This window comes from Rhodococcus sp. P4_B6, from assembly GCF_056402215.1.
Window position 1 is genome coordinate 1 of the sequence record NZ_JBFUHV010000013.1, and the last position, 55,956, is coordinate 55,956.

The 55,956-nt window shown below is 68.4% G+C and carries 56 protein-coding genes and 3 tRNA genes (1 of these 59 only partly in view); 26 read left to right on the forward strand and 33 right to left on the reverse strand.

What is annotated here, in order from left to right; translation table 11 throughout:
• The coding region (locus tag AC1DWT_RS08685) for an acyl-CoA carboxylase biotin carboxyl carrier protein subunit (RefSeq protein ID WP_477920313.1) at positions 1-153 on the forward strand (153 nt) is incomplete at its 5' end.
• 39 nt (positions 154-192) lie between these two features.
• Here the strand turns inward: AC1DWT_RS08685 and AC1DWT_RS08690 are convergent.
• Positions 193-1,098, reverse strand: a complete 906-nt coding sequence (locus tag AC1DWT_RS08690) for an IclR family transcriptional regulator (RefSeq protein ID WP_072942838.1) — start codon at positions 1,096-1,098, stop codon at positions 193-195.
• Positions 1,099-1,213: 115 nt separating this feature from the next.
• Here AC1DWT_RS08690 and AC1DWT_RS08695 point away from each other — a divergent pair, with 115 nt between their 5' ends.
• Positions 1,214-2,137, forward strand: coding sequence for an oxygenase MpaB family protein (locus AC1DWT_RS08695; RefSeq protein ID WP_095865488.1), 924 nt, complete (start codon positions 1,214-1,216; stop codon positions 2,135-2,137).
• Between the two features lie 116 nt (positions 2,138-2,253).
• Positions 2,254-2,652 (forward strand): hypothetical protein, encoded by a 399-nt coding sequence (locus AC1DWT_RS08700; RefSeq protein ID WP_477920276.1) that lies wholly within the window; start codon positions 2,254-2,256, stop codon positions 2,650-2,652.
• Positions 2,653-2,682: 30 nt separating this feature from the next.
• Here the strand turns inward: AC1DWT_RS08700 and AC1DWT_RS08705 are convergent, their stop codons facing one another.
• Both AC1DWT_RS08705 and AC1DWT_RS08710 read right to left on the reverse strand, forming a co-directional pair.
• A complete protein-coding gene (locus AC1DWT_RS08705) occupies positions 2,683-3,363 on the reverse strand; it encodes a TetR/AcrR family transcriptional regulator (protein ID WP_072942833.1) in 681 nt (226 codons plus the stop codon).
• A gap of 36 nt (positions 3,364-3,399) precedes the next feature.
• The gene (locus AC1DWT_RS08710) at positions 3,400-4,245 is read right to left on the reverse strand and encodes an SDR family oxidoreductase (RefSeq protein WP_206014167.1); all 846 of its coding nucleotides are present in this window, start codon (positions 4,243-4,245) and stop codon (positions 3,400-3,402) included.
• Positions 4,246-4,286: 41 nt separating this feature from the next.
• Here AC1DWT_RS08710 and rraA point away from each other — a divergent pair, with 41 nt between their 5' ends.
• Complete coding sequence (rraA, locus tag AC1DWT_RS08715) at positions 4,287-4,757, forward strand: ribonuclease E activity regulator RraA (protein ID WP_005563989.1); 471 nt, start codon at positions 4,287-4,289, stop codon at positions 4,755-4,757.
• Positions 4,758-4,912: 155 nt separating this feature from the next.
• Here rraA and AC1DWT_RS08720 read toward each other — a convergent pair whose 3' ends face one another.
• Complete coding sequence (locus tag AC1DWT_RS08720; RefSeq protein ID WP_005263380.1) at positions 4,913-5,140, reverse strand: RNA-binding S4 domain-containing protein; 228 nt, start codon at positions 5,138-5,140, stop codon at positions 4,913-4,915.
• A 110-nt stretch (positions 5,141-5,250) separates the two neighbouring features.
• On the opposite strand from AC1DWT_RS08720, the gene lysX reads away from it, so the two are divergent.
• The 4 genes from lysX to AC1DWT_RS08740 are packed head-to-tail and all read left to right on the forward strand — an operon-like array spanning position 5,251 to position 10,707.
• The gene (lysX, locus tag AC1DWT_RS08725) at positions 5,251-8,592 is read left to right on the forward strand and encodes a bifunctional lysylphosphatidylglycerol synthetase/lysine--tRNA ligase LysX (RefSeq protein WP_206014166.1); all 3,342 of its coding nucleotides are present in this window, start codon (positions 5,251-5,253) and stop codon (positions 8,590-8,592) included.
• A complete protein-coding gene (locus AC1DWT_RS08730) occupies positions 8,589-9,269 on the forward strand; it encodes a DUF998 domain-containing protein (protein ID WP_206014165.1) in 681 nt (226 codons plus the stop codon). Before lysX ends, AC1DWT_RS08730 begins: the two co-directional genes overlap by 4 nt.
• 14 nt (positions 9,270-9,283) lie before the next feature.
• Positions 9,284-10,102 (forward strand): alpha/beta fold hydrolase, encoded by an 819-nt coding sequence (locus tag AC1DWT_RS08735; protein ID WP_206016124.1) that lies wholly within the window; start codon positions 9,284-9,286, stop codon positions 10,100-10,102.
• A 5-nt stretch (positions 10,103-10,107) separates the two neighbouring features.
• The gene (locus tag AC1DWT_RS08740; RefSeq protein WP_095865482.1) at positions 10,108-10,707 is read left to right on the forward strand and encodes a histidine phosphatase family protein; all 600 of its coding nucleotides are present in this window, start codon (positions 10,108-10,110) and stop codon (positions 10,705-10,707) included.
• A gap of 16 nt (positions 10,708-10,723) precedes the next feature.
• On the opposite strand, the gene AC1DWT_RS08745 is transcribed toward AC1DWT_RS08740, so the two are convergent.
• From AC1DWT_RS08745 to AC1DWT_RS08765, 5 genes are all read right to left on the reverse strand, one after another.
• Entirely contained in the window at positions 10,724-11,941 is a 1,218-nt protein-coding gene (locus tag AC1DWT_RS08745) for a DUF7159 family protein (protein WP_206014164.1), read from the reverse strand.
• 70 nt (positions 11,942-12,011) lie between these two features.
• Positions 12,012-13,466, reverse strand: a complete 1,455-nt coding sequence (locus tag AC1DWT_RS08750; RefSeq protein ID WP_206014163.1) for a DUF7159 family protein — start codon at positions 13,464-13,466, stop codon at positions 12,012-12,014.
• Positions 13,467-13,698: 232 nt separating this feature from the next.
• A complete protein-coding gene (locus tag AC1DWT_RS08755; RefSeq protein ID WP_095865480.1) occupies positions 13,699-14,400 on the reverse strand; it encodes a dienelactone hydrolase family protein in 702 nt (233 codons plus the stop codon).
• An 11-nt stretch (positions 14,401-14,411) separates the two neighbouring features.
• Complete coding sequence (locus tag AC1DWT_RS08760) at positions 14,412-14,705, reverse strand: putative quinol monooxygenase (RefSeq protein ID WP_072942817.1); 294 nt, start codon at positions 14,703-14,705, stop codon at positions 14,412-14,414.
• A 61-nt stretch (positions 14,706-14,766) separates the two neighbouring features.
• Positions 14,767-15,264 carry a hypothetical protein gene (locus AC1DWT_RS08765; RefSeq protein WP_072942815.1) on the reverse strand — a complete coding sequence of 166 codons (498 nt, stop codon included), beginning with the start codon at positions 15,262-15,264 and terminating at the stop codon, positions 14,767-14,769.
• Positions 15,265-15,295: 31 nt separating this feature from the next.
• Here AC1DWT_RS08765 and AC1DWT_RS08770 point away from each other — a divergent pair, with 31 nt between their 5' ends.
• Positions 15,296-16,204: an SDR family NAD(P)-dependent oxidoreductase gene (locus AC1DWT_RS08770; RefSeq protein ID WP_072942814.1), complete on the forward strand. Its 909-nt coding sequence runs from the start codon at positions 15,296-15,298 to the stop codon at positions 16,202-16,204.
• A 93-nt stretch (positions 16,205-16,297) separates the two neighbouring features.
• Here AC1DWT_RS08770 and AC1DWT_RS08775 read toward each other — a convergent pair whose 3' ends face one another.
• From AC1DWT_RS08775 to AC1DWT_RS08795, 5 genes are all read right to left on the reverse strand, one after another.
• Positions 16,298-16,747: an acyl-CoA thioesterase gene (locus AC1DWT_RS08775; RefSeq protein ID WP_206014162.1), complete on the reverse strand. Its 450-nt coding sequence runs from the start codon at positions 16,745-16,747 to the stop codon at positions 16,298-16,300.
• A 22-nt stretch (positions 16,748-16,769) separates the two neighbouring features.
• Entirely contained in the window at positions 16,770-17,684 is a 915-nt protein-coding gene (locus AC1DWT_RS08780) for a cutinase family protein (protein WP_072942812.1), read from the reverse strand.
• A 181-nt stretch (positions 17,685-17,865) separates the two neighbouring features.
• Positions 17,866-19,317: a glutamate synthase subunit beta gene (locus tag AC1DWT_RS08785; RefSeq protein ID WP_072942810.1), complete on the reverse strand. Its 1,452-nt coding sequence runs from the start codon at positions 19,315-19,317 to the stop codon at positions 17,866-17,868.
• Positions 19,310-23,908, reverse strand: a complete 4,599-nt coding sequence (gene gltB / locus AC1DWT_RS08790) for a glutamate synthase large subunit (protein WP_206014161.1) — start codon at positions 23,906-23,908, stop codon at positions 19,310-19,312. Before gltB ends, AC1DWT_RS08785 begins: the two co-directional genes overlap by 8 nt.
• Positions 23,909-24,214: 306 nt before the next feature.
• The gene (locus AC1DWT_RS08795) at positions 24,215-24,763 is read right to left on the reverse strand and encodes a TetR/AcrR family transcriptional regulator (RefSeq protein WP_072942804.1); all 549 of its coding nucleotides are present in this window, start codon (positions 24,761-24,763) and stop codon (positions 24,215-24,217) included.
• A 55-nt stretch (positions 24,764-24,818) separates the two neighbouring features.
• Between AC1DWT_RS08795 and AC1DWT_RS08800 the strand changes: the two genes are divergently transcribed.
• The 4 genes from AC1DWT_RS08800 (at position 24,819) to AC1DWT_RS08815 (ending at position 28,520) form a co-directional block, all read left to right on the forward strand.
• A complete protein-coding gene (locus tag AC1DWT_RS08800; protein ID WP_179377879.1) occupies positions 24,819-25,841 on the forward strand; it encodes an FAD-dependent oxidoreductase in 1,023 nt (340 codons plus the stop codon).
• A 300-nt stretch (positions 25,842-26,141) separates the two neighbouring features.
• On the forward strand, positions 26,142-27,008 hold the full coding sequence (locus AC1DWT_RS08805; protein ID WP_206016122.1) for a glycoprotein: 867 nt from the start codon (positions 26,142-26,144) through the stop codon (positions 27,006-27,008).
• A gap of 70 nt (positions 27,009-27,078) precedes the next feature.
• Positions 27,079-27,756, forward strand: coding sequence for a DUF8176 domain-containing protein (locus AC1DWT_RS08810; protein ID WP_095865474.1), 678 nt, complete (start codon positions 27,079-27,081; stop codon positions 27,754-27,756).
• Positions 27,753-28,520: a hypothetical protein gene (locus AC1DWT_RS08815; protein ID WP_206014160.1), complete on the forward strand. Its 768-nt coding sequence runs from the start codon at positions 27,753-27,755 to the stop codon at positions 28,518-28,520. Before AC1DWT_RS08810 ends, AC1DWT_RS08815 begins: the two co-directional genes overlap by 4 nt.
• Positions 28,521-28,891: 371 nt before the next feature.
• Here AC1DWT_RS08815 and AC1DWT_RS08820 read toward each other — a convergent pair whose 3' ends face one another.
• Positions 28,892-29,287 carry an SRPBCC family protein gene (locus AC1DWT_RS08820; RefSeq protein ID WP_174705503.1) on the reverse strand — a complete coding sequence of 132 codons (396 nt, stop codon included), beginning with the start codon at positions 29,285-29,287 and terminating at the stop codon, positions 28,892-28,894.
• Positions 29,288-29,400: 113 nt separating this feature from the next.
• Between AC1DWT_RS08820 and AC1DWT_RS08825 the strand changes: the two genes are divergently transcribed.
• Entirely contained in the window at positions 29,401-29,796 is a 396-nt protein-coding gene (locus AC1DWT_RS08825) for a VOC family protein (RefSeq protein ID WP_095865684.1), read from the forward strand.
• Here the strand turns inward: AC1DWT_RS08825 and AC1DWT_RS08830 are convergent.
• The 4 genes from AC1DWT_RS08830 to AC1DWT_RS08845 are packed head-to-tail and all read right to left on the reverse strand — an operon-like array spanning position 29,786 to position 32,077.
• Entirely contained in the window at positions 29,786-30,469 is a 684-nt protein-coding gene (locus tag AC1DWT_RS08830) for a helix-turn-helix domain-containing protein (RefSeq protein WP_095865472.1), read from the reverse strand. The two genes, AC1DWT_RS08825 and AC1DWT_RS08830, sit on opposite strands and share 11 nt — an antisense overlap.
• A gap of 46 nt (positions 30,470-30,515) precedes the next feature.
• Positions 30,516-30,977, reverse strand: coding sequence for an RDD family protein (locus AC1DWT_RS08835; protein ID WP_072942794.1), 462 nt, complete (start codon positions 30,975-30,977; stop codon positions 30,516-30,518).
• Positions 30,974-31,627 carry a hypothetical protein gene (locus tag AC1DWT_RS08840; RefSeq protein WP_095865471.1) on the reverse strand — a complete coding sequence of 218 codons (654 nt, stop codon included), beginning with the start codon at positions 31,625-31,627 and terminating at the stop codon, positions 30,974-30,976. The genes AC1DWT_RS08835 and AC1DWT_RS08840 overlap by 4 nt, the downstream gene beginning before the upstream one ends.
• Before the next feature lie 54 nt (positions 31,628-31,681).
• Entirely contained in the window at positions 31,682-32,077 is a 396-nt protein-coding gene (locus AC1DWT_RS08845) for a DUF6292 family protein (RefSeq protein WP_072942790.1), read from the reverse strand.
• A gap of 273 nt (positions 32,078-32,350) precedes the next feature.
• Between AC1DWT_RS08845 and AC1DWT_RS08850 the strand changes: the two genes are divergently transcribed.
• Positions 32,351-32,797 (forward strand): hypothetical protein, encoded by a 447-nt coding sequence (locus AC1DWT_RS08850; RefSeq protein WP_206014159.1) that lies wholly within the window; start codon positions 32,351-32,353, stop codon positions 32,795-32,797.
• Positions 32,798-32,878: 81 nt separating this feature from the next.
• Here AC1DWT_RS08850 and AC1DWT_RS08855 read toward each other — a convergent pair.
• Positions 32,879-32,964 (reverse strand) — tRNA-Leu (locus tag AC1DWT_RS08855).
• A gap of 255 nt (positions 32,965-33,219) precedes the next feature.
• On the opposite strand from AC1DWT_RS08855, the gene AC1DWT_RS08860 reads away from it, so the two are divergent.
• From AC1DWT_RS08860 to pknB, 7 genes are all read left to right on the forward strand, one after another.
• The gene (locus AC1DWT_RS08860) at positions 33,220-34,518 is read left to right on the forward strand and encodes a DUF3662 and FHA domain-containing protein (RefSeq protein ID WP_072942786.1); all 1,299 of its coding nucleotides are present in this window, start codon (positions 33,220-33,222) and stop codon (positions 34,516-34,518) included.
• A 256-nt stretch (positions 34,519-34,774) separates the two neighbouring features.
• Entirely contained in the window at positions 34,775-35,239 is a 465-nt protein-coding gene (locus tag AC1DWT_RS08865) for an FHA domain-containing protein FhaB/FipA (protein ID WP_005249074.1), read from the forward strand.
• A complete protein-coding gene (locus tag AC1DWT_RS08870) occupies positions 35,236-36,723 on the forward strand; it encodes a PP2C family protein-serine/threonine phosphatase (RefSeq protein ID WP_072942784.1) in 1,488 nt (495 codons plus the stop codon). Before AC1DWT_RS08865 ends, AC1DWT_RS08870 begins: the two co-directional genes overlap by 4 nt.
• The gene (locus AC1DWT_RS08875; protein ID WP_009476773.1) at positions 36,723-38,177 is read left to right on the forward strand and encodes an FtsW/RodA/SpoVE family cell cycle protein; all 1,455 of its coding nucleotides are present in this window, start codon (positions 36,723-36,725) and stop codon (positions 38,175-38,177) included. Before AC1DWT_RS08870 ends, AC1DWT_RS08875 begins: the two co-directional genes overlap by 1 nt.
• Positions 38,174-39,661 (forward strand): penicillin-binding transpeptidase domain-containing protein, encoded by a 1,488-nt coding sequence (locus tag AC1DWT_RS08880; protein ID WP_095865469.1) that lies wholly within the window; start codon positions 38,174-38,176, stop codon positions 39,659-39,661. Before AC1DWT_RS08875 ends, AC1DWT_RS08880 begins: the two co-directional genes overlap by 4 nt.
• Positions 39,662-39,663: 2 nt before the next feature.
• On the forward strand, positions 39,664-41,055 hold the full coding sequence (locus tag AC1DWT_RS08885) for a serine/threonine-protein kinase (RefSeq protein ID WP_095865468.1): 1,392 nt from the start codon (positions 39,664-39,666) through the stop codon (positions 41,053-41,055).
• Complete coding sequence (gene pknB / locus AC1DWT_RS08890) at positions 41,052-42,971, forward strand: Stk1 family PASTA domain-containing Ser/Thr kinase (RefSeq protein WP_206014157.1); 1,920 nt, start codon at positions 41,052-41,054, stop codon at positions 42,969-42,971. The genes AC1DWT_RS08885 and pknB overlap by 4 nt, the downstream gene beginning before the upstream one ends.
• Positions 42,972-43,031: 60 nt before the next feature.
• Here pknB and AC1DWT_RS08895 read toward each other — a convergent pair whose 3' ends face one another.
• Positions 43,032-43,685, reverse strand: a complete 654-nt coding sequence (locus tag AC1DWT_RS08895; protein WP_072942778.1) for an aminodeoxychorismate/anthranilate synthase component II — start codon at positions 43,683-43,685, stop codon at positions 43,032-43,034.
• Between the two features lie 54 nt (positions 43,686-43,739).
• A complete protein-coding gene (locus tag AC1DWT_RS08900; protein WP_072942777.1) occupies positions 43,740-44,441 on the reverse strand; it encodes a DUF881 domain-containing protein in 702 nt (233 codons plus the stop codon).
• Between the two features lie 119 nt (positions 44,442-44,560).
• On the opposite strand from AC1DWT_RS08900, the gene crgA reads away from it, so the two are divergent.
• Complete coding sequence (crgA, locus tag AC1DWT_RS08905) at positions 44,561-44,824, forward strand: cell division protein CrgA (protein ID WP_005249082.1); 264 nt, start codon at positions 44,561-44,563, stop codon at positions 44,822-44,824.
• A 67-nt stretch (positions 44,825-44,891) separates the two neighbouring features.
• Positions 44,892-45,350 carry a PH domain-containing protein gene (locus AC1DWT_RS08910; RefSeq protein WP_083395680.1) on the forward strand — a complete coding sequence of 153 codons (459 nt, stop codon included), beginning with the start codon at positions 44,892-44,894 and terminating at the stop codon, positions 45,348-45,350.
• Here AC1DWT_RS08910 and AC1DWT_RS08915 read toward each other — a convergent pair.
• Together AC1DWT_RS08915 and AC1DWT_RS08920 are read right to left on the reverse strand one after the other, a co-directional pair.
• Complete coding sequence (locus tag AC1DWT_RS08915; protein ID WP_072942775.1) at positions 45,344-46,261, reverse strand: rhomboid family intramembrane serine protease; 918 nt, start codon at positions 46,259-46,261, stop codon at positions 45,344-45,346. The two genes, AC1DWT_RS08910 and AC1DWT_RS08915, sit on opposite strands and share 7 nt — an antisense overlap.
• Before the next feature lie 13 nt (positions 46,262-46,274).
• On the reverse strand, positions 46,275-46,802 hold the full coding sequence (locus AC1DWT_RS08920) for a peptidylprolyl isomerase (RefSeq protein ID WP_025431550.1): 528 nt from the start codon (positions 46,800-46,802) through the stop codon (positions 46,275-46,277).
• A 100-nt stretch (positions 46,803-46,902) separates the two neighbouring features.
• Here AC1DWT_RS08920 and AC1DWT_RS08925 point away from each other — a divergent pair, with 100 nt between their 5' ends.
• A complete protein-coding gene (locus tag AC1DWT_RS08925; protein WP_072942774.1) occupies positions 46,903-47,442 on the forward strand; it encodes a hypothetical protein in 540 nt (179 codons plus the stop codon).
• 139 nt (positions 47,443-47,581) lie between these two features.
• Complete coding sequence (locus AC1DWT_RS08930) at positions 47,582-48,046, forward strand: hypothetical protein (protein WP_072942773.1); 465 nt, start codon at positions 47,582-47,584, stop codon at positions 48,044-48,046.
• Here AC1DWT_RS08930 and AC1DWT_RS08935 read toward each other — a convergent pair.
• The 9 genes from AC1DWT_RS08935 to AC1DWT_RS08975 all read right to left on the reverse strand — a co-directional run.
• Complete coding sequence (locus AC1DWT_RS08935; protein WP_072942772.1) at positions 48,036-49,007, reverse strand: helix-turn-helix domain-containing protein; 972 nt, start codon at positions 49,005-49,007, stop codon at positions 48,036-48,038. The genes AC1DWT_RS08930 and AC1DWT_RS08935 overlap by 11 nt on opposite strands.
• Before the next feature lie 50 nt (positions 49,008-49,057).
• A complete protein-coding gene (locus AC1DWT_RS08940) occupies positions 49,058-49,648 on the reverse strand; it encodes a chorismate mutase (protein WP_072942771.1) in 591 nt (196 codons plus the stop codon).
• Positions 49,649-49,667: 19 nt separating this feature from the next.
• Positions 49,668-50,501 (reverse strand): siderophore-interacting protein, encoded by an 834-nt coding sequence (locus tag AC1DWT_RS08945; RefSeq protein ID WP_072942770.1) that lies wholly within the window; start codon positions 50,499-50,501, stop codon positions 49,668-49,670.
• A 94-nt stretch (positions 50,502-50,595) separates the two neighbouring features.
• A tRNA-Ala gene (locus AC1DWT_RS08950) sits at positions 50,596-50,668 on the reverse strand.
• Positions 50,669-50,788: 120 nt separating this feature from the next.
• Positions 50,789-50,862, reverse strand: a tRNA-Ile gene (locus AC1DWT_RS08955).
• A 131-nt stretch (positions 50,863-50,993) separates the two neighbouring features.
• Positions 50,994-52,061, reverse strand: coding sequence for a DUF3566 domain-containing protein (locus AC1DWT_RS08960; protein WP_206016120.1), 1,068 nt, complete (start codon positions 52,059-52,061; stop codon positions 50,994-50,996).
• Positions 52,062-52,366: 305 nt separating this feature from the next.
• The gene (gene gyrA / locus AC1DWT_RS08965) at positions 52,367-54,889 is read right to left on the reverse strand and encodes a DNA gyrase subunit A (RefSeq protein ID WP_072942768.1); all 2,523 of its coding nucleotides are present in this window, start codon (positions 54,887-54,889) and stop codon (positions 52,367-52,369) included.
• A 151-nt stretch (positions 54,890-55,040) separates the two neighbouring features.
• The gene (locus tag AC1DWT_RS08970; protein WP_095865465.1) at positions 55,041-55,883 is read right to left on the reverse strand and encodes an MHYT domain-containing protein; all 843 of its coding nucleotides are present in this window, start codon (positions 55,881-55,883) and stop codon (positions 55,041-55,043) included.
• An 11-nt stretch (positions 55,884-55,894) separates the two neighbouring features.
• Positions 55,895-55,956, reverse strand: the 3' portion of a protein-coding gene (locus AC1DWT_RS08975) for a GTP-binding protein (RefSeq protein ID WP_005249094.1). The gene runs 490 nt beyond the window's last position; the window shows 62 of its 552 coding nt (coding positions 491-552); the start codon falls outside the window, past its right edge; the stop codon is at positions 55,895-55,897.

Here is a 55,956-nt window from a genome sequence, read left to right on the forward strand (position 1 = left end):
CAGCAAGTCGAAGAGGGCGACCTCATCGCCGTCCTCGAGGCCATGAAAATGGAAAACCCCGTCAACGCCCACAAGGCCGGCACCGTCACCGGCCTCGCCGTCGAACCCGGCTCCGCCATCACCCAGGGCACCGTCCTCGCCGAGCTCAAGTAGCTCGTGAGTACTTGTTAACCGCCCGCGGTTAACAAGTACTCACGGGTGGCGGCCGTGCATGGCGGTCGTCACCCGGGCCGCGGCGTCGCGGACCAGTTCACCGATTTCCGCCGTGCGCACCCCCGACATCGGCCGGGACGCATCGGCGACGCACAGCACGACCGCCGGTTCGCCGTCGCGGTCGAACGCCGCCGCGTTGATCGACAGCGGCTGGTAGCTGCCCTCCGGGTCGATGTCACCGACCACCGCATCCGCCGACAGCAGTTTGCGCGCCTCCCGCAGCGCGACGGTCGAGCGGTGCCCTCCCACTCCGCGACCGCGCAGTTCCGACACCGCGTCCGCCAGCGAATGCTGTTGCTGCTGCATGCATTCCATCGCGTATCCGCGCTCCCGAACGAGCGCGAGAGCCGGCTCGTACGTCGCGCGCAGCACGTCCACGTCGACACCCAGGCTCTGCCCGCCGAGGGCATACCACTCGTCGCGCTGCTCCTGCGGATACCAGGCCGCGATCCCCGAACCGATCGGCGGCACCAGCAGCACCTTGTCGCCGAGGCGCAACCCGAGGGTTCCCCGGCGCCCGCCGACCGGTTGCACCACCTCCGCCACCACCACGTCGCTTCCCGATTGCACGAACGCGATGGACGCCATGTCGGACGCGTCGGCCAGTTCGTGCATCACCGACCGCGCGAGATCGACGACGTCCGTGGCTGCCTCCGCTGCCCGCCCGACCGGGATCAGCGCGGGACCGAGTCGGTAGGTCTTGCGGGTGGGGTGCCGAATCAGCCAGCCGGCCTCGGTCAGTGCGACGACCATCGGATAGCAGGTGGCCTTCGCGACGCCGAGGTGCCGGGCGATGTCGGCGAGGCTCCGGGGCGTCTCCGGCTCGTCGGCGAGGAGTTCCGTCAGCATCACGATGCGGTCGGTCTGGGGTGAATTTCGTGCCATGTGTTTGCATAATGCCACTCTGGTGTCGCACTGTGACAGGGGATACAGTCGAGCCATCTGAACGATCGCTAAATTGCCTGGCCATCTGTCACAGCCGCTGCAGGAAGTGAAACTCATGAAACGCTTCGACCTACGTCGCCGGACCGACCGCCTCGACCCCGAGACGCAGTACGAAGAGATCGCCCGGATTCTCGCAACGCAGGAATTTCCCTGGGACATCAACCAAGCCCTCAGCTTCGCGCTGTTCCGGACATACGCGGTGCCCACCATCGGCAGGCTGCTGTTCGAGACCGGCGAATTCACCGAACGCGTGCAGAAACGCTACGACGACACCGGCCTGATCCTCGACGCGGTCCTCGAAAACGGCCTCACCAGCGACCCCGGCCGCGCCGGCATCCGACGGATGAACCAGATGCACGGCTCCTACGACATCTCCAACGACGACATGCGGTACGTCCTGTCGACGTTCGTGGTGATCCCGGAGCGCTGGATCGAGGACTTCGGCTGGCGGAAGCTCACCCGCAACGAGATCGTCGGTACCACCAACTACTACCGTGCGCTCGGCAAGTACATGGGCATCAAGGAGATTCCCGAGACCTTCGAGGCGTTCGAGAAGTTCCTGGACGACTACGAGCGGGAACACTTCCTCTTCGACTCGGGCGGCCGCGCCGTCGCCGACTCCACGCTCGACCTCCTCTGCACGTTCCCCCCGAACAATCTCGCACCCGCCGCCCTGATCAAACGGTTCTCCTGGGCCCTGATGGACGATCCGCTTCTCGACGCGTTCGCCTACCGTCGGCCGTCCCGCCTCGCGCGGACGCTGTCCCGGGGTGCGCTGAAGGCCCGCGCCCGGCTCGTCCGGTTCTATCCCGTGCGCACCGTGCCCAAGTTCGCTCGCGACCTGCCCAATATTCGCAGCTACCCGAACGGGTACGAAGTGGAGAAACTGGGCACCTTCCCCCGAACCTGCCCCGTGCAGCACACCAACGGTACGGTCGCGCCGGAAAACACCGCATCCCGAACCGCTTTGGACGCCTGATCGACGTAAAACCGTGTGTTCGAACTATTCTCGGACACACGGCGAATGGGGATGGGTAACTCCCGGTTCTGCCGTAACGTGGCTGCGCGTAGCGACCGTCGACAGGAAGGGATTTTGTGAACTTCTCGCGAGGGACCCTGACCATTGCCGCACTGGCAGGAGCGGCCTCACTCGCTCTGGCCCCCACGGCAACCGCCGCCACCACCTACCAGATCACCGTCATTCCGCCGATCGGCACCGTCCGCGCCAACAATCTGGTGACGCTCGGCGCGCTGGTCACCCCCACCCCGACGGGGACGGACGGATCCACCCCGGTCGAGCTGGAACTCACCGACCCCTCCGGCGACGTGACCGCGCGGTCGATCCCCCTCACCCTGGGCGCCGGGACGGCCGCGATCCGGACCCACGAGGCCGGCCGCTACACCGCCGTCTTCACGTTCGCCCTACCGAACGGCGAGCCGACCGACACGACCGCGCAGTTCGACGTCGTCGCGTCATCGGGTCTGGGGAGCTGACGACCGCACCCTGCCGGGGCGCACCGCCGGTCAGACGTCGGCGGTGCGCCTCTTCTTCGGCTTGACGGGAAGCTCGGTGGAGCCGACCGTCTTCATGGCGATCTCGACATACTTGCGGGCCACGGCGTCCGGGGTCAGCTTGCCCTCGGCGTGATACCAGCGCGGAATCGACTGGCACATACCGAGAAGCGCCCGCGTCGTCTCCGCGGCATCCGCAACGTCGAACAGCTCCCGCTTCTTGCCTTCCTTGACGATCTCGAGGACCAGCTCCTCCACACCCTTGCGGACGGTGCGGTACCGCTGCCGGTTCTCCGGGCTGAGGTACCGGACCTCGCTCTCGAGTGCCGCCAGCCGGGACCTCATGGTCATCCGCAGCACGATCGCCTCGATGACATTGGCGAGCCGTTGCACCGGATCGTCGCCGCCGTCGGCGCTCGCGGCGTGGGCCCGCTCGAGGACGTCGCTGGTGGACAGCTCGAGAAGCGCGAGGAGAACAGCTTCCTTGTTCTCGTGGTGGTAGTAGAGAGCGGGTACCGTGACACCGACTCGGCGGGCGATGTCGCGCACCGAGGTGCCGTGGAAGCCGTGTTCGTAGAACGCGTCGAGGGAGGCGCTGAGGATCGGCGTCAACTTCGTGGGTTCGAGGCGGCGCCAGTCTGCCGCGTTGCCGACCTCGATGGGCGGCGTCGCACCCTTGGATGAGCTGACCATCAAAGACCTATCTACCGCTCGCTATGCCAGGACGGGTCAAGTGTAGCTGTAAAGGTAGTCGGCGAAGGTCCGCGGCGGGCGCCCGGTGAGCGCCTCGACGTCGCCCGTCACCACCGCCAACTCGCCGGCCGCGATCGCTGCGTACGAGGTCACCCACCCTGCGACCTCGAATTCCGGCGCCCCGTAGTGGGCCCGGGACGCGTACGCCTCCTCCAGGGTCTCGTTCTCGAAACGCACCGAACGTCCGGTCACCCTCGTGATCGTCTCCGCGGCCTCGGTGAGGGTGAACGCGTCCGGTCCCGTCAGTCGGTAGGTGACGCCGTCGTGGTCGCCGTTACCGGTGGTGAGGACGGCCGTCACGGCGTCGGCGACGTCGTCGGGAGCCACCGCGCTCACCCGGCCGTCCCCGGCGGGTCCCCGGATGACTCCCTGATCGTCGGCCATCAGCGGGATCATCGACTGATACCAGCTGTCCTGCAGGAACGTGAACTTCAGGCCGCTCTCCCGGATGTGCTGCTCTGTGAAGTAGTGGTCGCGGCCGAACGTGAACGTGCACTCGGGCGCCGCACCCAGAAACGACAGGTAGACGATCCGCTCCACCCCGGCGGCACGGGCCGCGTCCACGGTGGTGCGGTGCTCTTCGCGCCGGGTCGCGCTCTCGTGACCCGAGACGAGGAACAGCAACCGGACGCCGTCCAGCGCGGCCGTCATCGCCGGACCGTCGGCGTAGGTGGCCAGGGCGAACCCGGAGTCGAAATGCTCGGCCAGTGGCCCCAGCCGCTGCGCGTTCCGCCCGATCAGCCGCACACCGGCGCCGCCGCCGAGCCGCTCGAGCACCTTGCCGCCGATGGACCCGGTGGCTCCTGTCACTGCGATGGTCATGGCCCGAATTCTTCCAGCGCCGGCCCTCTATCCTGGCGCGTATGACTGAACCCGTGGCAACCGCTGACCTGGCAGACGAGATCGGACCCGACATCCGGAGCTGCGACACGCAGTTCATCCAGTTCGGCGGCCGTGAAGTGTTCTCCGGCCCCATCACCACCATCAAATGCTTCCAGGACAACCTGCTGGTCAAGCAGACCCTCGGCGAGCCCGGCAACGGCGGCGTCCTCGTGGTCGACGGCGACGCCAGCATCCACACCGCCCTGGTCGGCGACATCATCGCCGGCCGCGGCGTCGACAACGGCTGGGCCGGCGTGATCGTCAACGGCGCGGTCCGCGACTCGGCGATCCTGAAGACCCTGGACATCGGCGTCAAGGCACTCGGCACCAACCCCCGCAAGAGCACCCAGACCGGCTCCGGTGAGAAGAATGTCCCGATCGAGATCGGCGGCGTGACGTTCAACCCCGGCGAGACCGTGTACAGCGATCAGGACGGCGTCGTCGTCCGCTGATCCCGCCGGGAACCTGAGCGGCGGGATCGGTCCCCATCGGGACCGACCCGCCGCGAGGCGTGCCGGACCGGCCCCGACGCGCTCGAATGTGCCTGTCTCGCGTCGGGTTCCGTCGCCGAGGCACTGTTCCTGCAGCGGTTCTCGACCGCGATCCGTCAGGACTGAGAACTCACCCGAGCCGTCATCCCACCGATCTCCACGACGTCCCCGTCCCGCAACTGCCGACCCCGCCGCACCTCGACCTCACCGTTCACCGACACGAGTCCGTCGGCGATCACTTCCTTCGCCTCGGCCCCCGACTCGATGAGGTTGGCGAGCTTCAGGAATTGGCCGAGACGTATGGATTCGTCGCGGATCGGCACGGCGTCGTGAATGTCGGACATGCCTCTATCTTCCCTCTTCACCCAAATCGCGGCCCAACGGCTCACACTGAACACTGGAACATCTGTCTCCCGTGATCGGTACGTATCTCTTGCCGGGAAGGAAACGCTCGATGTCAGCTAGCACCGAGACACACCACGCGTCCGAGGCCGACCTCACCGCACCACGGCCCCGACCCGCACTCGGCTCGAAGAATGGGCGCCTGCACCAGGTTCCCCACATCGCGGGACTGATCCTGGGCGTCTTCTCGGTGCTCGTATTCCTGTGGAGCATCTCGCCGGTACTGCGCTACTACGTGCACGTGCCGCGGGAGTACGTCGACACCTACTACTTCGACGCTCCCGACACCAGCCTGTCGTGGGCGCTGGTGGTCGCGCTGCTCGCGGCGGCGCTGGCGAGCCGCAAGCGCATCGCCTGGTGGCTGCTGACGATCTATCTGACTCTGATCCTGATCACCAACGTGATCGTGAGCATCACCGACCGGAACGTGAACGCGATGGTCGCCGCCGTGGTCCAGGTGGTGCTGATCGGAATCCTGATCGCGGCCCGGCCCGAGTTCTACACCCGGGTCCGGCGCGGCGCAGGCTGGAAAGCGCTGGGCGTGCTCATCGTCGGACTCGCCATCGGCACCCTCATCGGGTGGGGACTCGTCGAACTGTTCCCCGGCACGCTGCCGCAGGGCGAGCGTTTCCTGTGGGCGCTCAACCGCGTGACCGCGCTCGCCGCCGCCGACAACGAACAGTTCAGCGGTCGACCACACGGATTCGTCAACACCCTCCTCGGCCTGTTCGGCGCGATCGCCCTCCTCGCCGCCGTCATCACCCTGTTCCGCGCCCAGCGCTCCCACAACGCGCTCACCGGCAACGACGAATCGGCGTTGCGCGGACTGCTGTTGCAGTACGGCGCCGACGACTCCCTCGGCTACTTCGCCACCCGCCGCGACAAGGCCGTCGTGTTCGCCCCCAGCGGGAAAGCGGCCATCACGTACCGTGTCGAACTGGGCGTGTGCCTGGCCAGTGGCGATCCGATCGGCGATCCGGAGGCGTGGCCGCACGCGATCGAGGCGTGGCAGGCGCTCGCGTCCCAATACGGTTGGGCCACCGCCGTGATGGGCGCCAGCGAGACCGGGGCCACCGCCTACAACAAGGCCGGTCTCACCGTCCTCCAACTCGGCGACGAAGCGATCCTCCGCACCCGCGAGTTCAACCTCAGCGGACGCGACATGCGGCAGGTCCGCCAGGCCGTCACCCGCGTCCGCCGCCAGGGCGTCACCGTCCGGATCCGCAGGCACCGCGACGTTCCCCCCGAGGAGATGGCCGAGGCCATCCGGCTCGCGGACGCGTGGCGCGACACCGAGACCGAGCGCGGCTTCTCGATGGCTCTCGGCCGGCTCGGTGACCGCCTCGACGGCGACTGCCTGCTCGTGGAGGCCATCGCCGAGGACGGCGAAATCGACGGCATCCTGTCGCTGGTTCCGTGGGGGCCCACGGGCGTCTCCCTCGACCTGATGCGCCGCAAGCCGACCTCCCCCAACGGCGTGGTCGAGCTGATGGTGTCCGAACTGGCCACCACCTCCGACCAATTCGGCATCACCAGGGTGTCGCTGAACTTCGCGGTATTCCGCTCGGTCTTCGAGGAGGGTTCCCGCATCGGGGCCGGGCCCATCCTGCGGATCTGGCGCTCGATCCTCGTGTTCTTCTCCCGCTGGTGGCAACTCGAGGCGCTCTACCGGTCCAACGTGAAGTACCAGCCGGAGTGGGTGCCGCGGTTCCTCTGCTTCGAGGACAACCGGCAATTGCTGCGCGTCGGCTTCGCCTCGGCCGTCGCGGAAGGATTCGTGACGCTGCCCCGGTTCGGCCGTTCCGGAACCCACGACGCCATCGCGCACACCGGCCACCACGCCTCGGTTCCCGCCGCACTCGTCGCCGCCGAGGGACTGCACTCCGACGGCAGCGCACCCGGCGAGGGCCTCGCGCCGACGGCGACCGGACCGAAACGTCCCGAGCAGGTCCGCGTCCGGCTCGACAAGTTGGCCGGTCTCGCGGAACAGGGCATCGACCCGTACCCGGTCGCGTATCCGCCCTCCCACACGGTGACCGAGGCCGTGGAGTCGCCGGAGGGGACCACCGTCCGCATCGCCGGCCGCCTGCTCCGGATCCGCGACTACGGCGGCGTCGTGTTCGCCGTGGTCCGGGACTGGTCCGGCGACATCCAGATCCTCGTCGACGAGGCACGGGTGGGTACCGATCGAATCCGGGCGTTCGCCGCCGAATTCGACCTCGGTGACCTCGTCGAGGTCGCCGGCGTCATCGGATACAGCCGTCGTGGTGCGCTGTCGCTGCTCGCGAACGAGTGGCGCATGACCGGCAAGTGCCTGCACCCCCTGCCCGACAAGTGGAAAGGCCTGTCCGACCCGGAAACCCGGGTGCGGCAGCGGTACGTGGACCTCGCCATCAACTCCGACGCCCGCCGCCTGCTCGAGGCCCGCAGCGCCGTCGTGAAGTCGCTGCGCGATTCGCTCGGCGGCCGCGGCTTCCTCGAGGTGGAGACCCCGATCCTGCAGCAGGTGCACGGCGGAGCCAACGCGGCCCCGTTCCTCACCCACATCAACGCCTACAACCTGGATCTGTACCTGCGGATCGCGCCGGAGTTGTACCTCAAGCGGCTGTGCGTCGCAGGCATGGAGAAGGTGTTCGAGATCGGCCGCGTCTTCCGCAACGAGGGCGTCGATTTCAAGCACAACCCGGAATTCACGATCCTCGAGGCGTACGAGGCGCACAGCGACTACGAGAAGATGATGGTCCTGTGCCGGGAGCTCATCCAGACGGCGGCGGTCGCGGCGTACGGGCGCGAGATCATCATGCGGCCGGGCCCCGACGGCGCGCTGGTGGAGGTCGACATCTCCGGCGAATGGCCCGTCAAGACGATGCACCAGGCCGTCGCCGAGAAACTCGGCGTCGACGTCTCCCCCGAGACGCCGCTCGCGGAACTGCAGCGACTGTGCGACGAACACGAGATCCCGTACCAGTCGGCGTGGGACGCCGGCGCCGTGGCGCAGGAAATGTACGAGCACCTGGTGGAGGACTACACCGAGTTTCCCACGTTCTACACCAACTTCCCGACGTCGATGTCACCGCTGACGCGGCCGCATCCCACGATCCCGGGGGTCGCCGCGAAGTGGGACCTCGTCGCGTGGGGCATCGAACTCGGCACCGCGTACAGCGAACTCACCGACCCGGTGGATCAGCGGAACCGGCTCACCGAGCAGTCGATGCTCGCGGCCGGCGGCGACGAGGAGGCGATGGAACTCGACGAGGACTTCCTGCAGGCCCTCGAGCACGCCATGCCCCCGACCGGTGGGCTCGGCATGGGCGTCGACCGGGTGGTCATGCTCATCACCGGCGGCAGCATCCGCGAAACCCTCGCCTTCCCCCTGGCCAAGCCGAGGCAATGACCGCCCGTGGCCGGGTGGCCGTCGCGGCTCTGCTGATCCTCGGCGCCGTGGGCTACGCGTCGTGGCTGCTCGAATTCGTCCTCGACACCGGCATCGATCCGCTGCGGGGGTTCGCGAGCGAACTCGCCGCCGCGGACCAGCCCTACGGATTCTGGTTCCGCACCGGCGACCTGCTGACCGGATGTATCGTCGCCGTGGCCGGGGTCCTCGGACTGTCGCGGTACTCGCAGGGCTGGGTGACGGCCGTCGGGTGGATCGCTCTGATCGTGTTCGCATTCGCGACCGTCGCGGATTCGCGCCTGCCGATGAGTTGCGCGGCCACCAACGACCCCGTCTGCGCCGCGCGTGAGGCCGGCGGACACCTGCCCCTCACCCATGATCTACACGCCATGACCAGCGCGTCCGCGTCGACGGGAGCCGTGGTGTCGTGCCTCTCGTTCCTGTTGGCCGCGTTCCGCTACCGCTGGCCGACGTGGTTGAAAATTACCGGCGTGGCCGTGGCGACGGTGTTCGTCGGGGGCACGGTGTGGACCCTGACGGCCGCCGGGTTGCGCGGCCAACAGGACGCCTGGCTCGGACTCGGCCAGCGCGTCCAGTTGCTCGCGTTTTGCGGCTGGCTGATCTTCGTGGCGCTCAGCGTGATTCACGTCACCCCGGAAAGGGATGGTTCCACGTGAAACGTCCTGGGGAAATGGTGGTGGGAGTGCATGTGGTCGTCGACGGCGACGGCCCACCCGTCGTCCTCTACGGCGGCCTCGGCGGGAACTGGTTCGACTGGGACGAGGTAGTGACACTGCTGTCCGGGACCTGCCTCGTCGTACGGATCGATCGACCCGGATACGGACTCAGTCCCCCCTCCGGCGATCGGCCGTCCGCTCGTGGCGAGGCCGACAGAATCGCCGGCGTCCTCGACGCGCTTCGGGTGACCACCCCGGCCGTGCTCGTCGGCCACTCGCTCGGCGGCATCTACGTCGAGGCGTTCGCGCGGCTGTACCCCGAGCGAACCGGCGGCGTGATCCTGCTGGACGCCACCGTCACCACCCGTCCGCACCGCGTGATCCCGACCCGGTGGCGCGTCACGGCAGGCCGGCGGGTGGCCCGGGCGGCCAGCGCGGTGGGACTGCAGAAACTCCTCGGCCCCACGGTCCGCCGGATCCTGAACCATTCGACACCGCCCGACGGGTTCGCCCCGGACACTCGCCAGTGGGTCGAGCGGATCTACCGCGAACCCGCCTACCTCGAATCCTCGATCGTCGAGAACGCGTCGTACCCGGCGCTGGCCCAGGAACTGGCCGCACTGCGCGAGACCACGACGATCACGGCGCCCGTCGTCGTGGCCGCCGCCCACACCGGCCGCACGACGCCCTGGGGGTCGGCGTGGATCCGCACGCAAAGGCAGTTCGCGCAATTCCTGGGCGCCGCGTTCCGCGTCGTGCGACCCGCGCACCACCACGCGATGATCGATCAGCCCGGCCAGATCGCGGCGTTGGTGCGGGAGCTGGCAAGCTGAGCTGCGTGCAACTGCTATTGATCCGCCACGCGCTGCCCGAGCTCGTCACCACGTCCGGCGGGCGCGCAGACCCCGCACTGACCGAGGAAGGTCACGCGCAGGCCAAGCGGCTGCCCGCCGCGCTGGCCCCGTACCGCATCGCCCGGATCGTGAGCAGCCCGCAACGCCGCGCACTCGAGACGGCGGCGCCGGTCGCCGAGGCGCTCAACCTTCCCGTCACCGAGTACGTCGGGCTCGCGGAATACGACTACGACCTCGACCACTACATCCCGTTCCACGAGGCGGAGGCACGCGCGCCGGAGGCCTACGCCCGCATCCGGGCAGGCGAGTTCCCGAAGTCCGTCGACGCCGACGCGTTCCGCACCAGGGTGTTCGAATCCCTCGGCCGCATCGTCGAGGAGTCCGGTCACGAGGACACCGTCGCGGTGTTCGCCCACGGCGGCGTCATCAACGTGTTCCTGCAGGAGCTTCTCGGCCTCGACCGGCCCCTCGTGTTCCCGATCGAATACGTGTCCGTGACGCGGGTACTCGTCTCCCGCAGCGGTGAGCGACGGGTGGCGTCGGTCAACGAGACCGGCCACGTCCGGGACATGCTGCGTCGGTAGAACCCGCTCCGATCCGCTAGAGGCCGGGAATCCGGGGCAGCGGAGGAAGCGGCGGGGGCGGCGGGAGGGTCGGCAGCTGAATCTGCGGCAGACCGGGAATGAGGGGTCGCGGGGCGGGGGCCGGTGCGGGCGCAGGTACCGGCACGCTCGCCTCCTGCTGGGCCGGCTCCGGAATCGACACCGCGGCCGGCGGTGGCGCCGCCGGTGACGGCGCGGGCGACGGTGACGTCTCCTCGGCGCTCGGCTGAGTGGCGACCGGACGTGCGTCACCGTCGGAGCTCTGGCTACCACCGAAGCCGAGACCGAGACCGATCACGGCGACGACGGCCAGCGCACCGCCTGCCAGCGCACCACCGCGGATCACGGGTTTGGCGAACCTCTCGGCGCCGCCGCGGTCCGAAGAGTCCGCGCGGTCCTGTGCCAGCAGCGCAGCGCCTTCCGCGGCCACCAGTTCGGGCTGCACCGGCACGATCACGGGGAGCGCGAGCCACGATTCCATCAGGGACGCGACCAGCGGGATATGCGCGCCGCCCCCGATCAGAACCACCGCGTCGGCACCACGCCCGGACGATTCGATCACCTCGCGGGCCAGACGCGCCGACGCCTCGACGGGACGGACGATGAGCGAATCGAGATTGTCCTGCGAGAGCAGCAGCAGACCGCCGTCGCCGGGTACGCAGACCGCGGTGTTGGTCGACAGTTCCTCCTTGGCCCGCCGGCAGCGTTCGGTGAGCGCCCAATCCGCGGCCTCGTCGACCGGGTGGGCAATGCGTTCCTGCTCGAGCTGGTGGTCGCGGATCAAGCGATCGATGCCGTCGCCGCTGATCTCGTCGGTACGCGCCGACGAGAGCACCGCACCGGTGAATCGGTCGACCACGGTGACGGTGAGGCCGGAACTGCCGAGGTCGTAGAACACGAGCGTCGAATGGTCGCCGAGCTGTCCCGACGCCTCGAGCATCCAGAGCGCCGCAGTCACTTCCGGGACCAGATGGCAGTCGATCGCGGCCTCCACGGCAGCGGCCTGCGCCTCGTCCCGATACGCGACACCGAAGACCTGCACGTCGTCGTCGGCGGAGCGCTCGGCCATCACCGTTTCGATGGAGTCGGCAACCAGCAATTCCGGTTGGGTGTGGGCCGAATCCACGGGAAATGACCGGAATACGGCCCCCTCGTCGTCCGGGTACGCCACGCGCACCGCGCTGGCACCGACGGATACACCGAGAACTGAAACCATGGAAAGACTATAACGGTTTGGTCACGACAGGCGTGCCGGGGCCTCACTGCGACCGCCGTCGTTATTCGGCTCAGAGCCCGGGGATCCGCGGCAATTCCAGTGGTGCGGGCGGCGGAATCGTCGGCATCTGGAACTGCGGCAGACCCGGGATCAGCGGAGCGGGTTCCGTCGTCGTCGGCGGAGCCGACGTGTCGGTCGGCGCGACACTCTGCGTATCGGGGGCGACCGGCACCTGCGTCGGACTCTGCGTCCGCGTCTGCGTCCGTGGCTGATACGTGCTGCGCACCTCGGTCTGCGGCGGGATCACCGGCTGCTCGTCGACGACCGACGGAGCCGCCTCCACCGGCGGGGGCACTTCCGCGGTCGTCGTGGACTGCGGCGGTGCGGCCTGTTGCGCGGCGGGCGCCTCCGTCGTCGCCTGTGTGACGGCCGGCTGGGCGTCCTCCTCCGAACCCTGCAGAAGGTCGGTGCCGAAGCCGAGTCCGAGACCGACCGCGGCGACCACGGCAACGCCGGCGAGGACGAGGCCACGACGCTTCCGGGCCGGTGCGATCGCCTCGTCCGAGTACGAGTGCGAGGACGAATGCCACAGGGCCTGCGTCTCGGGTTCCAGCTCCAGCTCAGGTTCGTGCTCCGGCACCGGCTGGGGCAGGGGTGCCACGAACTCGTCGAACGTCGGGATCGCCAGCAGGGCCGCACCCTCCGCCGCCACCAATTCGGGTTGCGCGGGGACGATCACGGGAAGATCGAGCCAGGACTCCATCACCGACGCGACCAACGGAATGTGCGCGCCGCCGCCGATCAGCACCGCGGCGTCGGGGGCGCGTCCCGATCGGCGGATGACCTCGCGGGTGAGGCGCGCCGAGGTCTCGACGGGGCCCACGATGAGCGAATCGAAGCTGTCCTGCGACAGGAGCAGCAGACCGCCCTCGCCCGGCATGCACACCGCGCCGTTCGTGGACAGCTGCTCTTTCGCGTCGCGGCACCGCGCGGCGAGCGCGAAGGCGGCCGCAGCGTCGGCGGGATGCGCGAAGCGGTGCAGTTCGAGTTGGTTGTCGCAGATCAGCCGGTCGACGAGGTCGCCGCTGATCTGATCCGAGCGCGCACTGCTGAGCACCATGCCGGTGTCGCGGTCGAGGACGGTGACGGTGAGACCCGAACTGCCGAGGTCGTAGAACACGAGCGTCGAGTGGTCGCCGAGTTCCCCGGACATCTCCAGCATCTGCAGCGCGGCCGTGACTTCGGGGACCAGTTGGAAGTTGCCGATCTGCAGTCGGGCCATCGCAGCCTGCATGGCACCGGCCTGCGCGTCGTCCTGGTACGCGACGCCGATGGCCTCCACCACGTCGGTCTCGTCCCGCTCGGCGAGCACCGTCCCGATGGATTCGGCGGCGAGCTCCGCCGGCCGTTCGAGTGTTGCGGTCACCGACCGCGATTGGAAGGTCGGGGTTTCGAGGCTCACGGCGTCGTGGCACGCGAAGCGCACCGCGCTGGCGCCGACGGATACACCGAGAACTGAAGTCATGCCGCCGACTATAACGGTTCGGTTACGGGTCTCGCGCAGGGAGGAGTTCGGAGGCCACGTCAGGCGGGTTTTCGACGTACTCCTGTGACGCACATCGTATTCCCGGCGACCCGTCGGCGTCGAAACCTGCGGAAATGCAACGCCCGAAACGCGGTGAACGCAACACGCCGTGACGTGTCTCCTTGGTGGACGAATATCGCGTTGCCGTCCACCCGAGGGGATTCGGCCGCGGTCAGTCGGTTCCGGCTGCGCGTGTGCCGTCCACGTGGGTGACGAACCACTGCAGCGTGCGCGCCCATCCGTCCCGGGCGGCCGCCTCGTTGTACACGGCGGGTCGGTCGTCGCAGTGGAAGCCGTGCTCGGCCTCGGGGTAGCGGACGATCTCCGTGTCCACCGGGGCGTGCGCGACGGCGGTGCGCAACTCCTCGACCTCCTCGGCCGGGATCCCCTTGTCGCGGTCACCGAACAGGCCCAGCCACGGCGTTCGCAGCAGGCCGGCGGCGTCGAGTTGCGTCGGATACCCGAACCGCCCCTTCGCGATGCCACCGCCGTAGAAACTCACCGCCGCCCCGAGCTCGAGCCGTGTCGCCGTGTGGAACGCGACCGTCCCGCCCATGCAGAACCCGACGATCGCGGTGTTCGACGGGTCGATCGAGGCCGCCGACAGAGCCGCGACGGCCCCGTCGACGTCCTCGTCGATGTTCGCCGCGGTGAGCTCACCCATCAGCGGCATCGCCGCCTGAAGGTCGTCGTAGTTCAGCACCGGATCGCCGCTGCGGTGAAACAGGTGCGGCGCGACGGCGTGATACCCGGCCGAGGCGAAACGACGGCAGACGTCGACGATGTGATCGGTGACGCCGAACGCCTCCTGGATGACGACGACGCCGCCGCGGGCCGGACCTTCGGGGGCAATGACGGTGAGTGGTGTGGTCACGAAATACGACTCTAGGAAACCGGCTTCAGCGGGTGGATTCCCGGTGCCCCGGCGAGGTGCTCACCGAACTTCCCGAGCGCGGCCTGGAAGTGCGGCGACTGCATGTGCGCGTCGAGCGCCTCCTGGCCGGTCCACACCTCCACGGTGACGAAGGTTCCCGCGACCGCGGCTGATTCGAAGACCTCGTACGAGATGCAGCCCTCTTCCTTGCGGCTCTCCGCGGCCAGCGCGGACAGTCCGCCGCCGACAATGTCCTCGGAGCCGGGCTTGGCAGGAATGGTCGCTACGACATGCAGATCGGACATCGACTCCCTTTCGTGAACGCCACCTCGTGTGGCCCGTCTCACGTAAGCACAGTTGGGTCGGCTAGGAAACCCGAAGTCGCGTCAAATAATCGGCGACCTTCGGTTCGTCCCAGCCGTGCGCCTCGCGGAGACCGTCCGCGATGGTCGCGAGATAGGCGGGCGCGGGCGCGTTCCTGGCGACGACGTCGCCGCGGGCGCGGGTGGTGAACGTGCACATGGGGACGCCGTTGCGGGATCCGAGTGTGACCAGGCGGTCGTAGCAGGCGGGTTCCTGCGCGTGAATGTCCTCGAACTGTTCCCGCGTCACCAGGAAGGCGCGGGCCGCGACGGTGCCGGGCGCGTCGGGGTCGTAGAACGCGCGGCCGCCGCCCCAGATCCGCGACTCTCCCGCGAAGAACACCGTGCCGGGTATCACCACCGGCATCGACGCCCGTGGAGCACGCGCGTCGCGGGCGCCCGCGTGCACGAGGTTGCCCCCGGCCGGGCGCCCACCACTCAGGTAGCAGGTCAGACGCGTCGCAGCCATGTTCGATCCATAGCTGACGTACCAGATCAGCACACGAACGACCGTACTCGGACAAGATGGTCACATGAGTCTTCTCGGCGAATTCAGGGGCTGGCGCAGCGGTGCACGGAAGCATCACCGCCTGCGGGATCTCGACGGCACCCTCGTCGTCGTCACCGGCGGCGGCAGCGGGATCGGGCGCGAGACCGCGCTGGCGTTCGCGTCCGAGGGCGCGGTGGTGGTGGTCGCCGATCGCGATCTCGAATCCGCGCAGCAGACCTCCGATCTCATCAACTCCGCCCAGATGAAGGGCGGCGGCGCCGTCGCCATCTTCGGTGGCGGCTCCCACGCGTATCAGGTGGACGTCGCGGTGGAGGACGAGGTGCAGCGCTTCGCGGAGACGGTGCAGGCCGAGCACGGCACCCCCGACGTCGTGATCAACAACGCCGGAATCGGATACTCGGGCACGTTCACGCAGACGCCACAGAAGGACTTCGAACGGGTGATGGACGTGAACTTCTGGGGAGTCGTCTACGGTTCCCGCGCGTTCGCCGAGCAGATGATCGAACGCGGAACCGGCGGGCACATCGTGAACCTGTCGTCCGCCGCGGCGTTCACGCCGCAGAAGCGACTCACGGCGTACGCGACGAGCAAGGCCGCGGTGTTCATGCTGTCGGACTGTCTCCGAGCGGAATTGGTGAATCACGGCATCGGCGTCAGCGCCATCTGCCCGGGACTCGTCCACACCAACATCATCCAGGCCACCGACTTCGCCGGCGCCACCCCGGAGGAGCAGGCGAAGATGCGCGACCGGACCGACAAGCTCTATCGCAAACGCGGTTTCACCCCCGACCGGGTGGCGACCCAGATCGTGAAGGCCGTCAAGTCCAACAAGGCCGTCGTCCCCGTCACGCCCGAGGCCAAGTTCGGGCGCCTGCTGAGCCGCCTCACCCCGGGCAGCATGCGGCTCGGCGCCCGCCTCGACCTCGGCTGATCCGAGACGTCAGGGGGTGGGCGCCTGCACCCGGCCGGCCCCCGACGACTTCCGCACGTGAGTGGGAAAGCGTGCCGGAACACACTTTGCCGCTCACGTACGGGACCAGCGGGCCAGGTACTCGCGCTCGGTGGGAGTGATGCGGCGTAGCCGCTGGGCGTCGACATCCGCAACGGCCATCTGCGTGGTCGCGGTGACGGCGGGCGGATCGGTGATCGGGGTACGCGCGCCCCGGACCTCGTAGCCGATGGTGAAGTCGACGGCCCGGTGCTTCGCGATCCACATCGTGACCCGGAGCGGACTGTCGGAATGCCGCAACTGTCCCCGGTACCGCACGTGGATGTCGGCGATGAACGCTCTCGTGATGAGCGACGAGTTCTCGCTGCCCTCGCTGAGCAGCCAGTCGATCCGGGCCTCTTCGAGCAACGTCACCATCCGCGCATGGTTGATGTGCTGGAAGGCGTCCATGTCGGACCACCGGACGGTCACGAAGGCGTCGTAGCCGACGACGGCGGCAGGGGAGTCGGTCACGATGGACATCATCCCCTGCCGCCGTCGGTGGAACTCACGCGCTGTCGCGCAACCAGTTCCTCAGCCACGTGGTGGCCGGCGTACCCGAACCGTCGACCGCGTAGCTGGTGTAGTCCTGGTGGGCCTGCGACTTGTAGAACTGCTCCAGCTCGTCGATCCGCTTCTCGTTGTGCTGCTCGTCCAGCTGAGCCATCAGCGCGGGCACACCGCCGACCGCGAGGATGTCGTTCCAGATCGCGAGCGCTTCCTGCTGGTAGCGGCCGAACAGGTTCGGCGTCGGATCCGACGTCTGCGCGAGGAACCCGGCGAGCCGCGTCACGAAGTCTTCCTTCGGCGTGGAGCAGTACAGGTCGCCGTACGCGCAGAAGGTGCGTGTGTTCTGGCTGACCCAGCCGAACCCGCCGATGCGGGGACCACCGGCGCCGCTGCCGGCGACGGCGGGGCCGACGAGGGCGTCGGTCGGCGACCGCCGCGGATCGGAGACGAGTCCGACGGCCGCGATCTTGTCGGCCGGGACGACACCGAGTCCGGTGCCGATCTCGGCGGCGAGATCGCCCGCGGCGTCGGCGCCCTGGCTGTAGCCGATGATCGACAGCTTGGTATCGGGGCACTGCTGCGACATCGACGACAGCATGCCCTTGGCATTGGTGACCGCCTGCGCCTTCGAGCGCCCGTACACGTCCGACTCCCACGGGAAGGCCGTGGCGGCGTACGTGACGTAGTCGGTGCGGATCGACGACGGCAGGCCGTTCGTCACCGCGGACAGCAGACCCGGAGTCGGCCTGACATTGGCGTTGGTGGACGTTTCCCACGTCCCCGGAATGGCGACCACGTACAGGCTCGGGCAGGGGTCCGCGGTGGCTACTGCGCTCGTACCCATCACCCCCGACGCCACCGGGATGGCCGCGGCAGCGGCCACTGCGGTCAAGAATGCGATAACCCGTCTCATTGCCATGGCATCAACCTGTTCTCCCCTTCGCCGTCCGGCAGACGGGATGCTGCCAGGACGACGTGACCTAAAGATGCACGATCGGTAAATGAACGTTACCGACCGAACGTGACCCCCGCACGATAAACCGGCACCCCGGTAGGAAAACCTACCGGGGTGCGGATTGAACTGGCGGTTACAGCTACCGCTGCGGGGCGGTGGTGGGCTCGATCGGAGACGGCAGCGCCGTCTTGCCCTCGAGGTACGCATCGACCGCTGCGGCCGCGGAGCGACCCTCGGCGATGGCCCACACGATCAGCGACTGTCCGCGTCCCATGTCGCCGGCCACGAAGACGCCGTCGACGTTGGTGGCCCACTTCGCGGAGCGGGCGACGTTGCCGCGCTCGTTGAGGTCGACGCCGAGATCGGTGAGCAGGCCCGGCTTCTCGGGTCCGACGAAGCCCATCGCCAGCAGGACGAGGTCGGCTTCGAGCTCGAAGTCCGAGCCCTCGACCTTCTCGAAGCGACCCGACTTCATCTCGACCTCGTGGGCCTTCAGTGCGGTCACCTTGCCGTCGGCACCGACGAACCGTTCCGTGTTCACGGAGAAGAGGCGTTCGCCGCCTTCCTCGTGAGCGGACGCGACGCGGTACATCAACGGGTACGTCGGCCACGGGGTGTGCTCGGCGCGGGTCTCGGGCGGTCTCGGCATGATCTCGAACTGGTAAACGCTCTCGGCACCCTGACGGTGCGAGGTGCCCAGGCAGTCCGCGCCGGTGTCGCCGCCGCCGATGATGACGACCTTCTTGCCCTCCGCGGTGATGGTCGGCTGCTCCAGATCGCCGAGCTGCACGCGGTTGGCGATCGGCAGGAACTCCATCGCCTGATGGATGCCGTCCAGCTCGCGGCCGGGGATCGGCAGGTCGCGGGCCTCGGTGGCGCCGCCGGCCAGGACCACGGCGTCGAACTGCTCGCGCAGTGCGTCCGCGGTGATGTCGACGCCCACGTTGACACCCGTCTTGAAGACGGTGCCCTCGGAGTTCATCTGGTCCAGACGGCGGTCGATGTGCCGCTTCTCCATCTTGAACTCGGGGATGCCGTACCGCAGGAGCCCGCCGATGCGGTCGGCCCGCTCGAACACGGTGACCATGTGCCCGGCGCGCGTCAGCTGCTGCGCTGCAGCGAGACCCGCGGGACCGGAACCGACGACGGCGACCTTCTTGCCCGTCGAACGCGTCGGGTGCACCGGCTTGACCCAGCCCTCGTCGAAGGCGCGGTCGATGAGCTCGACCTCGACCTGCTTGATGGTGACGGGGTCCTGGTTGATGCCCAGGACGCACGACGCCTCACAGGGTGCGGGGCACAGCCGCCCGGTGAACTCCGGGAAGTTGTTGGTCGCGTGCAGACGCTCGATGCCGTCGTGCCACCGGTCCTTGTACACCAGGTCGTTCCACTCGGGAATCAGGTTCCCCAGCGGACAGCCGTTGTGGCAGAACGGGATACCGCAGTCCATGCACCGGCTGGCCTGAGTCTTCAGGGTGTCCGACGAGAACTCCTCGTAGACCTCGTTCCAGTCGAGCAGACGCAACGGCACCGGCCTGCGAACCGGAAGTTCGCGTGACGTGTGCTTCAGGAAGCCGCTTGGATCACCCACGAGCTGCCTCCATCACTGCCTCGTCCACGTTCTTTCCATCCTTCTTCGCGGCCTCGATGGCCAAGAGCACCTTCTTGTAATCGCGGGGCATGACCTTCGCGAAATGATTGACCTGCTGCGACCAGTCGGAGAGGATGCGCGCGGCAACCTCGGAGCCCGTCTCGTCGCGGTGACGCTCGATGGCGGACTTCAGCCAGGTGAAGTCGTCACCCGTCAGGTCCTCGAGATCCACCAGTTCGGTGTTGAGGTTGTCCTCGAACGCCTTGTCCGGGTTGTAGACGTACGCGACGCCACCGGACATGCCGGCACCGAAGTTGCGTCCCGTCGCACCGAGGATGACGACCTTTCCGCCGGTCATGTACTCGCAACCGTGGTCGCCGACACCTTCGACGACGGCGGTGGCACCGGAGTTGCGGACCGCGAATCGCTCGCCCACCACACCGCGGAGCAGAGCCTCACCGCTCGTGGCACCGAACAGGATCACGTTGCCGCCGATGATGTTGTCCTCGGCGACGAACCCGGGCGCGGTCTGCAGCGGCGGGCGCACCACGAGGCGTCCACCGGACAGGCCCTTGCCGACGAAGTCGTTGGCATCGCCGTGCAGGCGCAGGGTCATGCCCTTGGGGACGAACGCACCGAAGCTGTTACCGGCCGAACCGGTGAACGTGATGTCGATCGTGTTGTCCGGCAGTCCGTCGCCGCCGTACGCCTTCGTCACCTCGTGGCCGAGCATGGTGCCGACCGTGCGGTTGACGTTGGTGATCGGTGACTCGAACGTGACCTTCTCGCCCTTGTCGAGAGCGTTGCGGCTCTGGACGATCAGCTGCTGGTCGAGCGCCTTGTCCAGGCCGTGGTCCTGGGTGCCCGTGCAGTACAGGTCCTGGTCCATGAACGCCGACTCGGTCTCGTGCAGGATCGGCGACAGGTCGAGGTTACCGGCCTTGCTGCCCTTCCAGTGCTCGAGCGCCTTCGTGGTGTCGAGGACGTCCACCTGCCCGACCGCCTCGTCGAGGGTGCGGAAGCCGAGCTCCGCCAGCAGCTCGCGCACCTCTTCGGCGATGAAGAGGAAGAAGTTCTCCACGAACTCCGGCTTGCCGTTGAACCGCTTGCGCAGCACCGGGTTCTGCGTCGCGACACCCACGGGGCAGGTGTCGAGGTGGCAGACCCGCATCATGATGCAACCCGACACCACCAGCGGGGCGGTCGCGAAACCGAACTCCTCGCCACCGAGCAGCGCGGCGACCATGACGTCGCGGCCCGTCTTGAGCTGGCCGTCGACCTGCACGACGATGCGGTCGCGCAGACCGTTGAGCAGCAGCGTCTGCTGGGTCTCGGCGAGGCCGAGCTCCCACGGGGCGCCCGCGTGCTTCATCGACGTCAGCGGGGTGGCACCGGTGCCACCGTCGTGACCGGAGATCAGCACGACGTCCGCGTGTGCCTTGGACACACCCGCGGCGACGGTGCCGACACCGACCTCGGACACCAGCTTCACGTGGATCCGGGCCTGCGGGTTGGCGTTCTTCAGGTCGTGGATCAGCTGCGCGAGATCCTCGATCGAGTAGATGTCGTGGTGCGGCGGCGGCGAGATCAGTCCGACGCCGGGCGTGGAGTGCCGGACCTCGGCCACCCACGGGTACACCTTGTGCGCCGGCAGCTGGCCGCCCTCACCGGGCTTCGCTCCCTGCGCCATCTTGATCTGGATGTCGGTGCAGTTGGTCAGGTAGTGCGAGGTGACACCGAAGCGTCCCGACGCAACCTGCTTGATCGCGGACCGCCGCCAGTCACCGTTCTCGTCCGGGGTGAAGCGGGCCGGGTTCTCGCCGCCCTCACCGGAGTTGGAACGACCGCCGAGGCGGTTCATGGCGATCGCGAGCGTCTCGTGCGCCTCGGCGGAGATGGAGCCGTAGCTCATCGCACCGGTCGAGAAGCGCTTGACGATCTCGGTGGCGGGCTCGACCTCGTCCAGCGGGACGGGCTCGCGCACACCCTTCTTGAATTCGAAGAGGCCGCGCAACGCTGCGAGGCGCTCGGACTGGTCGTCGACCAGCTTCGTGTACTCCTTGAACACCTCGTACTGCCCGGTGCGCGTGGAGTGCTGGAGCTTGAACACCGTGTCCGGGTTGAACAGGTGGTACTCGCCCTCACGACGCCACTGGTACTCGCCGCCCACCTCGAGCTCGCGGTGCGCGCGCTCCTCGGGACGGTCCAGGTACGCGTTGGAGTGGCGGACCGCGACGTCGGCGGCGATCTGGTCGAGACCGATGCCGCCGAGGCTGGACTGCAAGCCGGTGAAGTACTCGTCGACCAGGTCCTGCGACAGGCCGATGACCTGGAACAGCTGGGCGCCGGTGTAGGACGCGAGGGTGGAGATGCCCATCTTGGACATCACCTTGAGCACACCCTTGCCCGCGGCCTTGATGTAGTTCTGGATGGCCTTGTCGAGGCTGACACCCTGCAGTTCGTTGTTCTGCACCGCCTCGTCGACGGTCTCGAACGCCATGTACGGGTTGACCGCTGCCGCACCGAAGCCGATGAGGAGCGCCATGTGGTGCACCTCGCGGGCGTCGCCGGCCTCGACGATGAGGCCGACCTTGGTGCGGGTCTTCTCACGCACCAGGTGGTGGTGCACGGCCGAGGTCAGCAGCAGCGACGGGATGGGCGCGTACGTCTCGTTCGACTCACGGTCGGACAGGACGACGAGGCGCGCACCGCCGGCGATGGCCTCCGACACCTGGTAGCGGACGTCGTCGAGGGCCTTGCGCAGACCCGCTCCGCCCTCGGCCACCGGGTACAGACCTCGGACGATGACGCTGCGGAAGTTCGGGAATTCACCGTCGTCGTTGACGTGAATGAGCTTCGACAGGTCGTCGTTGTGCAGGATCGGCTGCGGCAGGAAGATCTGCCGGCAGGACTCCGCGGTGGGGTGCAGCAGGTCGTGCTCGGGGCCGATGGTGCCGCCGAGGCTGGTGACGACCTCCTCGCGGATGGCGTCGAGCGGCGGGTTCGTGACCTGCGCGAACAGCTGCGAGAAGTAGTCGAACAGCATCCGCGACCGCGAGGACAGCACGGCGATCGGGGTGTCGGTACCCATGGAACCGAGAGCCTCGGCACCGGAGATCGCCATCGGCTTGACGAGGAGGTTGACCTCTTCGTTGGTGTACCCGAACATCTGCTGACGCAGAACGACGCGCTCGTGCGACATGTAGGTGTACGGGCGGTCCGGCAGGTCGTTCATGTGGGTCAGACCCTGGTCGAGCCACTCCTGGTAGGGGTGCTCGGCGGCCAGTTCCGATTTGATCTCGTCGTCGCTGATGATGCGACCCTCGGCAGTGTCGACGAGGAACATGCGGCCGGGCTGCAGCCGGATCTTCTTCACGACGGTGGCCGGGTCGATCGGCAGGACGCCGACCTCGGAGGCCATGACGACGAGGTCGTCGTCGGTGACCCAGAGGCGGGAGGGGCGCAGGCCGTTGCGGTCCAGGACGGCGCCGATGACGGTGCCGTCGGTGAAGCACACCGACGCCGGTCCGTCCCACGGCTCCATGAGCGACGAGTGGTACTGGTAGAACGCCCGGCGTGCCGGGTCCATGCTCTCGTGCCGTTCCCACGCTTCCGGGATCATCATCAGCACGGCGTGCGGCAGGCTGCGGCCACCGAGGTGCAGCATCTCCAGCACCTCGTCGAACCGCGCGGTGTCGCTGGCGCCCTTCGTACAGACGGGGAAGATCTTCTCGAGTTGATCGCGACCGCCGAAGATGTCGCTGTCGATGAGCGCCTCACGGGCACGCATCCAGTTCTCGTTGCCGGTGACGGTGTTGATCTCACCGTTGTGGGCCACGCGCCGGAACGGGTGGGCCAGCGGCCACGACGGGAACGTGTTGGTGGAGAAGCGCGAGTGCACGAGGCCGAGGGCCGACTCGAGGCGCTCGTCCTGCAGGTCCAGGTAGAAACCCTTGAGCTGCGGGGTGGTGAGCATGCCCTTGTAGACGAACGTCTGGCTCGACAGGCTCGGGAAGTACACGGTCTCGCGACCGGGGCCGTCCTTGCCTGCGCCTTCGCTGCCCAGTTCGTGCTCGGTGCGCTTACGGACGACGTAGGCGCGGCGCTCGAGGTCCAGGCCGGTGAGGGCGTCGTTCTCGCTGCCGATGAAGATCTGCCGGAACGTCGGCATGGCGTCGCGGGCCAGGGCGCCGAGCGACGAGTCGTCGGTCGCGACCTCACGCCAGCCGAGAACCTTCAGGCCCTCGCTCTCGACGATCTTCTCGACGGCTTCGGCGGCGCGCTGCGCGTCGGCCTTGCTCTGCGGCAGGAATGCGATGCCGGTGGCATACGTGCCTTCCGCGGGCAGCGGAAAGTCGACCACGGCGCGGAAGAACTTGTCCGGGACCTGGAGGAGGATGCCGGCGCCGTCACCCGTGTTGGGTTCGGAGCCCGCGGCACCACGGTGCTCGAGGTTCACCAGCGCGGTGATCGCCTTTTCGACGATGTCCCTGCTGCGGCGGCCCTTCATGTCCACGACGAACGCGACACCACAGGAGTCGTGCTCGTTCGACGGGTGATACAGCCCCTGGGGGCCTGGAAGTTGCTTCATACCTAGCCTTCGTATGCCAAAAGATGCACCGACGACCAGCAGCGCTGATGGCCATCAACTTGCAATGCAGGTGCCGTCACGACGTGCTCGGCACCACCGATCGGCTATCGCCCTTTTGCAGCACGCTGGGTGTGGTCCTCGCACCAGGCGACGTGGCTTTTCGGTCGGGTCGGACTTTCGTGGGTCCAACGTGTAACGAAAACGATAATTCAGAACCCCTGACGAAACACAACTTAGGTTGGCCTATTTACCCTCTGAACTGGGCATTGTCGAGGGCGGACCTCGTCCGACTGCACTGAGTACATGTTAAGTGAGCGCGCCGAGGACCGCTGTAATTCCCGCAGTCGGATCGAAATCGAGATCCGGGACGGTGAGCTGGTGAAGGATGAGACCGTCTAGGTAGTCGGTGATCACGACGGCGTCCGAGGCGGGGTTTTTCGAACCCACGAGTTCCAGCATGTCCGCGCCCCATTCCACGAGGGCGCGCCGTGCCGATCCGATCTTCGCGTCGAGCCCCGGCGTGACGGAGGCCTCGACGAAGAGCGCGTATCGCGCGCCCGTGCGGACCCGGTCCGGACCGGTGGAGAATCTCACGAACGCGACCAGCGCGTCGACCAGCGCATGCTTGCTGTCGGGGCGGAGATGCGCGAACTTTTCCCAGTCCTCCCGGTCCCGTTCGACGAGCCGGGTGACGATCCCTTCGAGCAGTGCACCCCGGCTGCGGAAGTAGTTGGACGTGGACCCCTGCGGCATTCCGGCCAGTTCGTCGACGCCGCGGTGCGTGAGGGCCCGTACCCCCTTCGTGCCGAGAAGCGCGATGGCGGCGTCGAGCACCTGCTCCCGTTTGTCTGCCATGACACCGACACTACATCGGTAGTAAATTCACTACACCCGTAGTAGCGTGATGGTCATGACGCACTCCGCAGCAGTCCTCGGCGGCGGCATCGGCGGGCTCGCCGTCGCCCGCTACCTGTCCCGCGCCGGCTGGCACGTCGACGTCTTCGAGCGTGCCGACACCCTGCCCACGTCGGGCACCGCACTCGGCATGTGGCCGCAGGCCCTCGACGCGCTGGACGCGATCGGCGCCGGCGATCGGGTGCGCACGCTGGGATCGCCGCAGCACCGCGGCTCGCTCCTGCGCCCCGACGGATCCGTGATCGGCACCATCGACAACCGCGACCGCACCGCCTACCTGCTGTCGCGGCCCGCCCTGCTGGCCACGCTCGCCGAGACGCTGCCCGACGGCATGATCTCGTTCGGCACCCCCGCTCCCACCCTCGACGCGCTGACGGACCGCGACGTCGTGATCGGCGCGGACGGTCTGCGCAGCCCCACCCGCACGCAACTGTTCGGCGAGAAATTCGAGCCACAGTATGTAGGAGCCACCGCCTGGCGCGGCTGGGTGCCCGGACATCGCGACACAGTCAGCGAAACCTGGGACACAGACGCACTTTTCGGCATCACCCCGCGCGACGGCGAACTCGTCAACTGGTTCGCGTGCATCCGCACCGACGCCGGGCACCCCGGCGGCCTCGACTTCCTCCGGTCCCGGTTCGGGAGCTGGCACGCCGACGTGCGGGCAGTACTGGATGCGGCCACCCCCGACGCGATGCTCCACCACGACCTGTACGAGTCGCCGGCCCTGCCGTCGTACGTGTCGGGCACCACGGCGCTGCTCGGCGACGCCGCCCACGCGATGGCGCCGAACCTCGGCCGCGGCGCGTGCGAGGCCCTCGTCGACGCCGTCACGCTCGGCCGATTCCTCACCGCCGACACCGACATTCACACCGCGCTGCGCCGCTACGACCGCACGCGGCGGCCCGCGACCCGGCGGCTGGTGCGTGGATCGCGCGCCATGTCCGCCGTCGCGATGACCGGCCGCCTCCGTCCGCTGCGCGATCTGACGGTGAGGCTGGCCGCGGGCCTGGCCTGACCGGAATCCGGGGGCGCGGGAACGGTTGCCCGTCTGGTACTTTGCCGCGGTAGGGGGAAGAGAAAGAACCGGGGGCGGTCATGGGGGCGGTGAACGACGGCTGCGGCAGTGCGCCGGCAGCACGGACGGATCTCATCGGGGAAACAACACATCCACCGTGTCGGTGGAGGCATTCTGCTGTGCTCGCTTCCCTCTTTCGGTGCCTCTGATCTGCATCTCTCTTGCGTTTGCTTCGTCAGCGCCAGTCCGTTCGATCAACCATGTCCGTTCGACTTCAGGAGTCACGACTTGAGAATCCGCATGCACGCTCTGGCCGCCGCGATCTCGGTGTCCGCCGCCGCTCTGCTCGGGGCCGCGACGGCACACGCCGCTCCGGCCACAGCGCCGTCGACGTCGCAGCCTGGCGTCACCGATCCCTCGACGCCGCCCACCACATCGCAACCCGGCGTGACGGTCCCGTCCACACCGCCCGGCACGTCCCAGCCGGGTGTCACCGACCCGGCGGCCCCGGCCACGACGCCGCCCGCTCCCCCGCAGGCGCCGCTGGCGGTCCCGGGCGCCGAGACGGCCGCCCCCGCAGCACCCGACCTGGCACAGGGCGAGGCTCCGGCGGAACCGGCACCCGCGGCGCAGTCCGTGCCCGCCGAGCAGGCCGCCCAGCCCGCGACCGTGTGGATCGACCCCGACGACATGCCGAAGTCGCACCAGGCACCCGTCGCCCCCGCCCTGCCCGTGCCGAAGCCGGTGGTCGAGGTGAACGCGGCCGCCGACACGCTGGTCGGCGCGGTGCCGGTGGCCGTCAACGGCCGCCAGTACGGCAACCCCGAGGGGTACGTCGGGACCATCGGTTGGCGCGTCGATGACGCCACCGGCACCGCGGGCGTCGCCGTCGACCCGTCCTCGCCGACCGCCGCCACCGTCTCCGCGTTCTCGGCCGACTCCAACGCCGAGCACCCGACGAACTGGTCGGCACCCGTCGACGTCACACAAGTCGCCGCCGTGATCGCGGACGCCGCCGACCGGTCCCCGGCGTTCGGGCAGCTGGTGCAGACGATCGCGTCCCTGCCCGCACCGCARCTCCCGCAGCTGCAGTCGACCGACAGCGGTCCGGCGACCACCACGATCGGCGGCGTGAACGTGCGCAGCCAGGCGACGCTGCACGTGTGATCCGATTCCCCCGCGCGGAGCCGTCAGGGGTGGGCTCCGCGCGGGGGAATGAGGTGTGGAGGATTCAACTGTGACAGAACCGCCGAACAGGGCAGCCCTCGACCGCTTCTCGCACTGGTACCCGCCCTTCCCGTCGGCCGCGGCACCGACGGTTCCCGTCGCGGAGCCCGAACCCGAACAGCTGCCCCCTCCCCCCGCGCCGACATGGCTGGCGCCGGGCGACGAACCCGATCCCACCCCGCCCGTCCGGGACGGTCGCGGCAAGCGGAAACTCGCGGTCGCCGGAGCCGCCGCAGCGGTGATCGCCGTCGTCGTCGGTGGGGTCGCCGTGTTCGCCTCCACTTCCGGTGACGCGCGCGGAAACCCGGTCGCCGCAGGATGGTGCACCGCATCCCGCGACGGTGCGACGGTGGTCGGCAACGGTCCCGGCGGGACCTCCGACGGCGTCGCCGCGATCCTGGCCTTCGATCACGCCTACTACGTCGCACGAAGCGGCGCGAAGGCCCGCGAGGTGGTCGCTCCCGACGCGCCGCTGGGGTCCGCCGAGACCATCCAGGGCGGCATCGACTCGCTGCTGCCCGAAGGCACCGAGCACTGCCTCTCCATCACCGAAACCGAACCCGGCCACTACGCGGTGACGCTGTCGGAACTGCGACCGGACGGGTCGACGAAACGGTACGAGCAGGTCGTGACCACCGCGGACCGCGACGGTCGCACGTACATCACATCCATTGGAGACGCGAAGTGACCGACCCACTGCAGCAAGCACTTCCGGTGTCGACCCTGGTTCTCGGGGCGTGCGGAGGAGCAGGCGCCACCACGACGACGCTCGGGCTCGCCAACACCGAGGCGGCCCGCGGCGGTGCGGTCGTCGCCGTCGACGCGACTCCCGCGGGCGGCGATGTCGCCGAACGCGGCGCCGACGCCGTGCTGTCGGTGAGTGGCCTGGAGCAGCTGGTGGCCGCCGGCCCCGTCGCGGACGACGTGTTCGACGGGTACTGCTCCCGCACGAGCGCCGGGACCCGCATCCTGAACCGCATCGGCAACCAGACCGCGGCCGACCGTGAATTCCACACTCTCACAGTGGCACTGCGTGCTCGCAGGGTGAGTGCCGTCCACGACCTCGGTCACCGGTTGCGTGCCGCGTACCTCGCGCCGCTGCTGGCCACCCCGTCGCCCATCGTCCTCGTCGTGCCGTGCCGGGCCGACGCGTTCAACCGCCTCCGGTCCGCACTGCAGTCGATCGGCGACACGCTCGGCGAACCCGGACTCGCCCGCACCGTCGTCACCGTGTCCAATCAAGACTCCACCGGTTGGCAGGTGGATCTCGACCTCCTCCGCGAATACCTGGGCGGACAGGTATGGGGCGTCGAGACCATCCCCTACGACGAACACCTCGGCATGGGAATCGTCATCGAACACGGCAAGCTCGCACCCGAAACCCGGGCGGCGTACCAGCGCGTCGCCGCAGCGGCAACGGCCGTGGCCGAAGGTCGTAAGGAACGAGTCTGAGCGCGGCACGTCCAGTACCCTTCCGGGCCGGGAGGACATTCGACATCAGGGGGCTGTCTTGGGGGGAACCCGTTCGGCGCTGCTCCTCATCCCGGGCCGAATTCAACTCGCGAAATCGCACTAAATGCCTTCAACATGCTGATCGACATGCAAAACCAAGCGGTTACCATCGAGGACGAACTCGACGTCGAGCGATCGACAGAGGTCCCTCTCGCTCAGATGCGCGCCATTCTCACCGCCAAGTGATTCCATTCGGTTCGAGCTGAGCCGCTGACATCCGCACACGAATTTGCCATTTGCGCCCGCAATTGCGTGAGATTCTGGCTAATCGGTGTGCAAACGCAACAACAAGCGACTACAGCGCGACCGCCTCACGCCTCCAGCAATTCCTTCAGCTTCTGGAGGTCGGCGGTGACGGTTGCGGCGTCCTGCGCGAATTCTTCGGCGCTCACGCCGTCGCGTCGCCGGATGGTGAAGACGACTTCGCTGTGGTCGCCGTCGGGGATGACGCGGACGGGGTTGTAGACGGTGTCGCCGCCGGGGAGGGTGACGTCGTGGTCGAGGATGCCGTAGTCGTTGGCAGGCGCGAAGGTCACGGCGACCTGGCCCATCGGGGAGTCGGCGAGCCAGCGGTCGCCGTCGCGGGTGATGGTGCTGCTGAGGCCGGCCGCCCAGGCGGGGAGGTTGGCGGGGTCGCTCGCGTACGCGTACACGTCGGCGGCGGTCCGGGCGATGAACACACTGACATGGGTTGATTCGGTGGTCATGACTCCCAGCATCCCCGCTGCACGACCCGGATGATTGAAGAAATCGGACCCCCGGGTGCGCGATGTCCGAAACCTTCAATGCGGGTCCGCCCGAGATCGTTAGCGTTCTGGACATGACCGCAACATTCAGTGCCATCGAACTGGTCGTCCGCGACCTGCCCACGTCGCTCGCGTTCTACCGGCGGCTCGGACTCGACATTCCCGCCGACGCCGATCAGGCGCCGCACGTCGAATTCGAACTTCCGGGTGGGGTCCGCCTGCTGTGGGACACGATCGAGACCATCCGCTCGTTCACCCCCGACTGGACCGAACCTTCCGGCGGGCATCGGATCGCGCTCGCCTTCGACTGCGGGACCGCTGCCGGCGTCGACAATCTCTTCGACGAGATCACGGGCGCCGGGTACAACGGCAAGAAGAAGCCGTGGGACGCACCGTGGGGGCAGCGCTACGCCACCGTCGACGATCCCGACGGCAACTCCGTCGACCTCTTCGCCGCGCTCACGCCGTGACGAGCTGACCGAACGTGCGGCCCGTCAACTCCTGGGCCTCCCGGATCAGGTGGGCCTGGTCGGCGAACCCGGCCATGCCGGCCGCCTGCGCAGCGGGAATGGCCGACCCCGCCAGCCCGACCGCCGACTGCAACCGGAGGATCCGGGCCAGCATTTTCGGCCCGTAACCGAACTGCCGTCGGCACAGGCGGTGCAGTTGACGCTCGCCGACACCGATTCCGTCCGCGACGTCGCGGACGGAGGCCTGCTGCTGCAGAAGTCGCACGACCACGGAGATTCTGCCGTCCGACGGCGGCCCGAGGAGCCGGCGTGACCGCGCGAACTCCTCGAGTGCCCGGCCGGGGTCGGCGGCGTCGGCGATCCTGCCGAGGAATTCTGCGGTAGCGCGGTCGCTCAGCACGTCGGCGAGCGGCACCCGCTGATTGATCAACTCCTCGGCCGGGGTTCCGAGAAGATCCGGCAGAGTGCCCGGGGAACAACGTAACCCGACGTAGTGGTCGCCCGCTCGGCTGCGAGTGAGATACGGGCGGGAGTCCGGGCCGGCCACGACGACGTCGCCGTTCATCCAGATGAGGTCCATGCAGCCGTCCGGCAGGATCGCCGCCTCACCGCCGGCCGCCGTCTTCTGCCACACGACGGCGCCGGGAAACACCGACCGCCGCTCCGTATACATGACCCCATGCTAGGCAGCCCCTACGACAATCTGCCGGGGTGCGCGGTCAGGCGCCCGGCTCGCCGACGTGCAGATCCGGCTCCCAGTCGTAGACGACGGCGGTCCGCAGCAGAATGTCCTGCAGCGACCGGCGCCGGCCGTCGACAGCCGCCCACAGCAACCCGAACCCGAACATCACGCACAGCACCGCGCGGAGAAGGGCGCGCAGCCAGCCGATCAGTTCACCGTTGCGGCTGACCACCCGCAGCCCCATGATCACGGCGCCGACGGTGCGGCCGCTCACCGCCCAGCACGCGGTCAGGTACAGCACGGCCACGCCGATGAACATGCTGACGGAGAGCAGGGCACTGGCGTCGGGAAACGTGAACTCCTGCGGGGAGAACAGCAACCGCACGAACAGTGCGCCCACGTAGATTCCGCCCATCACGGCCATGACGATCGCCAGATCGATGCCGCAGGCCAGACCCCGGGTGACGATCCCGGCGGCGCGATGCGCCGGGGCGCTCATGCATCGTCCGGTTCGTGCCCGCGCCCGAACAACTTGCCGACGAACCCGGCGACGGCGTCGTCGGCCTGCATGCCCTGGGTGCGCACCCCGCGGACCGCCTCGTTGGACATCGAGTCGGTCGATTCACGGATGATGCGCGGGAGGTCGACGCCCTCGATCACGGTGTCGGCGAGCACGACCAGGTCGACGCGTCCGATGACGGAATCCACATCGACGCGGTCGACGATCGCATCCACGTCGACCCGCGCGGCGACGGCGTCGATGTCGACGCGATCGAGGATCTGCGGAATGTCGACCCGGGCGGCGATCGCGTCCACGTCCACCCGGTCGATGATCCGCTGGATGTCGATTCCCTCGGCGACGACGTCGAGGTCGACGTGATCACGCACGATCGTCGTGAGGTCCACCTCCTGAAGAGCGACCTGCACGACCTTCCGCAGCACCGCGTGCAGCACCCGGTCCGCGAGTTCGTCGGCGCCGCGGAGTGTCTCGGTGCCGCGTTCCTCGAGGGTGACCAGAACGGGGTCGACTCCCGGCAGGCGTCGCGCCGTGTCGATGCCGAATCCGATCACGCGCTGCAGCGCGCCGCCGGCGGTCGCGGCGGCGCCGACCGCGAGGTGCAGCGGATCGGGGGCTCTCCTGCCGTCCATATTCGCTATCCAAGCCGGTCGACGCCGGGGCCGCACGGGTTCCCGCGAACTGGGTCACCCGCGAGGAGCGCCGGGGCCGTGCACGATTCGCGGGGCGGGCTGTCCGGACGCCCGCTGAGGGGCCCAGCCGGCGAGTTCGGTGAGCATCTCGGCGACCCGATCCGAGCACAGTGCGGGATCCGGGGCCGGTCCCAACCCGAGCGCCTCGACCACCAGAACGTTGCCCTGCGAGAGTCCGTGGACCCCGAGCGACCACCCGAAGTGACGGTTCCAGGCCAGGACCGCCTTCCGGCCGCGGTAGTAGGGGATCTCGCTGGAAAGGGTCACAACCACGTCGAACGCTGGGGTGAACCACCAGTCGACCGACAGGGCCTCCACCATCGTCGCGACGGAACCGACGTACTCACCGACATTCGCCGAGCTGGTGGCCCGGACCTGGCTGATGCTCATCTACAACCCACTCTCGACGTTCGCAGAAACCGAGCGGAAGAAGCCGGACGGCAGGTTCACACTCGAGTCATTCGTCACGAACCGCCGGGGGGACGGGTTCCGGTCCGGAAGGGCCGGAGGGTCGCGACGTGGCTTCCACTCCATCGTCGGGCTGCGCCGACCACCCGGGTAGGCACCCTGGGGTGGGGATGACACCACCCCGGCGGGCCCGTCGGCTAACGGATTCCGGTGCCGTACCGACAAGAGCAACGTACGGACCCGAAGGAGTAGTCGATGACCCACAGGTTCCTCACGATTCTCGACGTCGCGGCCGCCCTCGCCGCGACGGTGGTCACCGTCAGCGCCGCACCCGCCCAGGCCGAACCCACGGCCGACTGTCACACCGCCACCACGCCCACGTCCGGCACCTCGCACTGCACGGCGCAGGACGTGCCCGCCGGCAGCACCGCCGTGCACATCGGGACGGTCGAGTGCTTCGGCCTGACGCCGCGGGCGATTCCCGGCCCCGGCGGTGTGTCGCACATTCCCTGGATCCAGGGCTACCGCCGCGACGGCGTGTGGGTTCCGGCCGGGACACCGTCCACCGGATCGTGCGTCGCCGGTTACGGCGCCCCGTGGTGGGAGGTCGGCGTCTCGACGGGCGCCTACACGACCTGCGGACTGCAAGAAGGGATCGTCACGTACGTCAGCGTCGCCTGCAATCCGATCCGCCCCCAGTAGGCACCGGTACGGCCAACGAAACGAGGCCACGAACTCCGTGGAGTTCGTGGCCTCGTTGTCGCGATTCCGAAGAATCGCCTGTGGTGGGCGAAGGGGGACTTGAACCCCCACGTCCCGAAGGACACTGGCACCTGAAGCCAGCGCGTCTGCCATTCCGCCACTCGCCCGAGCGACCCGGAAACATTAACACGAGGTCGCCAGAAATCACGATTCGTACAGGTCAGGACCCGAAACGACGACAAAAACACCCGTCCAGGCAAAGACCGATATCATGCAAGGGCGTAGACCCGCGTCATGGCTCGAGGCAATGACAGTACCGTGGGATCCACGCACGGCAGTGGCGCGACACGGACGTGTCTTGTCACGGCTGCCGCGCACCGAGGACAGAAGGCCCGACCGACAGGCACCGTGAGGAGGTTCCGATGGGGATAGTTCAACGTTTCGAGCGGAAGCTCCAGGGAGCCGTGGGTGACGCGTTCGCCCGGGTCTTCGGCGGTGGTGTGGTGCCGCAGGAGGTGGAGGCCGCGCTTCAGCAGGAAGCCTCCGACCGGATCCAGCAACTGGACGGTGGGCACCTGCTCGCGCCGAACAGCTATGTCATCGCCATCAACAACTCGGACCACGAAGAACTTGCCGCCGACCGCGAGTTGACGGTCAAGGCCTTCGCCCGACACCTCGAAGACTTCATTCGCGACCAGGGCTGGCAGACGTATGGTCCCATTCATGTCGCGTTCGAACCGTCGCCGTCACTGCACACCGGGCAGTTCCGCACCCGGGGTTCGGTGGATCCGGACGCCGGCCGCCAGGGTGCGGCCACGCCGGGGCGACCCGAACCGCCACGCGGTCCCGCACCGCGACCACAGGCACCGTTTGTACCCGTCACGTCGAATCCAGGAGCTGGCCCCATGACGCAGAACTCAGGCTACGACCCCAGCCGCGAACCAGCGGGCAACCGCAATCCCGACCCGCAGTACGCGCGCAACGGTCATGCCCATGCGGGTCAGGACCAGCGGTACCCGCAGGGCTACCAGAACGGTTACGACCGCGGCGGCTACCAGCAGGGCGGCTACGACCAGCAGCAGTACCCCGACGACCAGCGCGGCGGGTACCCCCAGGATCAGGCCTACGGTCAGGCATACGACCAGGGCGCGCAGGCCCCCGGTTACGAGCAGCCCGCGGACGCCGGTTACGACTACCAGCAGGGCGGCTACCAGCAGGACTACCAGGGCGGCTACGACCAGCAGGCTCCCGCGCGCTACCCGGACGGCTCCTACGCCGACGCCGGCTACCAGCAGCCGCAGGGCTACGACCAGGGTTACGACCGCGGCGGCTACCAGCAGGGTGGCTACGACCAGCAGCAGTACGACCAGCAGGGGTACGCCGACTACGACCAGGGCGGCTACGGCCAGCAGGCGTACGCACCGGACGGGCACACGTTCACGGCGACCCTGCAGCTCGAGGACGGCAGCGGACGCCACTTCCAGCTGCGTGAGGGCAACAACATCATCGGCCGCGGCCAGGAGGCACAGTTCCGCCTGCCCGACACCGGTGTGTCGCGCCGCCACATCGACATTCGCTGGGACGGTCAGGTGGCGATGCTGTCCGACCTGGGCTCGACCAACGGCACCACCGTCAACGGTGCGCCGGTGCAGGACTGGCAGCTGGCCGACGGAGACATCATCCGGGCGGGTCATTCGGAGATCCTGGTCCGAATCCTCTGAGGCTCCACCGAGTTGGGACCCCGAAGACACATCGCCGAGACCCGAACCCGAACTCCCTCGCCGAGACACAACCGAGACGGCTTCGATACTGGACCGACATCGCGTCGGAGCCCGTGTCGGACGTAACACGGTGGGGACTCCGTATCGTTGTGGGCTGTCCGTATCCTGATCGCAGGGTGCGGGTTGCCCCTATGATGCTGCGAGAAAAAGACGCCGGAATCTCGACTGTTCCGGCCACAGAAGGAGGTGGACTGCCGTGCAAGGTTTGATTCTGCAACTCACACGAGCAGGTTTCCTGCTCCTGCTGTGGCTGTTCGTCTGGACCGTCCTGCGGGCGTTGCGTGGCGACATCTACGCCGGCTCCGGCGTCCGTGTGCCGCCCCGATATTCGCGCAGCGGCAATGTTCTGCCGTCGCTGGGGAAGACGAAGACGGCCAAGTATCTGGTGGTGACGCAGGGCGGCCTCGCCGGCACGCGCATCACTCTCGGCACTCAGCCCGTCCTCATCGGCCGGGCCGACGACTCCACGCTCGTCCTCACCGACGACTACGCATCCACCCGCCACGCTCGGCTCTCCCCGCGAGGCGCCGACTGGTACGTCGAAGACCTCGGCTCGACCAACGGCACGTACCTGGATCGCGCCAAGGTCACCACATCTGTCCGCGTGCCGCTCGGTACCCCCGTACGGGTCGGCAAAACGGTAATCGAGTTGCGCCCGTGACCCTCGTACTCCGCTATGCCGCCCGCAGCGATCGTGGCCTCGTCCGTTCCAACAACGAAGATTCGGTGTACGCCGGGGCCCGCCTGCTGGCGCTCGCGGACGGCATGGGCGGTCACGCGGCCGGTGAGGTCGCGTCGCAGTTGATGATCGCGGCCCTCGCGCATCTCGACGACGACGAGCCCGGCGAAGACCTGCTCGGCAAGCTGGAGGCCGCCACCCGCGAGGGCAACGACACCATCGCCGATCACGTCGAGGAAGACCCCGAACTCGACGGCATGGGCACCACGCTCACCGCAATCCTGTTCTCCGGCAACAAGCTCGGGCTGGTCCACATCGGCGACTCCCGCGCCTACCTGCTCCGCGACGACTCCCTCGCACAGATCACCCGGGACGACACGTTCGTGCAGTCGCTGGTCGACGAGGGCCGGATCACCGCCGAGCAGGCGCACACCCACCCGCAGCGCTCGCTCATCATGCGCGCCCTCACCGGCAACGAGATCGAACCGACGCTGACGGTCCGCGAGGCCCGCGCCGGCGACCGCTATCTGCTGTGCTCCGACGGACTGTCGGACGTGGTCAGCGACGAGACCATCGAGAACACGATGCGGGAGGGCTCGCAGGACGAGTGCGCCGACCGGCTCATCGAACTCGCCCTGCGCAGCGGCGGCCCGGACAACGTGACGGTCGTCGTCGCCGACGTCATCGACCTCGACTACGGGCAGAGTCATCCCATCGTGGCCGGTGCCGCCTCCGCCGACGACGAGGAGGACGCGCCGCCACCCAACACGGCTGCGGGACGTGCCGCGGCGATGCGTCCGCCGCGTGCGACGCCGAAGCGGGTGGTCCCGCAGGTCGAGGAACCGCCGACGAAGAAGAAGCGTCACCGCATGTGGTGGGCTGCGCTCGCGCTCGGTCTGATCGTCGTGGTCGCCGTCGCTGCCTTCGTGGGGCGGGCTCTGGTCCGCAACAACTACTACGTCGGCGCCGACGGCGAACGCGTCACCGTGCTGCGCGGAGTTCCCGGTTCGGTGCTCGGTTACTCGCTGCAGGAGGCGAACCTGGTCGGCTGTGTCAGCGACTCCGGCGACCTGACGTTGATGTCGCCCACCGAGGCACCGAACGGGTGCACCATCCTCGAGGTCGACGACCTCCAGCCGTCCGCCCGTGAACAGGTGCGTGCCGGGCTGCCCTCGGGCAAGCTCGACGACGTCCGCAACCAGATGACGCGGCTCGCGCAGAACGATCTGCTTCCGGTCTGCGAGTCGGAGTCGGCCACCACGACGACGACCACCCCGGCACCGAGTCCAGTTCCGACGCCGGCACCCGCGCCCGTCCCGGAGACCACGGCGCCCGCGCCCGCACCCGCTCCCGCTCCCCCGGCAGCGTTGCCGGCACCGGAGACACCTGCACCCCAGACCCCGACCGCCACCCCGGCGCCGACCGTGACCCAGGTTCCCGGTCAGAACTGCAGGACGGCTAGCTGATGTCGGTCGCAAGTGCATCACCGGGGGCGCAGTTTCCCAGTCCACCCGGCGGGTTCGCGCCAGCCCCCGTGCAGTCGACGCGCCGGGGCACCGAGCTGATCCTGATCGGTTTCGCGATCCTGATCACCACGATCTCGCTGGTGCTGGTGGAGGCCAGCCAGGAACAGAGCATCACCTGGGACCTCGCCAAGTACGCCGCCGCCTACTCGGCGCTGTTCCTGATCGCGCATCTCGCGGTGCGCCGGTTCGCGCCGTACGCCGACCCCCTGATCCTGCCGATCGTCGCGCTGCTCAACGGACTCGGCCTGGTGCTGATCCACCGGCTCGACCTCGCCGACGCACAGTCCGCCGCCTACTTCGGGCTGCCCGTCCCGTCGCCGGACGCCAACCAGCAGGTGCTGTGGACGACGCTGGCCATCGCCGGTTTCGTGGCCGTGCTGGTGCTGCTCAAGGACTACCGCCTCCTCGCCCGCTACAGCTACACCCTGGGCCTCGCCGGACTGGTGTTCCTCGCCATCCCGGCGATCCTGCCGTCGAGCTTCTCCGAGGTGAACGGCGCGAAGATCTGGATCCGCCTCCCCGGCTTCAGCATTCAGCCCGGCGAGTTCGCGAAGATCCTTCTGATCATCTTCTTCGCCTCCGTCCTCGTCGCGAAGCGCGACCTGTTCACCACCGCGGGCAAGCACGTGTTCGGCATCGACCTTCCCCGCGCCCGCGACCTCGGGCCCATCCTCGTCGCGTGGATGGTGTCGGTGGGTGTGCTGGTGCTGGAGAAGGACCTCGGCACGTCGCTGCTGCTGTTCAGCACCGTGCTCGTGATGCTCTACATCGCCACCGAACGCGTCGGATGGCTGCTCATCGGTGTCGGACTGCTCGGCATCGGTTTCTTCTTCGCGTACCAGTTGTTCGGCCACGTCCGGGTCCGGGTCAGCACCTGGCTCGACCCGCTGGCCGACTACAACAACACCGGCTACCAGATCTCGCAGTCGCTGTTCGGGCTCGCGACCGGTGGCGTCGCGGGGACGGGGCTCGGCAGCGGCAGGCCCGCCCAGGTGCCGTTCGCGAAGACCGACTTCATCGTCGCGACGATCGGCGAGGAACTCGGACTCATCGGTCTCGCCGCCGTCCTGATGCTGTTCCTGATCCTCGTCATCCGCGGCCTGCGCACCGCACTCGCCGTCCGCGACAGCTTCGGCAAGCTCCTCGCCGCCGGTCTGTCGTTCACGATCGCGGTGCAGGTGTTCGTGGTGGTCGGCGGCGTCACCAAACTGATCCCCCTCACCGGTCTGACCACGCCGTTCATGTCGTACGGTGGGTCGTCCCTGCTCGCCAACTACCTCCTGCTCGCGATCCTCATCAAGATCTCCGACGCTGCCCGTGAGCCGGCCGTCCCGAAGAAGAAGGGCCCCGCACCCATCGCCGACGCCCCGACCGAGATGGTGCCGCGCTCATGAACACACCGCTGCGTCGTGTCGCGATCGCCGTCATGGTGATGGTGGTCGCCCTCCTCGCCAACGCCACCTACGTCCAGGTCATCAAGGCGGACAACCTGCGGGCCGATCCGCGGAACTCGCGCGTGCTGCTCGACGAGTACTCGCGTCAGCGCGGCCAGATCTCGGCCGCCGGGCAGGTGCTCGCGGCATCCGTGCCGACCGACGACCGCTACAAGTACCTGCGCACCTACCCGCCGAACCCGGCGGCGCCGTCGAGCCCGCTGGCCAACGCACCGGTCACCGGTTTCTACTCCATGCAATACGGCAGCACCGGACTCGAGCGGTCCGAGGACCCGGTCCTCAACGGTTCCGACAACCGGCTGTTCGGGCGTCGCTTCTTCGACCTCGTGTCCGGACGCGACCCGCGCGGCGGCAACGTGGTGAGCACCATCAACCCGGTGATGCAGCAGGTGGCGTACGACGAGCTGACCGCGAAGGGCTACACCGGTTCGGTCGTGGCGATCGAGCCGAGCACCGGACGCATCCTCACGATGGTGAGCACCCCGAGCTACGACCCCAACTCGCTCGCCAGCCACGACGGCACCGAGACGACGCAGGCGTGGGAGGCCCTGAACGCCGACCCGGAGAAGCCGCTGATCAACCGCGCGGTGTCGCAGACGTACCCGCCCGGTTCCACGTTCAAGGTGGTGGTCACCGCCGCCGCGCTTGCCGCCGGAACCACCCCCGACACCCAGCTGACCGCGGCCCCGCAGATCACCCTTCCCGGCACGTCGACGACGCTCGAGAACTACAACGGCTCCACCTGTGGCGGCGCACCCACCGCGTCGCTGCGGGAGGCGTTCGCGCGGTCCTGCAACACGGCGTTCGTCGAACTCGGTATCAAGACCGGAACCGACGCCGTCGGCGACCAGGCCAGCGCACTCGGCATCGGCGGGCAGATGCCCGGCGTCCCGTTCCCTGTCGCCGACAGCACCATCGGGTCGATCCCCGACGACGCCGCGCTCGGCCAGAGCAGCATCGGCCAGCGTGACGTGGCGCTCACCCCGCTGCAGAACGCGATGATCGCGGCTACCGTCGCCAACGGTGGAGTGCGCATGCAACCACAGCTGGTGTCGGAACTGCAGGGCCCGGACCTGTCCAACCTCGCGACCACCAACCCGGTGTCCGAAGGCCAGGCGATGTCGTCCCAGGTGGCGGCTACCCTGACCGAGCTGATGATCGGTTCCGAGAACAACACCAGCGGCGAGGGCAAGATCCCGGGCGTCCAGATCGCGTCCAAGACGGGCACCGCCGAGCACGGAACCGACCCACGGAACACCCCGCCCCACGCCTGGTACATCGGATTCGCACCCGCCCAGAACCCGACCGTGGCCATCGCGGTCATCGTCGAGGACGGCGGAGATCGTGCACTGGCCGCAACCGGCGGCTCGGTGGCTGCACCTATCGGCCGTGCCGTCATCGCAGCCGGACTACAAGGGGGCTGATTGTGGCACTGAACAACGGCGCGCTGATCGCCAATCGATACCGCCTGATCCGGCTCATCGCCACGGGCGGAATGGGACAGGTCTGGGAAGCGACCGACAACCGGCTCAACCGTCGTGTCGCGGTGAAGGTTCTGAAGTCCGAGTTCTCTTCCGACCCGGAGTTCGTCGAACGGTTCCGCTTCGAGGCGCGCACCACCGCGCAGCTGAACCATTCCGGCATCGCCGGGATCTACGACTACGGCGAGGTCCGCGACGCCACTGGCGACTCCACCGCCTACCTGGTGATGGAACTCGTCAACGGTGAGCCGCTCAACGCCGTCCTCGCGCGGGTGGGCCGTCTCGCGGTGCCGCACGCACTGGACATGCTCGAGCAGACCGGGCGGGCGCTGCAGGTGGCGCACGACGCCGGAGTCGTGCACCGCGACGTGAAACCGGGCAACATCCTGATCACCCCCACCGGTCAGGTGAAGATCACCGACTTCGGCATCGCCAAGGCCGTGGAGAACTCGCCGGTCACGCGCACCGGCATGGTGATGGGCACCGCCCAGTACATCGCCCCCGAGCAGGCGCTCGGCCAGGACGCGACCGCGGCCAGCGACGTGTACTCTCTCGGCATCGTCGGCTACGAAGCGCTGTCGGGACGGCGCCCGTTCATCGGCGACGGGGCCATCACGGTGGCGATGAAGCACGTGCAGGAGGCGCCGGCACCGTTGCCGAACGACCTGCCGCCGAACATCCGCGAGCTCATCGACATCACGATCGCGAAGGATCCGAGCACCCGCTACGCCAGCGGCGGAGAGTTCGCCGACGCGGTCGCGGCGGTCCGGGCCGGCAGGCGGCCTCCGCCGCCGGGTGTGTCGGGCACGGGGGCGGCGCGGGTGCTGCGCCCGCCGATGACCGGTGCGACCCAGATGATGCCGCCTTCGCAGACCGCGTACGCGGGACCGGTCACCGGGCAGGTGCCGCCGGACGACGCGAACGGTGACGGCAAGAAAGGCGGGTTGACCAGCGGCCAGAAGGCCGTGGCCTGGGGTGCAGGTGGTTTGATCCTGCTGGCGGCGATCATCGCGCTCGCACTCGTCCTGTTCGACGGTGGTGACACGAAGGACCCGACGTCGCCTGCGATCACATCCTCGCTGCGGACGATCACGACGACACCGCGGCCGACGACCACGACGACGACCGAGGAAGAGACGTACACCACCGAGCCGACGTACACGACGACGACCACCCCGCCGCCGCCGCCGACCACGACGACCACCACCCAGCCGCCGACCACGACGACGACAGAGCCGACGACGACTACCACCACGACCACCACCGCACCCACGACGACGACCACGACGACCACGTCGGAGGAGTCAACTACTCCGACCCCACAAGGACAGCCATGACGACACCGCGCAACCTCTCCTCACGCTACGAGCTGGGTGAGATTCTCGGCTTCGGTGGCATGTCCGAGGTCCACCTCGCCCGGGACGTCCGGCTCAGCCGCGATGTCGCGATCAAGGTCCTGCGTGCCGACCTGGCCCGCGACCCCACGTTCTACCTGCGGTTCCGCCGCGAGGCGCAGAACGCGGCGGCGCTGAACCATCCGGCGATCGTGGCCGTCTACGACACCGGCGAGGCGGAAACCGACGCGGGACCGCTGCCGTACATCGTGATGGAGTACGTCGACGGCGACACGTTACGGGACATCGTGCGCGGCGAGGGCCCGATGGCGCCGCGCCGGGCGATGGAAGTCATTTCGGACGTGTGCGCGGCGCTCGACTTCAGCCACCGCAACGGCATCGTGCACCGTGACGTGAAGCCCGCCAACGTGATGATCAACCGTGCGGGCGCGGTGAAGGTGATGGACTTCGGCATCGCGCGGGCGATCTCCGACGCGTCCAGCCCCATGACGCAGACGGCCGCCGTCATCGGCACCGCCCAGTACCTCTCGCCCGAGCAGGCGCGCGGCGAGCAGGTCGACGCCCGGTCGGACGTGTACTCGCTCGGTTGCGTGCTGTTCGAGATCCTCACCGGCGAACCCCCGTTCAAGGGTGATTCCCCGGTCGCGGTCGCCTACCAGCACGTGCGGGAGGACCCGCAGACGCCGTCCGTGGTCAACCCGGACATTCCGCGCGAGCTCGACTCGGTGATCCTCAAGGCGATGAGCAAGAACCCCGCCAACCGCTACCAGACCGCCGCGGACATGCGCAGCGACCTGGTCCGGGTTCTCGGCGGGCAGCGCCCCAGCGCGCCGATGGTCATGAGCGACGAGGACCGCACCACGATCCTCGGTGCCGTCGACTCCGGCGCCGGAAACTACCGGCGTCCGCAGACCGCCACCCAGGCGACGGCGACGAAGACGGACGGCGGCGAACCCGACAAGAAGAAGAACCCGATGCGGCTGGCACTGATGGCGCTGGGCGCCCTCATCGTCGTCGGCATCGTCGGCGCGTTCCTGTGGTCCGTGGGCCCGGGCTCGAAGGCTGATCAGGTGACCATGCCGGACGTCACGAACCAGGCGGCCGACGACGCCGAGACCACGCTGCAGAACCTCGGCTTCCGCGTCTCCCGGCAGCAGAAACCCGACGCCGTCGTGGCGACCGGCAACGTCATCACCACCCGGCCCGTCGGCGGCGTGCAGGTGGACGAGGGCAGCACGATCACCCTCGAGGTGTCGTCGGGCCCCGAACAGGTGAAGGTCCCGCGGCTCGCGGGTCTGACCCAGCAGGAAGCCCAGCAGGAACTGAACGCGGTCGGTCTGCGGCTCGACACCGCCGTCGCCCGCGCACCGTCCGACGCCTCCGACGTCGACAAGGTGATCCAGCAGAACCCGTCCTCCGGCGCGAGCATCTCCCTCGACTCCGAGGTCGCCGTCACGCTGGGCACCGGACCCGAGCAGATCCGCATCCCCGACGTCACCGGCCAGAAGGTCGAGGTCGCGCAGGCGAACATCGAGGGCGCCGGCTTCAAGGTGCAGATCCAGAACATCGATTCCGGTGTGCCCAAGGGGCAGGTCGTCTCCACCGATCCCGTCGGCGGCTCCACCGCCGCCAAGGGCGACACCATCCAGATCCGGGTGTCGAACGGCAACAACATCGAGATGCCCGACCTGACGGGCAAGACGGTGTCGCAGGCACTCGCAGAGCTGCGCAGCGCCGGCTGGAGCGGGTCGTCGGCCTCGCTGAATCAGACGCAGACGTCCACGCTGGACCCGGAGATGGTCGGCAAGATCATCAGCCAGGAACAGCCGCCGGGATCGGAAATCACCAAGAACGCTGTCGTCTCGGTCGGTGTCGGCGCGCTCGGCATCCCGCGGTAGGCGGCTCCGCCGCCCGTGCGCCTTTCTGGTAGCTACAGCAACCAGAAAGGCGCACGGGCGCTACGCGCCCAATGCCTGCGCGACCTCGGCTTCGAGGGTGGCGACGAGGGATTCCTTGGGGGCGTCGCCGCAGACGGTGAGCCAGTTGGCAAGCATCCGGTGCCCGCCCTCGGTGAGCACCGACTCCGGGTGGAACTGGACGCCGTGGATCGGCAGTTCCCGGTGCCGCATCGCCATGACGATGCCGCTGTCGGTGTGCGCGGTGACCTCGAGTTCGTCCGGGATGGTGTCTTCCAGGACGGTCAGCGAGTGATAGCGCGTGGCGGTGAACGGGTCGGGCAGACCCGCGAGAACACCCTCGCCGGTGTGGTGGACGATGCTGGTCTTGCCGTGCAGGAGTTCGGGCGCCCTGTCGACGGTCGCGCCGAACGCGGCGCCGATCGCCTGGTGTCCGAGGCACACCCCGAGTAGCGGCGTGCCGGCCGCGGCGCATGCCGTGACCAGGTCCATCGTCGCTCCGGCGCGCTGCGGTGTGCCGGGGCCGGGGCTCAGGAGAATGCCGTCGAACTCGGCCGCTGCGGCCGCGATCGCGTCGGGCCCGGTGAGGTTCGGATCGTCGTTGCGCCAGACCACTGCCCGGGTTCCCAGCTGTCCGAGGTACTGGACCAGGTTGAACACGAAGCTGTCGTAGTTGTCGACGACGAGAATCCTCATGGGAGCAGGGTATTCTGCTCGCCCCGAGCCCCGCACGGCCGGGGACCGTTCACGTCAGTGGCCCGCGTACCCGGGCACGGACAATTGGCCGGACGCGGCCTCCGAGTAGCCGAGGCCGAATCGCGTCGCGTACTGCTTGAACACCCGGATTCCGGGTTCGTTGGCGAGTGCCGCCTCCAGTCGCGCCGGATCCCCGATCGCCGACATCACGTACGGCGGGCTGTAGGTGCGGCCGTGCAGCAGCAGCGTGTTGCCGATGCAGCGCGGCGCGGACGTGTTGACGATCCGCTGGTCCTGCATGCCGACGGCCTCGGCGCCGCCCACCCACAGCGCGTTCAGCACACTCTGGACGTCCTGCTGGTGGACGACGAGATCGTCCGGCGACGCGTCGACGGGGTACTTGCCGTCCGCGTCGCGGGGGGCGTCGGTGAGTGTGACGGTGACACCGGGGCCGGTCATCGGTGTGAGTCCGGCATCGGTGGCGAGCGCTTTGCTGTCGGCGAGCGCCTGCGCGACGCCACTGTCGGACGCCGCCGCGTCCTGCTGCAGCGACTCCACCTGCGCCGCCAGGTTGTCGCGGGTCTCGGCCACCTGATCGGTCTCGGACTGTGCGTTCCGCACGAGGTCGGACAACCGGGTGGAATCACCGGCACGAATCTCGTTGCCGTGCGACACCTGGCGGGTGGTGGCCACCAGCAGGCCGGCCACGAGACACACCACCAGCACCGCGATCCGCCAGAAGATCGACCTGGTCACCGGTGTTTCCGTCCCCTCGTCCTCGCCGCGCGAATCGCGGCTACGTTAGCGTGTACACACGCAGGTATTTCCGAATCTACCTGCCCACATTCCCGCAGAGCCGCACGAACGAGGACGTCATGCCGAAGTCGAAGGTCCGAAAGAAGACCGATTACACCATCAACCCTGCGAGCCGCACCCCGGTGAAGGTGAAGGCAGGCCCCTCGAGCACCCTGTACGTCTCGGTGATGCTCGGGTTCATGCTGGTCGGCCTGGTGTGGCTGCTCGTCTACTACCTGGCCGCCGACCAGCTCGAGTGGATGAACAACCTCGGTGCCTACAACTTCCTCATCGGATTCGGCTTCATGGTGGTCGGGCTGATCATGACAATGCGCTGGCGTTGACGATCACAATTACACGTATGTCATTCATCCCCAATGTGGACAACGCCTGTGGATAGCCGCAGGTCGAGTGCCGATGTCTGCTGACGAGGCACCGCTGGAGTGGTCGACGCCGCTCGGTGCGGTGATCGCTCTGGCCGCGGGCGGGCTCGTGTTGGGGGTCGCGGGACTGTCGGTGTCGATCGAGCCGGCGGGCCGTGTCCTCGTATGCGTCGCCGCCCTCGGGCTGCTGCTGACCGCCGCGTCGGCGCTCCGGCAGCGCCCGCGCCTGGCCGTCGACAAGGAGGGCGGCGGCATCGTGGTGCACCGGCTGACGGGCCGCCACGGGTACACCCGTTCGCAGATCGACCGGGCGCGTCTGGTGCGGTACCCACGGCTGGGCCGTCGGGTGCCGATGCTCGAGATCGACGTCCGCACCGAGGACGGCACCGAACGCCTCCTGATCTTCGGCCGCTGGGATCTCGGCACCAATCCGGAGGACGTGTTCGATGCCCTCGCGGTGCACCGTCTGGTGGGCCGGGGTCAGTAGCCGAAGCTCGCGCGGAGCTGCAGGGTGCGCACCGCGATGACGGCGAGCGGCACCAGCACCACGACGCCGAGGCAGACCCAGCCGACGGTGACGGCCTTCTCCCGGTTGTTCCCGGCGCCCAGCAGCTGAGGCCCGTAGAGGATCGCCGCAGTGGCCGCGGCTCCGGCGACCAGGCCGCCGAGATGCCCCCACAGTGAGATGCCGGGGATGGTGATGCTGATGATCACGTTGATGGCGATCACCGAGATCACCGGCGCCGGACTGCGTCGCAGCCTCAGGAGGATGACCGCCTGCGCGCCCATCAGCCCGAAGACGGCGCCCGACGCACCCGCGGTGACCGCGTGCAGCTGGAACAGCATCACCGCGGCGGAACCGCCGAGGATCGACGCGAAGTACACGAAGGCGTAGCGGGCGCGGCCGAGGACCAGTTCGGTGTCGCGGCCGATGATCCACAGCGCGAACATGTTGACGGCCAGGTGGATGAGACCGAAGTGCAGGAATCCGCTGCCGATCACGCGGACGAACTGACCGTCCACGACAGCGGGTGGGAACAGCGCCCAGTCGGCGAAGAGCGTCGATCCCGCCTGGTTCTGCATGATGCTGCGGGACTGCGCCGCGGTGATCAGGAAGATGCCGACGTTCGCGGCCATCAGGATGTACGTCACCAGCGGCACCGCACGCTGCGTGGTCACGGCGCCTGCGACGTTGCGGACCGCGCGGACGTCACGCTGCCCGGCGGCGACACAGTCGACGCACTGGTAGCCGACTGCGGCTTCACGCAGGCATTCGGGACACGCGGGGCGACCGCACCGATTGCACGACAGTGCAGTGGGGCGATCGGGGTGGCGGACGCACCGCGGCTGGGGCGGAGTGCCCTCGTTCGCGGCACCGCCCCAGCCGGGGTTGGTCATGTGCTGCGGTTCCCTACGCGATGGTGACGCTGTTGATCACGACCGGCTCGAGCGGACGGTCCGCGCGATCGGTGGCCGTGGTCGAGATGGCGTCGACGACCTTCTTCGACTCCTCGTCGACGACCTCACCGAAGATGGTGTGGCGACGGTTGAGGTGCGGCGTCGGGCCGGTGGTGATGAAGAACTGCGAACCGTTGGTTCCCGGGCCCGCGTTGGCCATGGCCAGGATGTAGGCGCGGTCGAACTGCAGTTCCGGGTGGAACTCGTCGCCGAACTTGTAGCCCGGGCCGCCGGCGCCGGTGCCGGTGGGGTCGCCACCCTGGATCATGAATCCGTCGATGACGCGGTGGAAGACGGCGCCGTCGTAGAACGGTCCGGAGTCGGTGCCACCGGCGTTGGCGGTGCTGTAGTCCTTCGAACCGTCGGCCAGGCCGACGAAGTTCTCGACGGTCTTGGGCGCGTGGTTGCCGAACAGCGCGATCTTGATGTCGCCGCGGTTGGTGTGCAGCGTTGCGGTTGCGGTCTGATGAGGTGAAGTCACACCACCATGTTGCCATTGTGCGGTTCCGCGTGGTTCCGCCGCCGTGACTCGAGTACTTCGGATCGGTTCGTGCCGCCGGTTCTTGTGACAAAGTGGGGTCATGACACGAGCGACGGAGTCCCTCACGCACCTGCTTCCGACCGAACGCGCCGAGCACCTGCAGGAGCAGGTGTCCGAACGAGTCGAGACCGCGCTGGCCCACGTCGAGGATTCGGCTGTTCGGGTCAAGGAATCCGAGGCTGTCGATCAGGCCCTGCGCTGCGCGCGCTCGGCTGCGCTCGCCGCGGCCCGCGGCGCCGGGCAGGTCAGTGTGTTCCTCGGCAGGCAGGGGGCGTCGCTGGCGAAGAAGGGGTACGAACGCGCCCGGACCGCACCGGTGAAAGAGGTCGCCCAGGACGTCATTCGTCCCCTCACCTCGACTGTTGCGCCGGTCGAGGAGAAGAAGTCGCGGAAGGGCCGTCGCGTCGCGATCATCGTGCTGATCGGTGCCGCTGTCGCCGGGGGCGCGGTGTTCTTCAAGAGCCGCCGCCGGGAGCAGCCGCGGGTGGCGTCCGCTCCCCCGAACCTGAGCGATATCGACAGCGCGGACACGCAGGAGGCCACGCCGCCGACGGCGACGAAGCCCCTCGCGGCCAACTGATCCGTCCTCCCCGACCGGCAGGGCGCGCGCTCGTGCGGTGTCGTCTGGCGTGCGGTCATGTCTTCGTTTCACGGCTTGTACCAGGGGTATCCCGCTGGTAGATGCGCACCAGCGCGAGGATCCGTTCCGAGGAGCAGACATGGCCGCCACACGTATCGCCCACCGCATCGCCGTCGTCGCGTTTCCGCTCGCCGCCACCGCGGCCCTGCTCACGGCCGGGCCCGCCGGCGCCGACCCACCCCACCCCTTCGGCGGACCGGCCCTCACCATCGGATGTCCGAACCAGGGCAGTCTGATGTCGTTGACGGCGCTCACCGGGCAGTCCGGACCGGAGGCGGTCCCGCCGATCGCCGACGGCGACATCCGGTTCGAGTCGCACCCCGCCGCGCCACCGATCCCGGCGGCCGCGCAGGTCACCGTCGCCTGGGTCAACACCGACAGCGGACGTTCGGGGATCGTGAACCTCGGCGGCGTCTACCCGTTCCTGTCCGCGACGGTGAACACCGGCGTCGGGAACGTGGTGGCCACGGCGTTCGGGTCGATCAACTTCGGCAGCAGCCCGATCTGCCAGGCGAACCCGGCCATCGGAACGTTCATTGCGTGAATTCGGCTGTGTGGCAGCCGAACCGGCGACGGTAATCGCCGGGCGCGAGGCCGACCACCCGGTTGAAGTGGTGGCGCAGCAGCGCACCGGAACCGAATCCGGTGCGTCTCGAGATCGCCTCGAGACCGAGGTCGGTGCCCTCGAGTAGCTGCCGCGCGTAGAGCACGCGCTGCGTCGTCAGCCACTTCACCGGGGTGGTGCCCGTCTCGGCCGCGAACTTGCGCGCGAACGTCCGCGTCGACATGGACGAGCGGGCCGCGAGCTCGTCGATCGTGTGCGGCAACTCGAGGTTTTCGCTCATCCACGCCATCGTTTCGCTCAGGCTGTCCGACGTGCACGCGACCACCGGCTGCTCGATGAACTGCCGCTGCCCGCCGTCGCGTTGTGGCGGCACGACCATCCGGCGGGCGATCGTGTTGGCCACCGTGGAACCGAGCTCCCGGCGCACCACGTGCAGGCAGGCGTCGATGCCCGCCGCGGTGCCTGCGCTGGTGACGAGGTTGCCCTCGTCGACGAACAGGACGTCGGGGTCGACCACCGCGGTCGGGAACCGGGCGGCCAGTTCCTCGACGTACCCCCAGTGAGTGGTGCACTTGCGCCCGTCCAGCAGTCCCGCCTCGCCGAGCAGGAACGCACCGGAGCACAGGCTGAGGACCGTGGCACCGGCCTCCGCGGCCGCGCGCACGGCGTCGAGCGCCTCGTCCGGAAAGCCGGACTGCGCCCCCGGCGGCGGGACCACGACGAGATCCGCGTCGCGCAGCGAGTCCAGCCCGTACTCGGCGGAGAGCGTCAGCCCCGGGGTGATCGATGCGAGTGGTTCGCCGGGGCAGATCCCGCAGATCCGGAAATCGAATGCCGGCACCCCGTGTTCGGTGCGGTCGATTCCGAACACCTCGCAGACCACACCGAACTCGAACATCGACACCCGGTCGAGGAGGAGTGTCGCGACCTTGGAGATCATGCCCCCAGTCTAGTTGGCGATATCTTGCCGGACCATGTCGAAACGGTCAGTCATTCGCGGACTGCGCCGCAGATCGACACGAGCGCGCGGGCCAGCGTCGCCTGATGCAGTGCGTCGAGGCGCTGTTCGGCCGCCACCGCGACCGCGGCGTCGACGAGAGCGGGCACGCAGCCCGGACCCGCGAGCAGATCCTCCTGCTCACGCAACTGCAGGAGGATGTCCGTGTTCTGGCGGTCGATGATGGGACGGACCTGCGTCAGGTCGGGCCGGACGGTCGGCGCCGCGCCCGGCGCGACACTCCACCAGGAGAACAGCGCGCGCTGCACAACCTTGTTGGCCTCGATCTGATCCCGGAAGATCTGCTGCACCCGCGGCGCGCTGAGGCCCTCGTCGGCGGCCTGGGTGGCGACCGCGCCCAGCACCTGCGCCTCGCGCGCGGGATCGTCGATCGGCGACGGCGTGCCCCACTTGGCGGCCGCGACCGTGTCCGCCGTGGCGAGGCGCAGCGACACCGCCAGGGCGATCGGTTGCAGCGGGCGGGTCTGCGCATTCGCGGGCGCGGCACCGGCCGCCGTCAGCATTCCGAGCATCGCCGCGGCCAGGACCGCTCGGCGGGCGAGTGCGGGCCGGGCCGTCGTCATGGTGCGAGTGTAGGGCCGGTCAGTCGTCCAGACCGGCGACTCCGCGTTTCCAGTAGCCCGTGAACAGCGACTCCATCCGGTCCTTGCTCCACGCGCGCAACGGCTTGATGTCGTTCGCCTCGCCGGCCGCGAACAGGAACGTGCGGCCGTCGGGCAGCGCGAGCGACTGCACCGTCGACGCCAGTGTGGACTCGCTGCCGTCGCGAACGAGCCACGTCACGTCCACGTCGTCGCGCGCGGCCAGCGGGTAGCCGTGCTCGACGGCGTCGTCGGTCTCGATCACGACGTGCGCCGACACTTCGGCCGGGGATTCGTCGAGCCACCGCGCGACCGCGGGAAGCGCGGTGGAATCGACGGCGAAGACGTAGTGGTCGAAGTTGTGGGCGAACGCCTTCGCGCCGGGCGGGCCGGCGATTGTCACGTCGTCGCCGATCTCGACCGTCGTCGCCCAGGACGACGCGAGCCCGCCCTCGTGCAGCACGAAGTCCAGGTCGAGTTCGCGGGCGTCGGCGTCGTAGCGCCGGACGGTGTACTTCCGGCTGGTCGGGAGCGGTCGCGGCCAGTCGAGCATCATCGCGTCGTTCGCGACCGGGATGCGGCGGGTGCCGTCCGCATCGGGGAACACGATCTTCACGTGATCGTCGGCCTGATAGGTGTGGAACCCGTCCAGTCCGGGACCACCGATCGTCAGGCGCACCATGCGGGGCGTGAGGTACTCGCGCGCTCGGACCGTGACCGTGCGGACTCCGATCGGGTAACCGATGCGCGCGGTTCCCTCCCCCGTCCGGTGGTGCGACGCCACGCGGCTGCGCGGATCGAGACGGTCACGGGCTGCGGGATCGAGGGCGGTCATGAAGTAAGGGTAACCTCACTCGTAATGGGGTCCACACAGCAGTGTGCCCCGGACTCTTCCGAATCCGGGGCACACCGTTACTTCTTTCAACTTGTGGAGCCTAGGAGATTCGAACTCCTGACATCTGCCTTGCAAAGGCAGCGCTCTACCAACTGAGCTAAGGCCCCGTTACCTCGTGCCACACCTCGTTGCCGCGGAGCAACTTGGTCAGTCCGATTGCCACCAGCACTCCGGCTCCCACGAACAGGAGGACCTTCATGCGACTGACCTTTCACCGGCACCAGGAGTGGGCCTAGGAGGACTTGAACCTCCGACCTCTTCGTTATCAGCGAAGCGCTCTAACCGCCTGAGCTATAGGCCCCTGAAGTCCGGAAACTCATCTCGCACAGTTCCCTGAACCGAGTCGGAAGATTACCCCACCGGACCGGCAACTACCAAAACCGGTCCGGCGAGACGCTCTTTTCCCAGCTCAGTCCCTATCGGTTTTCGCGTTCAGTCCCGGTCCGCGAGCGTCACTTCGACGCCCCCGACGAGGTCCGAACACAGGTTGTAGATGAACGCGCCGATCGTCGCCAGCGCGGTGAAGAGCACCATGTTGGCGAGACCGATGACGGCGGCGTATCCGAAGACCTGCCCGGCCGTCACGAGCCCGTCAGAGCTCGACTCCGCGACGATATCGGTGAACGCGTTGTTCAACCGGTCCCACACGCCCATCCCGTCCAGGACGACGTACAGCAGACCGACGGCCACCATCCACACGAAGAACAGCGACACCGAGATCACGGACGAGATCTTCAGCGTCGACCACGGGTCGATCTTGCGGACCTGCACCGACGCGCGGAGGGCCTCACCCTCCTCGACCCGCTGCGGGGCCACGGCGATCTTCGGCTGCTGACCTGTGGCCGCCGCCCCCGGCAGGGGGTGCTTGGCCTCGGACAGGTCCGGCATGTCCTTGGGGAGGACGTCCCGGTTGATGTGCCGGGTGGGTCCGTCGATCGCGGACGCCTTCGCCTTCGCGGCCTCCCGCTGCGTCACGGCCCCCGCCGCGGCTGCGCCGGACACCGCACCGACCGCCGCGGTGGCAGCCGTCGAGGACGCTGCGCGATTGGTCTCCTGCTTCTGCGCGGGCTGACCCTTGGCGGGTGCGGACGAGTTCGCTGCCGGCGACTTCTGCGTGGGCACCGCCTGGGTGGGCACGGCCTGGGTGGGAGCACCCGGGTTCTGTCCGCCCTGCGGTCGCTGCCCCTGGGGTGCACCCTCGGGCTGCGACTTCTGCGGCGAGGTGGTCTGCGAACCGCCCGGGGCCTTCGCTGCCGCGGCACCCGCGGCCGCCGTTCCCGCACCGTTGGCCGGGTTCGGCTGCCCCTCCGGGCGCGAGGCCTGCTTGGCTCCCGCCCCGCCCTGCAGGGGCCGCTTCAGGTTGGTCTGCGGCTCACGCTGCATTCCCCGCTGCCACGGCGGTGCCTGATTTCCCCGGATGGACTCGGTGGGCACACCACCCGCGGGAGCCCGGTTACCGGGGGCCTGCTGGTTCGGAGCCTGACCCTGCTGCGGTGGCACGGACCGGCCCTGCGGGGTCTGTGTACGCGGACCCTGATGCTGGGGCGACGACGGAGACCGGGTCGGATCGGCCGGGGCCTGCCGATCCGGTCTCGCATCGGGAGCACCGCCCGGCCGGGCAGCCGGCCCCGCCTGAGCGGGGCCACGACCGGCTGACGCCTGCGGCCCCTGCGGCGCGGAACCCTGCTGCGGGTTCGGTCGCGCCGACCCGTTCTCGGGAGTCCGGGAGGCCTGCTGGTCGGGTCGCGCCTGATTGGCGGAACCCGGGTTCTGCCGGTCACTGCCTGGCTGGTTGGGAGTGCTCACTAGGACTCCTTAGCTCCTTTGCCGCTGCTCTCGGCGTTGTCGTCGGTCTCGTCGGGTTCGTCGGCATTGCGCGCGATCGCGAGCAGGGTGTCGCCTTCCCCGAGGTTCATCAAACGAACACCCTTCGTCTGCCGACCCGCCTTGCGGACCTGCTTGGCGGCGGTGCGGATGACCCCACCGCCCGACGTGATCGCGTAGAGCTCGTCGTCGTCGTTCACGATGAGCGCTCCGACCAGGGTGCCACGTTTCTTGTCGTATTGAATCGTGAGTACACCCTTTCCGCCGCGTCCCTGGACCGGGTAGTCCTCCATGCCGGTGCGCTTCGAGTAGCCGCCCGACGTCGCCACCAGCAGGTAGGTCCCCTCGCGCACCACGTTGAGCGACAGCAGTTCGTCGTCGCCGTTGAATCGCATGCCCTGGACGCCGGACGTGGCGCGTCCCATCGGGCGCAGCGCCTCGTCGGTGGCGGAGAAGCGGATCGACTGTCCCTGCGCGGAGACGAGCAGCAGGTCGTCGTCGGAGGAGCAGAGGACCGCGCCGACCAGTTCGTCCTCGCCGCGCAGGTTGATCGCGACGATGCCGCCGCTGCGGTTCGAGTCGAAGTCGGTGAGCTTGGACTTCTTCACCAGACCGTTGCGGGTGGCGAGAACCAGGTAGGGCGCGTCCTCGTACGTCTTGATCTGGATGACGCTCTGGATGCGCTCGTCGGGCTGGAACGCGAGCAGGTTGGCGACGTGCTGTCCGCGGGCCGTGCGGCTCGCCTCCGGCAGCTCGTACGCCTTGGCCCGGTACACGCGGCCCTTCGTGGTGAAGAACAGCAGCCAGTCGTGGGTGGAGCTGACGAAGAAGTGCGAGACGATGTCGTCCTGCTTCAGCCCGGCGCCCTGCACACCCTTGCCGCCGCGCTTCTGCGAGCGGTACAGGTCGGTCTTGGTGCGCTTGGCGTACCCGGTCTCGGTGATCGTGACGACGACGTCCTCGCGGGCGATCAGATCCTCGTCGGCCACGTCACCGTCGGCCGCGATGATGCGGGTCCGGCGGTCGTCGCCGTGCTTGTCGACGATCTCCTTCAGCTCGTCCCGGACGATCCCGCGCTGACGCTCGGGCTTCTCGAGGATGTCCTTGAGGTCGGCGATCTCCCGCTCGATCTCGGCGAGTTCGTCGATGATCTTCTGACGCTCGAGGGCGGCGAGGCGGCGCAGCTGCATCGCGAGGATCGCATCGGCCTGGATCTCGTCGACGGTGAGCAGCTCGATCAGGCCTGCCCGCGCGATGTCCACGGTCTGCGACGCCCGGATGAGCGCGATGACCTCGTCGAGGGCGTCGAGGGCCTTCACCAGTCCGCGCAGGATGTGAGCGCGTTCCTCGGCCTTGCGGAGCAGGTACTCGGTGCGCCTGCGGATGACCTCGACCTGGTGGGCGACGTACAGGCGGATCATCTGGTCGAGGCGCAGGGTGCGCGGCACGCCGTCGACGATGGACAGCATGTTGCAGCCGAAGCTGGTCTGCAGCTGGGTGTGCTTGTACAGGTTGTTGAGCACGACCTTCGCGACCGCGTCACGCTTGACGGTGACGACGATGCGCATACCCGCGCGGTCCGAGGACTCGTCGTGGATGTCGGAGATGCCGGCGATCTTCGCGTCGCGCACCTGCTCGGCGATCGACGTGATCAGGTTGTCGGGGTTCACCTGGTAGGGCAGTTCGGTGATGACGATCGTGGTGCGCCCCTTGGCGTCCTCCTCGATCTCCACCACACCGCGCATGCGGACCGAACCGCGACCGGTGGTGTAGGCGTCGTGGATGCCCTGGCCGCCGACGATCAGGCCGTGCGTCGGGAAGTCGGGACCCTTGACGCGTTCCATGACCGCCGTGAGGGTGGACTCCTCGTCCGCTTCCCAGTTCTCCAGGGCCCAGTAGATGGCCTCGGCGACCTCGCGCAGGTTGTGCGGCGGGATGTTGGTGGCCATACCGACGGCGATGCCGCCGGAACCATTGATCAACAGGTTGGGGATACGGCTGGGGAGAACTGACGGTTCCTGTGTACGACCGTCGTAGTTCGGGGTGAAGTCGACCGTCTCGTGGTCGATCTCCCGGAGCATTTCCATCGCCAGCGGAGTCAGCCGGCACTCGGTGTACCGCATCGCGGCCGCGCCGTCGTTGCCGCGGGAACCGAAGTTGCCCTGGCCGTCGACGAGCGGGTACCGCAGCGACCACGGCTGGGCCATGCGGACGAGCGTGTCGTAGATCGAGGCGTCGCCGTGCGGGTGGTAGTTACCCATCGTCTCGGCGACCGGTCGCGCAGACTTCACATAACCGCGATCGGGCCGGTACCCGTTGTCGTACATCGCGTACAGAACGCGGCGGTGCACCGGCTTGAGGCCGTCCCGCACGTCGGGCAGCGCACGGCCCACGATCACGCTCATCGCGTAATCGATGTAGCTGCTCTGCATCTCCTGCTGAATGTCGACGGGCTCGATGCGGTCGTGCCCCGGTCCCTCCGGCGGCAACGTTGTGTCGGTCATGAGCTCCTTCTTCTACTCGGCTTGACGTCTCCTCGCGGACTCGCGGTCCAGCACGACGTCGCGCAACCACCCGAGTCTATAGGTGCAGGTCAGCTATGAGGGTGAAGGACTCGGGTGCGCCCGGGAATCGGTGCCGCAGGAGTCGCCCGATCTACTGGAGTTCGAGCTCCCTGCCCTGCGTTTCGGCGGCGAGGGATTCGGCGGCGAGCATGTCGGCCTCGAGTTCGAGCTCGGCGGCGACGCGGTCGGGCGCCATCAGCAGGGCGGTGATCGGGATGGTGACCACCAGCATGCCCAGCACGAAGACGGGGAACAGGATCGAGAACACCTCGAGGCCGTCCGGACGCGCCACGGCCTGGTCGACGGCAGCGCTCAGCCCGAACACGCCGGTGTAGTGCATGGCCACCAGTCCGGCGGCCACGACCACCGACGCCACCAGCCGCAGCGTGCGCGACTCGAGGGCCGAGATGGACCACATGATTCCGGCGCCGACGCCGAGGCCGATCACCGCCGACGCCGAGGTCAGCAGGACGTCGGAGTTCACCGAACCCTGGATCTCGAGGGATGCGACGATCGCGAGGTCCATTCCGGTGAACCCGATGCCGAGGAGCACCGCACCACCTGCGAGGCGGCCGATCTCCACCGTTGCACTCGGCAGCCGGTGCTTCGTCGGCGGCGGGCTGATGATCAGCAACGCGACCGCGGCGGCCGCGACGGGCACGACGAACGAGATCACGATCCACAGGACGTCGTAGCGCACCACGCTGCCGTAGACCTCGAACCCGACCATCGCGATGTAGTGCGGCAGCCACGCGCCGATACCGCCGATGGACAGTGCGCCCCAGGCCAGCCACAGGTACCGCTGCCTCGGGTTCGGCGCGGTCACCGCCTTGCGGGCGCTGGCGATACCGACGAAGACGCCGATGAACGACGTGACCGCGGCGAGGCCGATGATCCACGTGCCCATGGAGAAGTGCTGCAACTCGTCCGACATGTTTCGAATCCTCAGTACGCGGCCGTGTGGAGCTTGGTCAGTGCGTATTCGGTGATCGCGACCAGGGCGCGTT

Bases quoted from the DNA above. Each gene is read 5' to 3' on its own strand.
- AC1DWT_RS08690 (WP_072942838.1), bottom strand. From the start codon at position 1,098: ATGGCACGAAATTCACCCCAGACCGACCGCATCGTGATGCTGACGGAA.
- AC1DWT_RS08695 (WP_095865488.1), top strand. From the start codon at position 1,214: ATGAAACGCTTCGACCTACGTCGCCGGACCGACCGCCTCGACCCCGAG.
- AC1DWT_RS08705 (WP_072942833.1), bottom strand. From the start codon at position 3,363: ATGGTCAGCTCATCCAAGGGTGCGACGCCGCCCATCGAGGTCGGCAAC.
- AC1DWT_RS08710 (WP_206014167.1), bottom strand. From the start codon at position 4,245: ATGACCATCGCAGTGACAGGAGCCACCGGGTCCATCGGCGGCAAGGTG.
- rraA (WP_005563989.1), top strand. From the start codon at position 4,287: ATGACTGAACCCGTGGCAACCGCTGACCTGGCAGACGAGATCGGACCC.
- AC1DWT_RS08720 (WP_005263380.1), bottom strand. From the start codon at position 5,140: ATGTCCGACATTCACGACGCCGTGCCGATCCGCGACGAATCCATACGT.
- lysX (WP_206014166.1), top strand. From the start codon at position 5,251: ATGTCAGCTAGCACCGAGACACACCACGCGTCCGAGGCCGACCTCACC.
- AC1DWT_RS08730 (WP_206014165.1), top strand. From the start codon at position 8,589: ATGACCGCCCGTGGCCGGGTGGCCGTCGCGGCTCTGCTGATCCTCGGC.
- AC1DWT_RS08735 (WP_206016124.1), top strand. From the start codon at position 9,284: ATGGTGGTGGGAGTGCATGTGGTCGTCGACGGCGACGGCCCACCCGTC.
- AC1DWT_RS08745 (WP_206014164.1), bottom strand. From the start codon at position 11,941: ATGGTTTCAGTTCTCGGTGTATCCGTCGGTGCCAGCGCGGTGCGCGTG.
- AC1DWT_RS08750 (WP_206014163.1), bottom strand. From the start codon at position 13,466: ATGACTTCAGTTCTCGGTGTATCCGTCGGCGCCAGCGCGGTGCGCTTC.
- AC1DWT_RS08760 (WP_072942817.1), bottom strand. From the start codon at position 14,705: ATGTCCGATCTGCATGTCGTAGCGACCATTCCTGCCAAGCCCGGCTCC.
- AC1DWT_RS08770 (WP_072942814.1), top strand. From the start codon at position 15,296: ATGAGTCTTCTCGGCGAATTCAGGGGCTGGCGCAGCGGTGCACGGAAG.
- AC1DWT_RS08775 (WP_206014162.1), bottom strand. From the start codon at position 16,747: ATGATGTCCATCGTGACCGACTCCCCTGCCGCCGTCGTCGGCTACGAC.
- AC1DWT_RS08780 (WP_072942812.1), bottom strand. From the start codon at position 17,684: ATGAGACGGGTTATCGCATTCTTGACCGCAGTGGCCGCTGCCGCGGCC.
- gltB (WP_206014161.1), bottom strand. From the start codon at position 23,908: ATGAAGCAACTTCCAGGCCCCCAGGGGCTGTATCACCCGTCGAACGAG.
- AC1DWT_RS08795 (WP_072942804.1), bottom strand. From the start codon at position 24,763: ATGGCAGACAAACGGGAGCAGGTGCTCGACGCCGCCATCGCGCTTCTC.
- AC1DWT_RS08800 (WP_179377879.1), top strand. From the start codon at position 24,819: ATGACGCACTCCGCAGCAGTCCTCGGCGGCGGCATCGGCGGGCTCGCC.
- AC1DWT_RS08820 (WP_174705503.1), bottom strand. From the start codon at position 29,287: ATGACCACCGAATCAACCCATGTCAGTGTGTTCATCGCCCGGACCGCC.
- AC1DWT_RS08825 (WP_095865684.1), top strand. From the start codon at position 29,401: ATGACCGCAACATTCAGTGCCATCGAACTGGTCGTCCGCGACCTGCCC.
- AC1DWT_RS08830 (WP_095865472.1), bottom strand. From the start codon at position 30,469: ATGTATACGGAGCGGCGGTCGGTGTTTCCCGGCGCCGTCGTGTGGCAG.
- AC1DWT_RS08835 (WP_072942794.1), bottom strand. From the start codon at position 30,977: ATGAGCGCCCCGGCGCATCGCGCCGCCGGGATCGTCACCCGGGGTCTG.
- AC1DWT_RS08840 (WP_095865471.1), bottom strand. From the start codon at position 31,627: ATGGACGGCAGGAGAGCCCCCGATCCGCTGCACCTCGCGGTCGGCGCC.
- AC1DWT_RS08845 (WP_072942790.1), bottom strand. From the start codon at position 32,077: ATGAGCATCAGCCAGGTCCGGGCCACCAGCTCGGCGAATGTCGGTGAG.
- AC1DWT_RS08850 (WP_206014159.1), top strand. From the start codon at position 32,351: ATGACCCACAGGTTCCTCACGATTCTCGACGTCGCGGCCGCCCTCGCC.
- AC1DWT_RS08860 (WP_072942786.1), top strand. From the start codon at position 33,220: ATGGGGATAGTTCAACGTTTCGAGCGGAAGCTCCAGGGAGCCGTGGGT.
- AC1DWT_RS08875 (WP_009476773.1), top strand. From the start codon at position 36,723: ATGTCGGTCGCAAGTGCATCACCGGGGGCGCAGTTTCCCAGTCCACCC.
- AC1DWT_RS08880 (WP_095865469.1), top strand. From the start codon at position 38,174: ATGAACACACCGCTGCGTCGTGTCGCGATCGCCGTCATGGTGATGGTG.
- pknB (WP_206014157.1), top strand. From the start codon at position 41,052: ATGACGACACCGCGCAACCTCTCCTCACGCTACGAGCTGGGTGAGATT.
- AC1DWT_RS08895 (WP_072942778.1), bottom strand. From the start codon at position 43,685: ATGAGGATTCTCGTCGTCGACAACTACGACAGCTTCGTGTTCAACCTG.
- crgA (WP_005249082.1), top strand. From the start codon at position 44,561: ATGCCGAAGTCGAAGGTCCGAAAGAAGACCGATTACACCATCAACCCT.
- AC1DWT_RS08915 (WP_072942775.1), bottom strand. From the start codon at position 46,261: ATGACCAACCCCGGCTGGGGCGGTGCCGCGAACGAGGGCACTCCGCCC.
- AC1DWT_RS08925 (WP_072942774.1), top strand. From the start codon at position 46,903: ATGACACGAGCGACGGAGTCCCTCACGCACCTGCTTCCGACCGAACGC.
- AC1DWT_RS08930 (WP_072942773.1), top strand. From the start codon at position 47,582: ATGGCCGCCACACGTATCGCCCACCGCATCGCCGTCGTCGCGTTTCCG.
- AC1DWT_RS08935 (WP_072942772.1), bottom strand. From the start codon at position 49,007: ATGATCTCCAAGGTCGCGACACTCCTCCTCGACCGGGTGTCGATGTTC.
- AC1DWT_RS08940 (WP_072942771.1), bottom strand. From the start codon at position 49,648: ATGACGACGGCCCGGCCCGCACTCGCCCGCCGAGCGGTCCTGGCCGCG.
- AC1DWT_RS08945 (WP_072942770.1), bottom strand. From the start codon at position 50,501: ATGACCGCCCTCGATCCCGCAGCCCGTGACCGTCTCGATCCGCGCAGC.
- gyrA (WP_072942768.1), bottom strand. From the start codon at position 54,889: ATGACCGACACAACGTTGCCGCCGGAGGGACCGGGGCACGACCGCATC.
- AC1DWT_RS08970 (WP_095865465.1), bottom strand. From the start codon at position 55,883: ATGTCGGACGAGTTGCAGCACTTCTCCATGGGCACGTGGATCATCGGC.